General features: G+C 69.6%; 16 protein-coding genes (1 of these 16 only partly in view). 12 read left to right on the top strand and 4 right to left on the bottom strand.

What is annotated here, in order from left to right; genetic code table 11:
- Positions 1 to 206 precede the first annotated feature (206 nt).
- The gene (locus IG65_RS0123660) at positions 207 to 650 is read left to right on the top strand and encodes an SRPBCC family protein (protein ID WP_030517144.1); all 444 of its coding nucleotides are present in this window, start codon (positions 207 to 209) and stop codon (positions 648 to 650) included.
- A 26-nt stretch (positions 651 to 676) separates the two neighbouring features.
- Here the strand turns inward: IG65_RS0123660 and IG65_RS0123665 are convergent, their stop codons facing one another.
- On the bottom strand, positions 677 to 1,270 hold the full coding sequence (locus IG65_RS0123665; RefSeq protein ID WP_030517145.1) for a TetR/AcrR family transcriptional regulator: 594 nt from the start codon (positions 1,268 to 1,270) through the stop codon (positions 677 to 679).
- A 127-nt stretch (positions 1,271 to 1,397) separates the two neighbouring features.
- Between IG65_RS0123665 and IG65_RS0123670 the strand changes: the two genes are divergently transcribed.
- From IG65_RS0123670 to IG65_RS0123695, 6 genes are read left to right on the top strand one after another with little or no spacing between them, the layout of a single operon-like run.
- Complete coding sequence (locus IG65_RS0123670; RefSeq protein ID WP_030517146.1) at positions 1,398 to 2,975, top strand: carboxyl transferase domain-containing protein; 1,578 nt, start codon at positions 1,398 to 1,400, stop codon at positions 2,973 to 2,975.
- 5 nt (positions 2,976 to 2,980) lie between these two features.
- Positions 2,981 to 5,038, top strand: coding sequence for an acetyl/propionyl/methylcrotonyl-CoA carboxylase subunit alpha (locus IG65_RS0123675; protein ID WP_030517147.1), 2,058 nt, complete (start codon positions 2,981 to 2,983; stop codon positions 5,036 to 5,038).
- Positions 5,035 to 6,195 carry an acyl-CoA dehydrogenase family protein gene (locus IG65_RS0123680; RefSeq protein ID WP_030517148.1) on the top strand — a complete coding sequence of 387 codons (1,161 nt, stop codon included), beginning with the start codon at positions 5,035 to 5,037 and terminating at the stop codon, positions 6,193 to 6,195. Before IG65_RS0123675 ends, IG65_RS0123680 begins: the two co-directional genes overlap by 4 nt.
- Positions 6,196 to 6,203: 8 nt before the next feature.
- The gene (locus tag IG65_RS0123685; RefSeq protein ID WP_030517149.1) at positions 6,204 to 6,689 is read left to right on the top strand and encodes a MaoC family dehydratase; all 486 of its coding nucleotides are present in this window, start codon (positions 6,204 to 6,206) and stop codon (positions 6,687 to 6,689) included.
- 8 nt (positions 6,690 to 6,697) lie between these two features.
- On the top strand, positions 6,698 to 7,510 hold the full coding sequence (locus IG65_RS0123690; protein ID WP_030517150.1) for a CoA ester lyase: 813 nt from the start codon (positions 6,698 to 6,700) through the stop codon (positions 7,508 to 7,510).
- 13 nt (positions 7,511 to 7,523) lie between these two features.
- Positions 7,524 to 9,470 (top strand): acetoacetate--CoA ligase, encoded by a 1,947-nt coding sequence (locus IG65_RS0123695; RefSeq protein ID WP_030517151.1) that lies wholly within the window; start codon positions 7,524 to 7,526, stop codon positions 9,468 to 9,470.
- Positions 9,471 to 9,548: 78 nt separating this feature from the next.
- On the opposite strand, the gene IG65_RS0123700 is transcribed toward IG65_RS0123695, so the two are convergent.
- Both IG65_RS0123700 and IG65_RS0123705 read right to left on the bottom strand, forming a co-directional pair.
- Entirely contained in the window at positions 9,549 to 10,277 is a 729-nt protein-coding gene (locus IG65_RS0123700; protein ID WP_030517152.1) for an ABC transporter ATP-binding protein, read from the bottom strand.
- A gap of 25 nt (positions 10,278 to 10,302) precedes the next feature.
- Entirely contained in the window at positions 10,303 to 11,352 is a 1,050-nt protein-coding gene (locus tag IG65_RS0123705; protein WP_030517153.1) for an ABC transporter permease, read from the bottom strand.
- Between the two features lie 129 nt (positions 11,353 to 11,481).
- Between IG65_RS0123705 and IG65_RS0123710 the strand changes: the two genes are divergently transcribed.
- The 3 genes from IG65_RS0123710 to IG65_RS0123720 all read left to right on the top strand — a co-directional run bounded on the left by IG65_RS0123710 (position 11,482) and on the right by IG65_RS0123720 (position 13,806).
- Positions 11,482 to 12,681: a sensor histidine kinase gene (locus IG65_RS0123710; protein WP_051756738.1), complete on the top strand. Its 1,200-nt coding sequence runs from the start codon at positions 11,482 to 11,484 to the stop codon at positions 12,679 to 12,681.
- Positions 12,678 to 13,295, top strand: a complete 618-nt coding sequence (locus tag IG65_RS0123715) for a response regulator transcription factor (protein ID WP_030517155.1) — start codon at positions 12,678 to 12,680, stop codon at positions 13,293 to 13,295. The genes IG65_RS0123710 and IG65_RS0123715 overlap by 4 nt, the downstream gene beginning before the upstream one ends.
- An 85-nt stretch (positions 13,296 to 13,380) precedes the next feature.
- Entirely contained in the window at positions 13,381 to 13,806 is a 426-nt protein-coding gene (locus IG65_RS0123720) for a PPOX class F420-dependent oxidoreductase (protein ID WP_030517156.1), read from the top strand.
- 21 nt (positions 13,807 to 13,827) lie between these two features.
- Here the strand turns inward: IG65_RS0123720 and IG65_RS39250 are convergent, their stop codons facing one another.
- Positions 13,828 to 14,499: a cupin domain-containing protein gene (locus tag IG65_RS39250; RefSeq protein ID WP_231509380.1), complete on the bottom strand. Its 672-nt coding sequence runs from the start codon at positions 14,497 to 14,499 to the stop codon at positions 13,828 to 13,830.
- Positions 14,500 to 14,789: 290 nt separating this feature from the next.
- Between IG65_RS39250 and cobM the strand changes: the two genes are divergently transcribed.
- Positions 14,790 to 15,557 (top strand): precorrin-4 C(11)-methyltransferase, encoded by a 768-nt coding sequence (gene cobM, locus IG65_RS0123730; protein ID WP_030517158.1) that lies wholly within the window; start codon positions 14,790 to 14,792, stop codon positions 15,555 to 15,557.
- Between the two features lie 392 nt (positions 15,558 to 15,949).
- On the top strand, positions 15,950 to 57,671 hold the 5' portion of the coding sequence (locus IG65_RS0123735; RefSeq protein WP_030517159.1) for a non-ribosomal peptide synthase/polyketide synthase. It continues 2,321 nt past the right edge of the window; only the first 41,722 of its 44,043 coding nucleotides appear in the window; its start codon is at positions 15,950 to 15,952; its stop codon lies off the right edge, out of view.

Raw genomic sequence — 57,671 nt, forward strand, 5'->3', positions numbered from 1 at the left:
TACCGACCGGATTCATCTTTTCTCGGATAACACCCAGCTTGGGCGAATGACCAGATCGCTTGCTCGTATCGAAATAGCATCGTTTCGACTCTCGTCACTGGCAGCGGGTGCCCGCCCCGCCGTACGCTGCGCTGGCACTCGGCACCCATCCGGCATCCCCGCCGGTCGGGAATTCATACGACACCGCGGTAGCGAAGGGACTCTCGATGCGCACGCTGGACCTGGAACGGATCATCCGGGCACCCCGCGCCGACGTCTTCGACTGGATCACCGACGCCACCAACTACCAGCGCGTTCCGGCGATCCGGCGGGTCACTCCGGTCCGTCCGGGCAATGTCTCCGAACACGGGGTCGGGGCGGTGCGGCTGCTGGTGACGCCGCTGCTGCGCTTGACGGAGGAGGTCGTCGACTACGACCCGCCGCGACTGTTTCGTTATCGCATATTGAAATCGCTTCCGCCGCTGCGTCGTCAGGACGGAACCGTGACCTTCGACGACCATCCGTCCGGCACCCGGGTGCGCTGGCACTCCCAATTCGAGGTCGCCACACCACTTTTCGCCGCCGCCTGGACCCTCGCGCTGATCCCCGCCGTCTATCTGGGCGTCAGCGCGGTCCTCTCGACCGCCGAGGCCGAACTCCGTCGCGATTAGCCCGCGCCGGCTCGGGCCCTCGGTTCTCAGCTCAGCGCGGCCCAGGCCATCTCGCGCAGAATAGGCCGGGCCCGTCCGGCCAGCGTGGGGGAGGCGCTGTGCGGTGTGGAGTTGATCAGGCCGAAGGTGGCGTGCGCCTTGACCCGTGCGGCGGTCTCGTCCAGTTCCGGGTGCAGGCCGCGCAGCACCCCGACCCAGATCTCCACGTACTGCCGCTGCAGGCGGCGCACCTGCCGCCGCGCGGATTCGGGCAGGCTTTCCAGGTCCCGATCCTGAATACGGATGAGTTCGGGCTCGCCGAGGGCGAAGTCGAGATGGAACTCGATCAATCCGGCCAGTGCCGTGCGCGGGGATTCGGCCTGTTCGGCGACGGCCTTGCCGCCCTCGAACAGCCGGGTGCTGATTCCGACCAGCAATTCGACCAGGACGGCTTCCTTGTTGGGGAAGTGCCGGTAGACCGCCGGCCCGCTGATACCGGCCGCCGCGCCGAGGTCGTCGAGCCGCACCCCGGGGAAGCCGCGGTCGGCGATGAGCCGCGCCCCGGCCTCCAGTAATTGTTGCCGCCGCTGCGCCTTGAGCTGCTCCCGGCGTGTGGGAGCGATGGCCTCACTGCTGCTCATCGGGTTCCTCTCCGCAGGTCGGCGGCGTTCGGCAGGTCCGGTTTCCGGCACGCCTGGACATTTCAGTTAACGAAGATTATCTTAGTTTCCAGTTATTGGCCACTAACCGAATGGGCAGGATGGCGTGATGACCCTGACGCAGGACGTGCAGGCCGGCAATCGTGCCGCACATCTGGCGCTGCTCGACGAGCTGCGCGCGAAGCTGGCGGCGAGTGCGCTCGGCGGACCCGAGCGGGCCCGCGAGCGGCATCTGGCGCGCGGCAAACTGCTGCCGCGCCAGCGGGTGGACCGGCTGCTGGATCCCGGCAGCCCGTTCCTGGAACTGTCGCCGCTGGCGGCCGACGGCATGTACGGCGACGACTGCCCGGGCGCGGGGGTGATCGGCGGTATCGGACGAGTGTCCGGCCGGGAATGCGTGATCGTCGCCAACGACGCGACGGTCAAGGGCGGCACCTATTACCCGATGACGGTCAAGAAACATCTGCGCGCCCAGGAGGTGGCGCTGCAGAACCATCTGCCGTGCATCTACCTCGTGGACTCCGGCGGCGCGCATCTGCCGCATCAGGACGAGGTCTTCCCCGACCGCGAACATTTCGGCCGGATCTTCTACAACCAGGCGACCATGAGCGCCAAGGGAATCCCGCAGATCGCCGCGGTCCTGGGGTCCTGCACCGCGGGCGGCGCCTATGTCCCCGCGATGAGCGACGAGGCGGTGATCGTGCGCAATCAGGGCACGATCTTCCTCGGTGGGCCGCCGCTGGTGAAGGCGGCCACCGGCGAGGTGGTCACCGCGGAGGAACTCGGTGGCGGCGAATTGCATTCGCGCACCTCGGGTGTCACCGACCATCTGGCCGACAGCGACGAGGACGCGCTGCGCATCGTGCGCCGCATCGTCGGCACCTTCGCGCCGAAGTCGCCGAGTCCGTGGGAGATCACCGCGCCGGTCGACGCGATCGCCCCGCAGTCGGAGCTCTACGACGTGGTTCCGGTGGACCTGCGCACGCCCTACGACGTGCACGAGGTGATCGAGCGGATCGTCGACGGCGGTGAATTCCAGGAATTCAAGGCCGAGTACGGCCGCACCCTGGTCACGGGCTTCGCGCGCATCCACGGCCATCCGGTCGGCATCGTCGCCAACAACGGTGTGCTGTTCGGTGAATCCGCCCAGAAGGGCGCGCATTTCATCGAATTGTGCGACAAGCGGGTCATTCCGCTGGTGTTCCTGCAGAACATCACCGGCTTCATGGTCGGGCGCGACTACGAGGCGAGCGGTATCGCCAAACACGGCGCGAAGATGGTGACCGCGGTCGCGTGCGCGCGGGTGCCGAAGCTGACGGTCGTGATCGGCGGTTCGTACGGCGCCGGCAACTATTCGATGTGCGGGCGGGCGTATTCGCCGCGCTTCCTGTGGATGTGGCCGAACGCGCGCATCTCGGTGATGGGCGGTGAGCAGGCCGCCTCGGTGCTGGCCACCGTTCGCGGCGATCAGCTCGGTGATTCCTGGAGCGCCGAACAGGAGGAGCAGTTCAAGGCGCCGATCCGGGAACAGTACGAGCACCAGGGCAATCCGTACTACTCCACCGCCCGGCTGTGGGACGACGGGGTCATCGATCCCGCCGATACCAGAACCGTGCTCGGCCTGGCGCTGTCGGTCTGTGCGCAGGCGCCTCTCGAACCTGTCTCCTACGGCGTATTCCGGATGTGATCACCATGCTGAACAAATCTCACCCGGTGCCCTTCGACACCGTGCTGGTCGCCAACCGCGGCGAGATCGCCGTGCGCGTGATCCGCACGTTGCGCGCCATGGGTATTCGCTCGGTGGCGGTCTACAGCGACGCCGATGTCGCCGCCCGGCACGTGGCCGAGGCCGATGTCGCGGTGCGGCTGGGTCCGGCCCCGGCGCGGCAGAGCTATCTCGATATCGATCGGGTGGTCGACGCGGCCGTGCGCTCCGGTGCGCAAGCCGTCCATCCGGGTTACGGCTTCCTGTCGGAGAATTCGGCGTTCGCCGCCGCACTGGAGAAGGCCGGCATCGTCTTCCTCGGTCCGCCCGTGCGGGCGATCGAGATCATGGGTGACAAGATCGCGGCCAAGACCGCGGTCGCCGACTTCGGGGTGCCGGTCGTGCCCGGTATCGCCCGGCCCGGTCTGACCGACGACGAATTGATCTCGGCCGCAACCGAAATCGGCTATCCGGTGCTGGTCAAGCCGTCGGCGGGCGGTGGCGGCAAGGGGATGCGCCGGGTCGACGATCCCGCCGATCTGCCCGCGGCGCTGGTGAGCGCGCGCCGGGAGGCCGCCGCGGCGTTCGGTGACGACACGTTGTTCCTGGAGCGATTCGTCGCCACACCGCGGCATATCGAGGTGCAGATCCTCGCCGACCAATTCGGCAACGTGCTGCATCTGGGTGAGCGGGAATGCAGCCTGCAGCGCCGGCATCAGAAGGTCATCGAGGAGGCGCCCTCGCCGTTGCTGGACCCGCAGACGCGGGCCCGGATCGGCGCCGCCGCCTGCAACACCGCGCGCAGCGTCGACTACGTGGGCGCGGGCACCGTCGAATTCATCGTCTCCGCCGACCGGCCGGACGAGTTCTTCTTCATGGAGATGAACACCCGGCTGCAGGTCGAACATCCGGTGACCGAACTGGTCACCGGGGTGGATCTGGTGGAATGCCAGGTCCGCGTGGCGGCCGGGCAGAAGATCGTCGCCGAACAGGACGATATCCAGCTCACCGGTCACGCCGTCGAGGCTCGCGTCTACGCCGAGGATCCAGGCCGCGACTTCCTGCCCACCGGCGGAACCGTGCTGGCGCTGGCCGAGCCGCAGGGTCCGGGCGTGCGGGTCGATTCCGGGCTGCGCACCGGCAGTGTGATCGGCAGCGACTACGACCCGATGCTGTCGAAGGTGATCGCGCACGGCCCCGATCGCGCGACCGCGATCGCCCGGCTCGATCAGGCACTGGCCGACACCCAGGTGCTCGGCGTGCGGACCAACACCGACTTCCTGCGCTTCCTGCTGGCCGATCCCGATGTGCTGCGCGGTGATCTCGACACCGGGCTGTTGGACCGGCGCGCCGGGGACTTCCGCCCCGCACCGGCCACGGACGACCAGTTCGTCGCGGCGGCGGTGGCGCGCTGGCTGCGGGCGTGGCCGGATGCCCCGCGCGGCCCGTGGGACATCCCGAACGGCTGGCGCATCGGCACCGCCGCGCCCACGGTGTTGCGGCTCGACGGCGGCGACCGCGTCGTGCACGTGGCGATCACGGGCACCCCGGCCGACGCGTGGGTGGCGGTCGACGCCGGGCAGCCGCGCTCGCTGACCGCCGCGCGCGACGACGCGGTGCTGACGATCGACCTCGACGGGATCCGGCTGCGCTACCGGGTCGCCGAACACGGCGGCCCGATCTGGGTGGCCGGCGCCGACGGCGTCGCGGCGGTGCGCGAGGTGGCCGAACCGAGTCTGCGCGGTGGCGACGAACAGCTCACCGATGCCGAAATACTCAGCCCCATGCCGGGTTCGGTGATCGCGGTGCACGTGGCCCCGGGCGCCGAGGTGGCCGCCGGCACCCCGGTGGTGGTGGTCGAGGCGATGAAGATGGAACACACCCTGACCGCGCCGGTCGCCGGAAAGGTGGAGCTGCTGGTCGCGGCGGGCGACCAGGTGCAGGTCGAACAGGTCCTGGCGCGGATCGCCGCCGAGCCCGTCGTGGACACCGAGGAATCGGACAGCGAGCAGGCGGACACCGAGCAGAAAGAGGCACAGGCATGAGCGATTTCCTGTCCACCGGCACGCTGCCGGAGGAGTACCGAGATCTGGCGCTGACCGTTCGCGATTTCGCGAAACAGGTCGTCGCGCCGGTGGCGGCGAAACACGATGCGGCCCATACCTTCCCGTACGAGGTCGTATCCGGCATGGCGGATATGGGTCTGTTCGGCCTGCCGTTCCCGGAGGAGTACGGCGGTATGGGCGGCGACTACTTCGCGCTGTGCCTGGCGCTCGAGGAACTCGGCAAGATCGACCAGAGCGTGGCGATCACGCTCGAGGCCGGGGTGTCGCTGGGCGCCATGCCGATCTACCGGTTCGGCAACGAGACGCAGAAGCAGGAGTGGTTGCCGCAGCTGACCTCCGGGCGCGCCCTCGCGGGTTTCGGTCTCACCGAACCCGGCGCGGGCAGCGATGCCGGCGGCACCCGGACCACCGCCGTCCGCGACGGCGACGACTGGATCATCAACGGCAGCAAGCAGTTCATCACCAATTCGGGCACCGATATCACCCGGCTGGTGACCGTGACCGCGGTGACCGGTGAGTCGGAGGGCAAGAAGGAGATCTCCACCATCCTGGTGCCGACCGACACCCCCGGCTTCGTCGCCGAACCGGCCTACAACAAGGTCGGCTGGCACGCCTCGGACACCCATCCGCTGAGCTTCACCGACGTCCGCGTGCCGCAGTCGAATCTGCTCGGTGAACTCGGCCGCGGCTACGCCAACTTCCTGCGGATCCTGGACGAGGGCCGGATCGCGATCGCGGCGCTGTCGGTCGGCGCGGCACAGGGCTGTGTCGACGAGAGCGTGCGCTACGCCGGTGAGCGGGAGGCCTTCGGCCGCACCATCGGCCGCAACCAGGCGGTGGCGTTCAAGATCGCCCGGATGGAGGCGCGGGCGCACGCCGCGCGCACCGCCTACTACGATGCGGCGGCCTTGATGCTGGCGGGCAAGCCGTTCAAGAAGCAGGCCGCGATCGCGAAGCTGGTCGCCAGCGAGGCCGCGATGGACAACGCTCGCGATGCCACCCAGATTTTCGGCGGCTACGGCTTCATGAACGAATATGCTGTGGCCCGGCACTATCGCGATTCCAAGATTCTGGAAATCGGCGAGGGCACGACCGAGGTGCAGTTGATGCTGATCGGACGGGAGCTGGGACTGTGAGCGAGCCGATGGAGCCGGTGCGCCGGGTGGTGCAGCGCGGGCTGTGGTTCGAAGAGCTGGAAATCGGTGTGCTGTACGAACATCGGCCCGGGCGCACCATCACCGAGGCGGACAACATCGCGTTCACCACGCAGACGATGAACACCCAGGCGCTGCATCTGGACGCGGCCTTCGCCGACGGCCTGCCCCCGTTCAATCAGCGACTCGTCAATTCGATGCTCACGCTGTCGACGCTGGTCGGCCTGTCGGTGGCGCAGCTGACGCAGGGCACCATCGTGGGCAATCTGGGCTTCTCGGAGGTCGCCTTCCCGAAGCCGATGTTCCACGGCGACACCCTGTACGCCGAAACCCTGGTGACCGCCAAGCGCGAGTCGAAAAGCCGTCCGGGCGAAGGGATCGCGACCTTCGCGCACACCGGGCGCAACCAGCACGGCGACGTGGTGGCCACCGCGGTCCGCAAAACCCTGATGCGGATGCGCCCGGACGGCGAGTAGGAGAGCGGATGAACTGGGAACTCCCGGGCCCGGCCTGGCTGTTCTGCCCCGCCGACCGGGGCGAACGCTACGAGAAGGCCGCCGCCGCCGCCGACGTCGTGATCATCGATCTGGAGGACGGCGTCGCGGCCGGGGACAAGGAGGCCGCGCGCGAGGTGCTGATGGCCACGCCGCTCGATCCGGAGCGGACGGTGGTCCGGGTCAACGCGGCCGGTACGCACGATTTCGACGCGGACCTGACCGCGCTGGCCTCGACCTCCTACCGTCGCATCATGTTGCCGAAATGCGAATCGGCACAACAGCTCTCACTGCTTTCGGACTACGAGGTGCTCGCGCTGTTCGAATCGCCGCTGGGCGCGCTGCGCACCGAAGAGGTCATGGCCGCGCCGAATGCGATCGCCTCGATGGCCGGGGCGGAGGATCTGGTCGCCGGACTCGGCGGCAATTCCAGCCGCCGCGCCGACGGCGGTTATCGCGATGTGGCACGGCAGCTGCGCTCGACCGCGTTGCTGGCGGCGAAGGCGTACGGCAAGATCGCGCTGGACTCGGTGTACCTCGATATCGCCGACCTCGACGGGTTGCGCGCGGAATCCGACGAGGCGGTGGCGGTCGGCTACGACGTCAAGGTCGCCATCCATCCCAAGCAGCTCGCGGTGATCCGGGCCGCCTACGCGCCGGCGGACGAGGAAGTGGACTGGGCCCGCCGGGTGCTGGCGGAGGTGCCCAACAATCGCGGTGTGTTCAGTTTCGAGGGACGCATGGTGGACGGCCCGGTGATCCGGCACGCCGAGCGCATTCTGCAGCGCGCCGGGGCCCGGTAGACCTAGGAGAGTCATGACGCAACCGCAGTGGGAGCCCGACGCCGGGGACCTGGAAACGGCGCGGGTCGCCGATTTCGCCCGATTCGTCGAGGCCCGGACCGGACGAGAATTCGACGACTATCACTCGCTGTGGGAATGGTCGATCACCGATCTGCCCGGATTCTGGGGCGCGCTGTGGGAGTACTTCGAACTCGGCGGCGCGCCGGCCACCGTGCTGGCGAGTACCGAAATGCCGGGCGCGCAATGGTTTCCGGGGCAGCTGCTGAACTACGTCGATCAGATCGCCCGCCATGCCCGCACCGACCGGCCCGCCATCGTCTACGCCGGCGAACAGGGCGCCCTGACCGAGATCTCCTGGGCGGAACTGCTGGGCCGCACCGCCTCCTTCGCGGCGACGCTCCGCGAGCTCGGGGTGGGACTCGGCGATCGCGTCGTCGGCTATCTGCCCAACATCCCCGAGGCCGTGATCGCCTTCCTCGGCGCGGCCAGTATCGGCGCGGTGTGGAGTGCCTGCGGGCAGGACTATTCGGCCAAGGCGGCGCTCGACCGGCTGGGGCAGTTGGAGCCGGCCGTGCTGGTCACCGCCGACGGTTACCACTTCGGCGGGAAAACGCACGACAAACGCGACGATATCGCCGCCCTGCGGGCCGGGCTGCCGACCGTTCGCGCCACCGTCGTGGTGCCGCGCCTCGGCGGTGCGGTGCCCGACGCCCTGGACTGGAATGCGGTCGCCCCGCCGGAGGGCGCCGAATTGTCCACGGAGCCCGTCGGTTTCGCGCATCCACTGTGGATCCTGTTCTCCTCCGGCACCACGGGGCTGCCGAAGGGGATCGTGCACGGGCACGGCGGCGTCCTGCTCGAACATCTGAAAGCCGCTGCGCTGCAATCGGATATCGGCCGCGGCGACGTCTTCTTCTGGTACACCAGCCCCAGCTGGATGATGTGGAACTTCCAGGTCGCCGGCCTGCTGGTGGGTGCGACGATCGTCTGTTACGACGGCAGTCCGACCTATCCGCACGCCGATTCGCTGTTCGACCTGGCCGCGCGCACGGGCACCACCGTGCTCGGCACCAGCCCCGGTTACGTGCTCGCCTGCATCAAGGCCGGTGTGGTGCCGCGGCGCGACCACGATCTCTCGGCGCTGCGCACGATCGGCATCACCGGGTCGTCCCTGCCGCCGTCGTCGGCACTGTGGTTGCGCGACAACGTCGGTGAGCGGGTGCAGGTGAACTCGATCAGCGGCGGCACCGATGTGGTGTCCGCGTTCGTCGGCGGCGTGCGCACGGTGCCGGTGTGGCCGGGCGAGCTGTCGGTGCCGTTCCTCGGCGCCGCGGTGGATGCCTGGGACGAATCGGGCCGGCCGGTGCGCGGCGAGGTCGGGGAGTTGGTGATCACCGCCCCGATGCCCTCCATGCCGGTGTCGTTCTGGAACGATCCCGACGGAACACGCTATCGCGCAGCGTATTTCGAGATGTTCCCCGGCGTCTGGCGGCACGGCGACTGGATCACCGTCACCGATCACGGCAGCATCGTCGTGCACGGCCGCTCCGATTCGACGCTGAACCGGCACGGCATCCGGATGGGCTCGGCCGATATCTACCAAGCGGTCGAACAACTTCCGGAGATCGCCGAGGCCCTGGTGATCGGCGCCGAACAGCCCGATGGGGGCTATTGGATGCCGCTGTTCGTCACCCTCGCCCCGGGCGCCGAACTGACCGACGAGCTGAAACAGCGCATCAACGCGACGATCCGCACCGAGGTCTCGCCGCGCCACGTCCCCGACGAAATCATCGCCGCCCCGGGCATTCCGCACACCCGCACCGGCAAGAAGCTCGAGGTGCCGATCAAGAAACTGTTCCAGGGTGCGGACCCGGATCGGGTGGTCGAACGCAGCGCGGTCGACAATGCGGATCTGCTCACCTGGTACGCCGAGGTGCCGGCCCGGAAACGGGCGACGTAGATCGAGCCGCGGAAGCGGTGCGCTGCCGCTCGGTGGCCGCCGAGTACGCGCGGCGCACCGCATCCGGGCCGCGGGTGATCAGGCGGCGAGCTCTCCGGCCTCCTCCATCGACAACCGGCCGTCGACCATGCGGTAGACCGCGTTCATGCGGTGCAGGTGGGTGCGGTCGTGGGTCACCAGCAAAGTGGCGGCGGCGCGGGCGTGGACGACCCCGAGAATCAGGTCGATGACGGCGGCCCCGCGTTCCTGGTCGAGGGCGCTGGTGGGCTCGTCGACGACCAGCAGCGCGGGGTCGTGCATGAGCGCGCGGGCGATGTCGACGCGTTGCCGTTGACCGCCGGACAGCTGAGCCGGGCGCTTCTTCTCGTGGCCGCGCAGCCCCACCGCGTCGAGCAGATCCATCGCCTTGTCCCTGGTTCGGCGTCGCAGGCGCGGTGAGACGACGGTGTGGCCACCCAGGTGCTGCATCACCTCGAGTTGTTCGACCGCGGTGAGGGCGGGGATGAGGTTGGGCTGCTGGAAGACGATCCCGATGCGTTCGCGGCGCAGGGTGGTGGCCTCGCGCCGGGACGCTCGGGCGAGGTCGACGCTGCCGTCGTCGGTATCGAGCAGGATCCGGCCCGAATCCGGGCGTACCAATGTCGACACCGTGGCCAGCAGACTCGATTTGCCCGATCCCGACGGGCCGGTGATGGCGGCGATCTCGCCGCCGCGCACGGTCAATGACACCCGGTCGAGGGCGGTGATGCGGCCGGCGCCGTCGGGGAAGGTGAGGGTGAGATCGGAGACGGTCAGGGTGGTGGTCATCGAAAGCTCCTGTGCGGTAATCGAATCAGCGAGATTGGTTGAGCGCGGTGAGCGGGTCGGTGGTGGCCAGGAAGCGCAGGGCGAACACGGCGCCGAGCAGCCCGAGCCCGATCAGGGCGAGTGCGGGCACCACGGTCGTGGCCGCGCTGAGCACGAACGGCACCGCCCCGCCGATGAAGGCCCCGGCCAGTGCGGCCACCCCGACACCGACGCCGACGCCGAGGAGCAGCACGATCAGCGCCTGGCCCAGGGCGTCGCGAACCAGTGCTGTCGTGGTGGCGCCCAGCGCTTTCAGCGTCGCGATATCCGCGGTGCGCTGGATGGTCCAGACGGTGAAGAAGGCGCCGATCACCAGGGCGGAGATCACGAACAGCATCACAGTCATCAGCGTGAGCGAACCGTTCTCGGCCCGATACGACCCGATCGCCTGCAATGCGCCGTCGACACTCGTCGTGCGGGTGTGCGCGGCGCTGTTCACCGCACCGGTATCGGGCACCCCGGAGGCGACCAGAATCGTGGCGGCCCCGCCGCGCGGATCGAGTTGCTGCCAGTCGGACAGCGTCGTCCAGACCACCGGGGTGTGCGCGTACCAGTCGTCGTCGCCGACTGCCGCGACCGTGAAGGTACCGCCGCCGATCGACACGCGATCACCGGCGCCGGCCGAGAGGTCTTCGGCGGCGGCTTTACTCAGCACGACGGTGCCGGGTCCGGTAGCCACCTCGTTGCCGAACGCCTTGCCGTCGACGCCGAATATCGCCACCTGGGCCGGTGCGGATCCCTCCCGGACGGCCTGGCTACGGCTGATGCCGACCGGATCGACGCTTCCTCCGGCTCGCTGCCAGCGCTCGACCTGTTCGCTGGTCAACGCCGAGGAATCGAACGACGGGTCGGCGCCGGTATCGGCGAATACGACGCTGCCGCCGGCCAGCCGCTCGAGTGCGGAAATATTCTGATGCGCCAGGCCGGCCGTGAGTCCGCTCAGAAAGCTCACCAGCAGGGCCACCATGGTGACGACCAGGGTGATGAGCAGGAATCGGCCGCGGGCGGCCCGCAGATCTCTCAGTGCGACGAACATATCTCCACCTTCGCGATGAATCCGCCGGTGGACATCGCCTGCGCGGACACTTCGCGACCGCCCGACGATGGGGTGCCGAATCCACCTTTCGATGGATGCCGCCCCGGTAACCGCGCATAAGCTGGCAGCGTGCACCGCTCTCCACTCACCCCCGTCTTCGCCGCACTGCAGGTCGGACTGCATGTGTTGATGACGGCGCTGGTGGTCGTGGTGATGGTGCGGGCGGCCGTGCCCGGTGACGACGGCCCCCGGCCCACCGTCGCGGTGATCCTGCTCGCGGCGCTGTTCCTGCTCGTCTATTTCGCGGGTGCGCTGCTGCGCGGGCGTCCGGTCGCGGCGCGGGTATGGCTGGGCGGGCTCACGGCGCTGTGGCTGGCGTTGATCGTGCTGGTTCCGGAGGCCGTCTACCTGGTGTTCGGACTGTTCTTCCTCTATCTGCATCTGCTGCCGCGACTGTGGGGACTGGCCGCGGTCGTCGCCGCCACGATCGTCTCGGTGGTCGGCTGGGGATTGCACGAGGGGTGGACGGTTCCCGGAATCGCCGGGCCGGTCCTGGGCGCGATCGTGGCGATCGCGATCGGCCTGGGCTATCGGGCGCTGTTCCGCGAGGCGGCCGATCGCCAGCAGCTGATCGACGAATTGCTCTCCACCCGTGCCACTCTCGCCGAACGCGAACGCACCGCCGGCAAACTCGCCGAACGTGAACGGCTCGCGCAGGAGATCCACGACACCGTCGCACAGGGGCTGTCCAGCATCCAGATGCTGCTGCATGCCGCCGAACGCGACGCACCGGATCATCCCGCGCTGCAACAGATCCGGCTCGCCCGCGAGACCGCCGCGGACAATCTGGTCGAGACCCGGCAGCTGATCGGCGACCTCACCCCGGCGGTGCTCGAGGGGCAATCGCTGAGTGATGCGCTCGAGCGGATCGCCCGGCGCGCGGAGGGCCCCGGGCTGAGCGCCCGCACGATCGTCGAGGGGACGCCGATGCGGCTGCCGATGCCCGTAGAGGCCGCGCTGGTGCGGGTGGCGCAGGGTGCGGTGTCGAATGTGGTCCGGCACGCGCACGCCGACCGGATGCGGATCACGCTCACCTACGGTGACGACGCCGTCCATCTCGATGTGGTCGACGACGGCGTCGGTATCGATCCGGCGGTCTTCGGCGGCGGCACCTTCGGCCTCAACGCCATGCGCAGCCGCGTCGAACAGCAGGGTGGTGTCATGGACGTCGAATCCGAGCCGGGGCATACCGCCGTCACCGTGTCGTTTCCGCTGCACGACTCGGAACCTGCTGCGGCCGATCTCATCTCGCGGGAGGACCTGCGGTGATCCGTCTCCTGCTGGCCGACGACCACGCCATCGTCCGCGCCGGATTGCGGGCCCTGCTGGATTCCGGCGAGGACATCACGGTGGTCGGGGAGGCCGCCACCGCCGAGGAGGCCGTGGCCTTCTGCGCCACCACGCACGTCGATCTGGTGCTGATGGATCTGCGCTTCGGTCCCGGCAAATCCGGGGTGGACGCGACCCTGGCCCTGCGCGCCCTGCCCGATCCGCCGAACGTCCTGGTCGTGACCAACTACGACACCGACGCCGATATCCTCGGCGCCATCGAGGCGGGTGCCTGCGGTTACATCCTCAAGGACACCCCGCCGCCCGAACTCCTCGCCGCCGTGCGCGCCGCGGCGGCGGGGGAGAGCGTGCTCTCGCCCTCGGTCGCCTCCAAACTGATGACCCGCGTCCGCAAACCGGACACCACCCTGAGCGCCCGTGAGATCGAGGTGCTGCGCCTGGTCGCCGACGGTCATTCCAACCGCGACATCGGCAAACACCTGTTCCTCAGCGAGACGACGGTGAAATCCCATCTGGTGCACATCTATTCGAAGCTGGGCGTGAAATCGCGGACGTCGGCGGTGGCGCGAGCGCGCGAGCGCGGGGCCATCTGAACCGTGCAGGGCCCGCCGGTCGCGGCCGTGTCGCTCGGCGCGTGTCGGGGCCCGCGCACACGCCGCCGCTTCCTAGGGTGTGCTCATGCCTTCCATCACCGATCCCGAAGTGCGGGAATTCCTCGCCGCCGGAACCCGTACCGGCAAACTGGCTCTGGTCGCCTCCGACGGCCGCCCGATCGTCAATCCGGTGTGGTTCATCCTCGACGGCGACGACCTGGTCTTCAACACCGGCAAAACCACCGCCAAGGGCAAGGCGCTGGCTCGCGATCCCCGCGTCGCCCTCTGCGTGGACCTGGACGAACCGCCGTACGCCTATTTCCAGGTGCAGGGCGTCGCCACCCTCTCCGAGGATCCTGCCGAACTCCTGCGCACCGCGACCGCCATCGCCGCGCGGTACATGGGCCCGGACCGCGCCGAGGAATTCGGTACACGCAACGCCGTCCCCGGTGAGCTGGTCGTGCGGGTACGCCCGGACAAGATCCTCGGTGGACTGAACATGACCGGATAGCCGGCCGGGGGCGGGAAGAAGTCAGCGACGCCGGGCGTATTCGGCGGCCGCGGCCCAGTCGACCAGTACGCAGGCTTCCTCGCCCACGGTCCAGGCGTCGTGGCCGGGCGGGCACTGCATGAAATCTCCCGGGCCGACCTCGCACTCGGTGCCGTCGTCCATCCGGATGTGCATCCGCCCCGAGATGCAGTAGCCGATGTGGGAGACCTGGCAGCTGTCGGTTCCGGCGATCGGCTTGACGTGCGTGGACCAGCGCCAGCCCGGCTCGAAGACGGCCCGGCCGACCGCGCCGGAAGGTGCCTGCACGACCTCGAGGCGCCCGCTGCCGGATTCGAATTCGCGCGTCTCGTCGGCCGAATCGAAGTTCTTCACCAGCAGGGACGCATCCGGCGTCCCCATATCGTCCTCACGCACCAGATCCAGATTGCGGAAGACCGCCGGCTCGTCGCACAGTGCGGCGAGGGTTTCGGCGAAGCCGGTCGTCTCGGGCAGCGCGGAATTCGCCACGGCCTGCTCGTAGGAGGGGAATTCCACGATCTGCAGGTAGGTGTCCGGATGGTCGCGGTCCCGGGTTTCCATGCTGTGCGTCGCCGAGCGCGTGCCCTCGGTAGCCGTCAGCCACCGATCCAGCGTGCGATTGAACTCGTCGAGCTGCGAGGTCTTGAACTCGATGGTCTGAACGAATTTCGTCATCGTGCTCACCTTCGGAGTTGTGGATGACCCCGGGCATGATCTTACGCCGCGCGGCACCGCGCGGAGCCGGCGAATCGAGCGCGGGAGCCGTCCCCGCGAACGGCACCGAGACCGCCTGCGGGCTACTCAACACCGCCGTCGAGCAGGGTGCCTGCGTGGTTGGAAAAGCCTGCACTGCAACAAGTTCGACATGCGGCGCAGCTGCTCGCTCCGCACCTCCGCTGTGGGTGTGCCGCGCGGGGCGGCTGGGCTGAGGGTTGCGGGATCGGGCGGGCACCTAGACTCCGGGCATGACCGTGCATTTCATCGGAGCGGGTCCCGGGGCGGCCGATCTACTCACGCTGCGGGCGGTGGCGCTGCTGCGGGAATCTCCGGTGTGCCTGTATGCCGGGACGTATCTGGATCCCGGGGTGCTGGCGCATTGCGCGCCGGAGGCGGAGTTGATCGATACCCAGGGGCTGGATCTGGACCAGATCGTCGCGCACTGTGCGCGGGCCGACGCCGAGGGTAAGGATGTGGCCCGGCTGTGTTCGGGGGATCCGTCGATTTATTCGGCGCTGACCGAGCAAGCGCGTCGGCTCGACGGGCTGGGCATCGCCTGGGATGTGACGCCCGGGGTGCCGGCGTATGCGGCGGCGGCCGCGGCCCTGGGCAGCGAGCTGACGGTGCCGGAGGTGGCGCAGTCGGTGGTGCTGACGCGGACGCAGGCGCGCTCGACCGCGATGCCCGAGTCCGAGGCGCTGGCGAATTTCGCGCGGACCCGGGCCAGTCTGGTGCTGCATCTGGCGATCACGCGGATTGGGGAGCTGGCCGCTGAGCTGGCGCAGGAGTACGGCGCCGATTGCCCGGCCGTGGTGGTCTACCGGGCCAGTCAGCCGCAGCAGCGGATTCTGCGCGGGACGCTCGCCGATATCGGCGGCCAGGTCGAGGCGGCCGGCCTGCGGCAGGCCGCGGTGGTCCTGGTCGGGCGTGCCCTGACTCCGGCGCTCGACTGTGCGCAGTCTCATCTGTACGACCCCGGACGGGAGCGGCACCCGGTATCCGGGCCCGGCGCGTGACCCCCTCGCGCACCGCGATTTCGGTCACTCGGGACGGGCGATTCCCGGTAGGTTCCCAGGAGCGGATCGAACGTCGAGGTGGCGGGGACAACGGAGTGCAGTGGTGATGTCGGAGCGCTATCGCCCTTCTTGGCTGATTGTCGGTACCTGGCGGTAGATTGGTTCGGTGTTCATCAGCGAATCTCGAAACGAGGCCGATCCGTGGCCGGTGGGTGTGGTCGGGCCCATGTAACAAGATCGGCCCGACGGACGGATAGGTCCTATGAACATTTTTGTCTGATTGCAATCGAAGTGAGCCCCGAATGCCGGACGCCACGCTCGGATGAGGTGAGCGTCGGCATCGGTGTGCCATCGGGGAGCGCTGCGTGGCGTTCCGGAAGCGAGGTTACGGGTTGGACCGGCTGGATTTCGGCGGAAACGGCGAAGCTGGCGGCGAGGTAACGCCCGCGGCAGTATCCGGGGATCAACTGTTCCCGCTGTCGCCGGCGCAGCTCGGAATCTGGTATGCCCAGCACCTGGACCCCCAGGTGCCGATCACGATCGCCCAGTACGTCGACCTGGACGGTGACGTCGACGTCGAGGTGCTCTCGCGCGCCAGCCTGGATGCGTCCCACGAGCTGGGCTCCGGTTTCGTGCGCATCGTCGAACGCGACGGCGAGCCGCTGCAGTACGTCGACCACACCCTCGGCGACACCGACGGCGTCGAGCACATCGATCTGCGCGATGCCGCCGATCCGGAAGCGGCCGCGCACGAGTGGATGCGCGCCGACTACGGCCGCCCGCTGAACATCATCACCGACCGCCTGGTCCGCTCGGCCGCGCTGCAGCTCACCCACGACCGCTGGTTCTGGTACTCGCGTGCCCATCACATCGTGCTCGACGGCTTCGGCGCGGTAAACCAGGTCAACCGGATCGCCGAGCGCTACACCGCCTATCGCAACGGCGTCGAGCCCGCCGCGTTGAAGGCCTCCGACCTGCGCGACCTGGTCGAATCCGAATTCGCCTACCGCGACAGCACCCGTTTCGAGAGCGATAAGCAGTACTGGGCCGAGCGTGTGGCCGGCCTGGAGGAGGGCACCAGCCTCACCGGCCGCAATGCCGCCCCGGCCCCGCTGAACGACGTGGTCGGCGCCGCTCTGTCCGACGATCGCAACGACCTGCTCGCCGAAGCCGTTCGTCGCCACGACTCCTCGCCGGCCGCCCTGCTGATCGCGGGTTTCGCCGCCTATCTGGCGCAGTGGACCGACGCCGAGGACGTCATTCTGAGCCTTCCGGTCACCGCGCGCACCACCGCGGTGATGCGGCGTTCCGGCGGCGCCACCTCGAACATCGTCCCGCTGCGCCTGCACATCGGCCACGACACCACCGTCACCGACCTGCTGAAGTCGGTGCAGGTGGAGGTGTCGGGCGCGCTGCGTCACCAGCGGTACCGGCACGAGGACATTCGCCGTGACAGTGCCGCCGCCGGCCGGGAATCGGGCAGCGGCGACGGAGTGGTGACCAAGGAGTTCTTCGGCCCCTGGGTCAACATCATGTTGTTCCAGGACGAGCTGGTACTCGGCAGCACGCCGGGCCGCTTGCATGTGCTCTCCACCGGTTCCATCGAGGATCTCGGCGTCAACTTCTATCAGACCGAGGGCGGCGCGCGGTCCCGGATCGACTTCGAGACCAACCCGAACCTCTACACCGAAGACGAAGCGCGCCACCATCATTCGCGCTTCCTCGAATTCTTCGACCGGTTCCTGCAGGCGGATGCGCAGGAGCGGCTGTGGGGTCTGCCGATCACCACGGCCGTCGAGCGGGCCGAAACCGTCACCGGCTGGAACCGCTCCGTCCACGAGGTGCCGACCACCACGCTGCCGGCCCTGCTGGACGCCGCGATCGCGCGCACGCCCGGCCGGACCGCCATCGACTTCCAGGGGCAGACGCTGACCTACGCCGAATTCGGCGCCCGGGTCAACCGCCTGGCGCGGACCCTGATTGCCGACGGTGTGGGCCCGGAATCGCTGGTGGCACTGGGCATGCGGCGTTCGCTGGATCTGGTCGTCGGCATGCACGCGGTGCTGAAGGCCGGTGGCGCGTACGTGCCGATCGATCCGGATCATCCGGTCGAGCGCACCGCCTACATCCTCGACAGCGCGGGCCCGGTGTGCGTGCTGACCAGTTCCACCGACGAGGTGGACCTGCCGGATTCGGTGCGGCAGGTACAGATCGACACGCTCGACACCACCGGTGTGTCCGATGCGCCGATCACCGACGCCGACCGGCTCGCGCCGCTGCGCGCGGACAACACCGCCTACGTCATCTACACCTCCGGTTCGACCGGCCGGCCCAAGGGCGTGGCGGTCACCCACCACGCCATCGTCAATCAGCAGCTGTGGATGCTGCACGAATACGGCCTGACCGAGGCCGACGTCTATCTGCAGAAGACCGCCACCACCTTCGACGTCTCGCTGTGGGGTTACTTCCTGCCGCTGATGGTCGGCGCGAAACTGGTGGTCGCCGATCCGGACGGGCATCGCGATCCGGTCTACGTCGCGCAGATGATCGAGCGGCACGCGGTGACCGTCACCGACTTCGTGCCGTCGATGCTGACGGTTTTCGCCTCGCACGCCAGCGCGGGTCAATGTGATTCGCTGCGTGCGGTTTTCGTCATCGGTGAGGCGCTGCCGCCGGAGACCGCCGCGATGTTCCGGGCGATCAACCCGGACGCCGGCCTGCACAACCTCTACGGCCCCACCGAGGCCGCGGTCTCGGTGACCTACTGGGAGGCCACCGCAGCCGACACCACCACCGTTCCGATCGGTATCCCGGAATGGAATGTCGATGTCTACGTGCTGGATTCGCGGTTGCGTCCGGCCGCGATCGGCGCCCCGAGTGAGCTGTATCTGGGTGGACGGCAGTTGGCCCGCGGATACCGCGGCCGGCCCGATCTGACCTCGGATCGGTTCGTCGCCAATCCCTTCTCGAGCACCGGCGAGCGCATGTACCGCACCGGTGACCTGGTGCGCTGGGGCCGGCAGGCCGACGGGACCGGTGTGCTGGAGTACATCGGCCGTACCGACTTCCAGGTCAAGTTCCGCGGCCAGCGCATCGAGCTCGGCGAGATCGAAACCGATCTGCTGGCGCATCCGGCGGTCAGCCAGGCCGTCGTGCTGGTGGTCGACACCGCGACCGGTCAGCAGCTGGTCGCGTATGTCGTTCCGGCGCCGGGATATTCGATCGATTCGGCGGATCTCACCCGGTTCGTGGCCGAGAAGCTGCCCAGCTACATGGTGCCCGCCGCGATCATGGTGCTGGACGCGTTCCCGCTCAACACCTCCGGCAAGCTGGATCGCAAAGCGCTGCCCGAACCCGTGTTCAGCGCCGATGCGACCGGTTACCGCGCCCCCCGCACGCAGGCCGAGGAGATCGTCGCCGGCGTCTTCGCCGACGTACTGAGCCAGCCCCGGGTCGGCGTGGACGACAACTTCTTCGACCTCGGCGGCAACTCGTTGGTGGCGACCCAGGTCGTCGCGCGCATCTCCGCCGCCTTCGGCGTGCAGCTGGGTGTGCGTGCGCTGTTCGAGACGCCCACCGTGGCGGGTATCGCGGCCCGGGCCGACGCCGCGGCCGAACACGGCGCCGACGGCGAATTCGCGGCGCGTCCGCCGCTGGTCGCGCAGCATCGCCCGGACCGGGTTCCGCTGTCGCTGGCACAGCAGCGGATGTGGTTCATCAACCAGTTCGACCCCGCCGCTCCCACGTACAACCTGCCCTTCGTGGTGCGGCTGAGCGGCACCGTCGACATCGACGCGCTGCAGACCGCGCTGCGCGACGTGGTGGAGCGGCAGGAATCGCTGCGCACCATCTTCCCCGAGTCCGGCGCCGGCGGCTATCAGTTCGTTATTCCGGCCGAACAGGTCGACCTGGGTATCGAGGTGGAGCCGATCGACGCGGCGGATCTGCACGAGGCACTGGCGGCCTTCGCGTCCGCCGGATTCGATGTGTCTCGGGAACTGCCGATCCGGGTGCGGATATTCGAGATCTCCGCCGGCCGCGACAATGGAACGCGGGACTTCGCGGTCGCTTTCGTCGTTCACCACATCGCCGCGGACGGATTCTCCTTCGGTCCCCTGGCCCGCGACGTCGCGGCCGCATATCTGGCGCGTGCGGCCGGTTCGGCCCCCGCCTGGTCACCGCTGCCGGTTCAGTACCAGGACTACAGCCTCTGGCAGCGGGAACTGCTCGGCTCGGAGGCCGATCCGGATTCCATCGCCGCCCGCGAAATCGGGTATTGGCGAGAGGCTTTGGGCGGTCTGCCGGATCAGCTGGAATTGCCCGCCGATCGCCCGCGGCCGCCGGTGCAGAGCTTCCGCGGCCGCCGGGTCGATTTCGCCATCGACGCCGAATTGCATGGGCAATTGGTCGAACTGGCCCGGGCCCACGGCGTCAGCCTGTTCATGGTCATGCACGCCTCGCTGGCCGTTCTGCTGGCCCGGTTGTCGGGTACCAGCGATATCGCTGTCGGCACGCCGGTCGCCGGTCGCGGTGAACAGGCGCTCGACGACCTGATCGGCATGTTCGTCAACACGCTGGTGTTGCGTTCCGAGGTCGAGGGCAGCATCGCGTTCAGCGAATTCCTGGCGCAGACCCGGGAAGTCGACCTCGCCGGATTCGCGCACGTCAACGTGCCGTTCGAACGACTGGTCGAGGTGCTGAACCCGACCCGCTCGCAGGCGCGGCATCCGTTGTTCCAGGTGATGCTGTCGTTCCAGGAGATGTCGCACGCCACGTTGGAACTGCCCGGATTGTCGGTGACCGCCGACGAACTGGACGTCGACATCGCCAAATTCGACCTGCAGTGGACCATCACCGAGGAGCGTTCCGGCTCCGGTGCGCCCGCCGGGATGGTGGCGGAGGTCTCCTACGCCACCGATCTGTTCGACGCGCCGACCGTCGCCGAATTCACCGAACGCTATCTGCGGATCCTGAAATCTGTTGCCGCGCACCCGGATACGGCGGTCCGTGAGATCGATCTGCTCGACGATGCCGAACGGGTCACGGTGCTCTCGGGCTGGAACGAGACCGCGCACGGAGTTTCGGCTCCGACGGTGCTGGATCTGTTCGCCGAGCAGGTTCGGCAGCGGCCCGACGAGCTCGCGGTGCTGTTCGACGGCGGCATGCGCGAGGACGTCGGGGAGCCGATCGAGCTCACCTACGCCGAATTCGACGCGCGCGTCAATCGTTTGGCTCGCAAGCTGATCGACCTCGGCGTGGGACCGGAATCACTGGTCGGCGTCGGTATCCGGCGTTCGGTGGATATGCTCGTCGCGATCTACGCGGTGATGACCGCCGGTGGTGGGTATGTGCCCCTGGACCCCGACCATCCGGCCGAGCGCACCGACTACGTGCTGGCCTCCTCGGGCCCGGTCTGCCTGCTGACGACCACCGACGACGGGGTCGCCGCGAGCGACATCCCGGTGATCGCCGTCGACACCGTCGACCTGGACGACTATCCGCCGACCCCGGTCGGCGATGCCGATCGACTCGCCCCGCTGCGGCCGAGCAATACCGCATACGTGCTCTACACCTCCGGCTCCACCGGACGTCCGAAGGGTGTCGCGGTCGCACATGCCGCCGTGGTGAACCAGATCGCCTGGATCACCGCGCAATACCGCATGGGACCGGCCGATGTGGTGCTGCAGAAGACCCCGGTGACCTTCGACGTGTCGGTCTGGGAGTTGTTCGGCCCGCTGGCGGTCGGTGCGAAGATGCTCATCGCGGCACCGGACGGGCATCGCGATCCGATGTATCTGTCGGAGATCATCGGCCGTCATCGGGTCACGATGACGTCGTTCGTGCCGTCGATGCTGTCGGTCTTCGTCGGTGCCGCACTTCCGGCCGAATGCGCTTCGCTGCGTGCCGTTCTCGTCGCCGGAGAGGCGCTGCCGCCGGCGACGGTGACCGCGTTCCGGCAGTTCTCCACCGCCGCGCTGCACAACCTGTACGGCCCGACCGAATTCACCGTGCACGCGACCGCATGGCACCTGGACACCGTCGCCCCCACCACGGTGCCCATCGGCCGCCCGGTGTGGAACACGCGCGCCTACGTACTCGACCAGGGTCTGTCTCCCGTTCCGGTCGGGGTGCCCGGTGAGCTGTACCTCGGCGGGGTGCAGGTCGCGCGCGGCTATCACGGCCGCCCCGACCTGACCGCCGATCGATTCGTAGCCGACCCGTTCGGCCCGCCCGGATCACGGCTGTACCGCACCGGTGACCTGGTCCGCTGGACCGAACCGGACGCACCCGAGGTCGGCCGCGCGGGCGTGCTGGAATACATCGGCCGCACCGACTTCCAGGTGAAGTTCCGCGGTCAGCGCATCGAACTCGGGGAGATCGAGGCCGCGCTCACCGAGCATCCGGCGGTCAACCAGGCAGTGGTCCTCGTCCTGGACACCGTCGCCGGTGATCAGCTCGTCGGTTACGCGGTCACCCCGGCCGGGCCGGTCGACATCGACAGCATCAAGGCTTCGCTGCACCGGCGGCTGCCGGCGTACATGGTGCCCTCGGCGATCGTGGTGCTCGACGCGCTGCCGCTGAACCCGTCCGGCAAGCTGGACCGCAAAGCGTTGCCCGCGCCGGTGTTCGAGGTGCGCGAATTCCGCACTCCGGCAACTCCGATCGAGGAGATCGTCGCCCAGACCTTCGGCGAGGTTCTGGGCGTGGCCCGGGTCGGCGCGGACGACGACTTCTTCGACCTCGGCGGCAATTCGCTGATCGCCACCCAGGTGGCCTCGCGCTTGGGCAACGCGCTCGACACTCGCGTCCCGTTGCGCATGCTGTTCGAGGCGAGCACCGTGGCCGCGCTGGCCGCGCGAGTGGAATCGCATGCGGGCGACGGTGCGCGCAAGTCGCTGGTGGCCCGGGAACGCCCCGAACAGGTGCCGTTGTCGCTCGCACAGCAGCGGCTGTGGTTCCTCAACCGCTACGACACCTCCTCGGCGGTCAACAACATCCCGGTCGCCATGCGGCTGTCGGGTGAACTGGACGTGGCCGCGCTGCAGGTCGCGGTCATCGACGTGATCGACCGTCACGAATCGCTGCGCACAGTGTTCCCGGAGACCGGCAGTGCGCCGGTGCAGGTGGTGCTCGATGCCGCGCAGATCGTGCCGGACCTGACCCCGGTGCCGGTGACCGAGCACAATCTCATCGACCACCTGGTCGAACTGGCCTCCATGTCGTTCGACGTGACCAACGAAGTGCCGTTGCACGCCCGGCTCTTCGAGATCAGCGAGACCGAGTACGTGCTCGGCATGGTGGTGCACCACATCTCCGCCGACGGCTGGTCGATGCATCCGCTGGCCCGCGACGTGATGGTCGCCTACGCCGCGCGCACCAACTGGGAGCAGCCGGCCTGGACCGAGCTGCCGGTGCAGTACGCCGACTACGCGCTGTGGCAGCGCGAGGTGCTGGGTTCCGAGGACGATCCGAACTCGTTGATCTCCAACCAGATTCGGTACTGGACCCGCGAACTGGCCGATCTGCCCGACGAACTGGTGCTGCCCGCCGACCGGCCGCGTCCGGCGGTGGCGACGTATCGCGGTGGCACCTATTCGTTCGTCATCTCGCCGGAAACCCAGCGGCGACTGGCCGACCTCGGCCGCAGGTACAACGCCTCGCCGTTCATGGTGGTGCACGGCGCGCTGGCGATCCTGCTGGCGCGGCTGTCGGGTACCTCCGATATCGCGATCGGCACCCCGGTCGCCGGTCGCGGTGAGGCCGCGCTCGACGATCTGATCGGCATGTTCGTCAACACGCTGGTGTTGCGCACGAACGTCGACGGCGCAATGACCTTCGCCGAACTGCTGGCCCAGGCCCGCAATACCGATCTGCAGGCCTTCGCCCATGCCGACGTGCCGTTCGAGCGGCTGGTCGAGGTGCTCAACCCGGCCCGTTCGCAGGCCCGGCATCCGCTGTTCCAGGTGATGCTGGCCTTCCAGAACATCCGTCACGCCAGCCTGGAGCTGCCCGGCCTGTCGGTCAACGGCATCGACTACGACGCCCGGCTGGCGAAATTCGACCTGCAGCTCACCCTGCAGGAGGCGCCGGACGCCGAAGGGGCGGCGGCGGGTATGTCCGCCGAGTTCTCCTATGCGCTCGACCTTTTCGACGAGCCGACGATCGCCGGATTCGCCAAGCGGCTGGACCGGGTGCTGGCCGCGGTGGTGGCCGATCCGGACCGCCCCATCGGTGATATCGCGCTGATCGACGCGCTCGAGGCCGATCGGGAACTGCGCGAGTGGAACTACACCTCGCGCGAGATCGGTTCCGCGACACTGCTTCCCGAGCTGTTCGCCGAGGCCGCCCGCACCCACGCGGATGCGGTCGCGGTGGTGGACCGCGAGGCCGGCGAGACCCTGACCTACGCCGAATTCGGTGCCCGCGTGCGCCGGTTGGCGCGGCGGCTGGTCGAGGCGGGCGTGGGCCCCGAGGCGCCGGTGGCGCTGGGACTGCGCCGCTCGACGGACCTGGTGGTCGCCATGTACGCGGTGCTCGAGGCCGGCGGCGGCTATGTGCCGCTGGACCTGGATCAGCCCGCCGACCGCATCGGCTACGTCCTCGACACCGCCGAACCGGTCTGCGTACTGACCACGTCGGCGAACGCGGCCGACGTCGAGGCCGGTGACCGGACGGTCCTGTGCCTGGACGAACTGGACCTCGCGGACTACTCCGACGAGCCGCTGACCGATGCGGACCGTCTCGCCCCGCTGCGCCCGTCGAATCCGGCGTACACGATCTTCACCTCCGGCTCGACCGGCCGCCCGAAGGGCGTGACCGTCCCGCATTCCGCGGTGGTGAACCAGATCCGCTGGATCACCGGCGAATACGGCATCGGCGCCGACGATGTGGTGCTGTTCAAGACGCCCGCCACCTTCGACGTCTCGGTGTGGGAGTTGTTCGCCCCGCTGTCGGTCGGTGGCCGGATGGTCGTGGCCACTCCCGACGGGCATCGCGATCCGCGTTACCTCGCCGATGTGGTCGCCGCCGAACAGGTCACCATGACCTCGTTCGTGCCCTCGATGCTCACCGTCTTCTCCGGTGCGGTCGACAGTTCCGCGCTGGCGTCGCTGCGGGCGTTGTTCGTCGCCGGTGAGGCCTTCACCTCCGATGCCGTCGAGGCGTTCCGCCGGGTCGGCACGGCACAGCTGTACAACCTGTACGGCCCCACCGAATTCACCGTGCACGCCACCCACGCCGGGGTGGCCGACGGCGTCCGCGGCGCGGTGCCGATCGGTTTGCCGGTGTGGAACGCGCAGGCCTACGTGCTGGACGCGCGACTGCATCCGGTGCCGCCGGGTGTCGCGGGTGAGCTGTATCTGGCCGGCGATCAGCTGGCCCGCGGTTATCTCGGCCGTGCCGACCTGACCGCCGACCGCTTCGTCGCGAATCCGTTCGCCGACTACGGCTCCCGGATGTACCGCACCGGTGACCTGGTGCGCCGCGGCGCCGACGGTGCGATCGTGTACCTGGGCCGCACCGACTTCCAGGTGAAGGTGCGCGGTCTGCGCATCGAGCTCGGGGAGATCGAATCCGCCCTCGTCGCACACGAATCCGTGGCCCAGGCGGTCGCGGTGGTGCGTTCGGACGCGCGCCTGGGCGATCAGCTCGTCGCCTACGTGGTGCCGGCCGGCGGCGTGGTGGACGTCGAGGTGCTGCGCGCACATCTGGCGCAGCTGCTGCCGTCGTACATGATTCCGGCCGCAATCGTCACGCTCGACGCGATGCCGCTGAACCCGAACGGCAAATTGGACCGGCGCGCGCTGCCGGAGCCGGTGTTCGCGGCCCGCGAATTCCGGGCGCCGTCCACGCCGGTCGAGGAGATCGTCGCGGCGACCTTCGCCGACGTACTCGGCCTGGACACCAGCGAGCGTCCGGTCGGTGTGGACGACGACTTCTTCGATCTGGGCGGCAACTCGCTGATCGCCACCCAAGTGGTGGCGCGGCTGAGCGCCGCGCTGAACGCCGAGGTCGGCGTGCGCACGGTCTTCGAGGCGCCCACGGTGGCCGGCTTGGCCGCGCGCGTCGAATCCCAGGTGGGATCCGGTGTGCGCCAGGCACTGACGCCTCGCACGCGCCCGGAGTTCCCGCCGCTGTCGCTGGCACAGCAGCGGATGTGGTTCCTCAACCGCTTCGACACCGATTCGGCGACCAACAACATCCCGGCCGCGGTGCGGCTGACCGGCGAACTCGATATCGACGCGCTGCGTACCGCGATCGCGGACGTGGTGGCCCGGCACGAATCGCTGCGCACGATCTACCCCTCCCACGAGGGCCTGGCCTACCAGCAGATCCTGCCCTCGACCCGCGCCGTGCCCGACCTGGACGTGGTCGATACGACCGAGGCGGATCTGCTCGACGCGCTGACCGAATTCGTCGGCCGCGGTTTCGACGTGACCGCGGTGCCGCCGACCCGGTTGCGGCTGTACCGCGTCGGCGAGGCCGATCATGTGCTGGTCGTGGTGGTTCACCACATCGCCACCGACGGCTTCTCGATGACTCCGCTGGTGCGCGATCTGATGACCGCCTACCTGGCCCGCACCGCGGGATCGGAGCCCGGCTGGGCGCCGCTGCCCGTGCAGTACGCGGATTACGCGCTGTGGCAACGGGAATCGCTGGGCTCGGAGGACGATCCGCGGTCGGTCATCTCCGAACAACTCGGTTACTGGCACAACGCGCTCAACGGCCTGCCCGACGAATTGCGGCTGTCGGCCCGCCCGCGTCCGGCCGTCGCCACCTACGAGGCCGGGACCTACCGCTTCCGGGTGCCGGGTGAGCTCGTCGACGGGCTGAGCCGGGTCGCCCAGGGACAGCAGAGCACGCTGTTCATGGTGGTGCACGGCGCCTTCGCCGCGTTGCTGGCGCGGTTGAGCGGCACCGACGATATCGCCGTGGGTATTCCGGTCGCCGGTCGCGGTGAGCGAGCCCTCGACGACCTGGTCGGCATGTTCGTCAACACCCTGGTCCTGCGCGCCCAGGTCGACCCGGGCGCGCGGTTCACCGAACTGCTGGCCCAGGTCCGCGAGCGCGACCTGTCGGCCTTCGCCCACGCCGACGTGCCGTTCGAGCGCCTGGTCGAGGTGCTCAACCCGGCCCGTTCGCAGGCCCGGCACCCGCTGTTCCAGGTGATGCTGTCCTTCCAGAACCTCGGCCGCACCGCCCTGGAACTGCCCGGGCTGACGGTCGCCGAACTCGGAATCGACGCGCAGACGGCGAAATTCGACCTGCAGCTGACGTTGAGCGAGGGGCCGGTCGGCGCCGGGGCCGCCGGCGGTACCGGTGCGGACGCCGCGATGGACGCCGAGCTGGTCTTCGCGACCGATCTGTTCGACGAGGCGTTCGCCGAATCGTTCGCCCGTCGCTTCCTGCGCGTGCTGCAGGCCGTGGCCGCCGATCCGTCGGTCGCCGTGGGCGCCCTGCCGGTTCTCGACGCCACCGAACACGCTCTGGTGCTGCGGCATTGGAACGACACCGAATTCCCCATCGACGCCGCCCTGCCGACGGTGTCCGACGATGCCGCCGCGACGCTGGTCTCGCTGTTCGAGGCCCAGGTCGCGCGCACCCCGGACGCGACCGCGGTGATCTTCGAGGGGACGAGTCTGTCCTATGCCGAGTTCGCCGCCCGCGTGCGCCGGCTCGCCCGCTGGCTCGTCGACCAGGGGGTCGGACCCGAGTCGCTGGTCGCGCTGGGTATGCGACGCTCGATCGATCTGGTGGTCGGCATGTACGCCGTGGCCGCCGCCGGTGGCGCCTACGTGCCGCTGGATCCGGACCATCCGGCCGAGCGCACCGACTACATCCTGGACACCGCCCGCCCGGTCTGCGTGTTGACCTCGGGTGCCGGTCTGCGCGAAAACGTCTCCACCGCAAGCGATATCGCGCCTGAGGTGCGTATCGACCGGCTCGAGCTGTCCGGATATTCGGACGCGCCGCTCACCGATGCCGACCGGACCGCGCCGCTGCGTCCGGGCAATACCGCCTACGTGATCTTCACCTCCGGTTCCACCGGCCGTCCGAAGGGCGTGGCCGTTCCGCACACCGCGATCGTGAACCGCCTGGTGTGGATGCACGCCCAGTACGGCCTGGCCGCCGACGACGTGGTGCTGCAGAAGACCCCGGCCACCTTCGACGTGTCGGTGTGGGAGTTCTTCTGGCCCTTGCAGGTCGGCGCGCGCCTGGTGGTGGCCCGGCCGGACGGCCATCGCGATCCGGCCTATCTCGCCGAGGTCATCGTGCGCGAGGGCGTGACGGTCACCCACTTCGTGCCGTCCATGCTCGCGGTCTTCATCGCCGAGCCGGCCGCGGCCGAATGCACCGGTCTGCGCAACGTCTTCGCCTCGGGTGAGGCGCTGCCCGGCACCACCGCGCAGCAGTTGCGCCGCCTGACCGGCGCTCGCCTGCACAACCTCTACGGCCCGACCGAAGCCGCGGTCGACGTCACCTACCACGAGGTCGTCGACGCGGACGTGGCGTCGGTGCCGATCGGTGCGCCGGTGTTCAACACCCAGGTCTACGTGCTGGACGCGCGGCTGCAGCCGGTTCCGGTGGGTGTCGCGGGTGAGCTGTATCTTGCGGGCGCCCAGCTGGCGCGCGGATATGTGGCCCGGCCGGATCTGTCCGCGGACCGCTTCGTGGCCAATCCGTTCGGTGGCGGTGCGCGCATGTACCGCACCGGCGACCTGGTGGTCTGGACCGAAGCCGGTGAGCTCGAGTATCTGGGCCGCACCGACTTCCAGGTGAAGGTGCGCGGCCTGCGCATCGAGCTGGGTGAGATCGAATCCGCGCTGACCGCCGTCGCATCGGTGGGTCAGGCCGTGGTGGTGGTGCGCTCCGACGATCGCACGGGCGACCAGCTGGTCGCCTACCTGATCGCCGCGCCGGGCGCCGAGATCGCGGTGGACGCCGTGAAATCCGCACTGGCCGAACAGCTTCCGGCGTACATGGTGCCGGCGGCCTTCGTGGTGCTCGACAGCTTCCCGCTCAACGCCTCCGGCAAGTTGGATCGCAAGGCGCTGCCGGCGCCGACGTTCGCGGCCAAGGTGTTCCGCGCGCCCAGCACCTCGGTGGAACAGTCCGTCGCCGATGTGATCGCCGAGATCCTCGGCCTGGACCGGGTGGGCCTGGACGACGACTTCTTCGAACTGGGCGGCAACTCGCTGCTCGCCACCCAGGTCGCGGCCCGGCTGGGCGCGGCGCTCGACACCGAGGTCGGGGTCCGCACCCTGTTCGAGGCCTCCACGGTGGCGGCCCTGGCCGCGCGTCTGGAAACCCAAGCGGGACAGGGCGGGCGGCTCGCGCTGACCGCGCAGCCGCGGCCCGAACCCGTCGCGCTGCCGGACGGTGAGACCGCGCAGCTGGTGCCGCTCTCCCCGGCCCAGCAGCGGATGTGGTTCCTCAACCGGTTCGACAACCGCACCGCGGTGAACAACATCCCGGTCGCTATCCGGCTGACCGGCGCGCTGGACCGCGAGGCGTTCGCCGCGGCCGTGCGTGACGTGGTCGCGCGGCACGAATCGCTGCGCACCGTATACCCGGAGGTGGCCGGTGACGGTTACCAGCGGGTGCTGTCCGCGCATGCCGCCGGTGTCGAACTCGCCGTCGAATCGGTGGACGCCGGCGAATTGCCCTCGCGCGTGGCGGAATTGGTCAACGTCTTCTTCGACGTGACAGCCGAGGTTCCGTTCCGGGCCACCCTGCTCGAGCTCGGCCCGCGCGACCACGTGGTCGTGCTGGTCATGCACCACATCGCCGGGGACGGCTTCTCGCTGCGCCCGCTGCTGCGCGATGTGGTCGCCGCCTACTCCGAGCGCTCGCGCGGCGAGTCCCCGCAGTGGGCGCCGCTGCCGGTGCAGTACGCCGACTACGCGCTGTGGCAGCGCGAGGTGCTCGGCGCCGAGGACGACCCGGAATCGGTCGCCGCCCGCCAGATCGCCTACTGGTCCGAACAACTGCGCGATCTGCCCGAGCAGATCGAACTGCCGGCCGATCGCCCGCGCCCGGAGATCGCCACCAATGCCGGTGCGACACACGAGTTCTCGATCGACGCCGATCTGCACGCGCGGCTCACCGACTACGCGCGCGCTCACGGCGTGACGCTGTTCATGCTGATGCACGCGGCCCTGGCCACCTGGGCGGCGCGGTTGTCGGGCAGTACCGACATCGCCATCGGCACGCCGATCGCGGGCCGCGGTGAACGCGCGCTCGACGATCTGATCGGCATGTTCGTCAACACGCTGGTGCTGCGCACTCCGGTGCGCCCGGACGCGACGTTCGCCGAACTGCTCACCGAGGTGCGCCGGACCGACCTGGCGGCCTTCGCCAACGCCGACGTGCCGTTCGAGCGGCTGGTCGACGTGCTCAGCCCGGTGCGTTCCCAGGCGCATCACCCGCTGTTCCAGGTGGCGTTGACCTTCGAGGCCACCGGACAGCGCGACGCCACCACGGCCGCCCTGCCCGGCCTGGATCTCGCGGTCGTCGACGCCGATCCGGGAATGGCGAAATTCGATATTCAGCTGACCGTCGGCGACGCCGCCGACGGCGCCGGGCTGGCGCTGTCGTGGACCTACGCCACCGATCTGTTCGATCCCGAGACCGTCGCCGCCTTCTCCGACCGCCTGCTGCGGATCCTGCGCAGCGTCACCGAGGGCAGCTCCACCGCGGACAGTGTCACCGAGGCCGTGGCCGCCGCCACGGTGGTGGGCGATATCGATCTGCTCGGCGAGGGCGAACGGCTGGACGTCTCGCAGCGCTGGGTCTCGGCGGGTGCGGACGGCGGCACCGGACGGTTCGCGGACCGGGCCGTGACGCTGTCGGATCTGTTCGACGCCGCGGTCGCCGAGCACGGCGACCGGGTGGCGGCGAAGTTCGGCGCCGATCAGCTCACCTACGAGGAGCTGGATCGGCGCGCGAACCAGTTGGCGCGCAGGCTGATCGCCGACGGCGCCGGCCCCGAGACATTGGTCGCGGTGGTGCTGCCGCGCTCGCTGGATCTGGTCGTGGCTCTGCTGGCGGTCGTGAAGTCCGGCGCGGGTTATGTGCCGATCGATCCGAGCTATCCGGCCGAACGCATCGCCTACGTGCTCGCGGATTCGCGTCCGGCCGGGGTGATCGTGGACGGCAGCACCGAGGTGGAGCTGCCGGCCGGCCTGCCGACCGTGCTGATGGACGGATTCGGCGCGGAGACACCGGAATTGGTGGACGCGGGCGAGGGCCCGATCACCGATGCCGATCGCAACGCCCCGCTGTCGGCGAGCAATATCGCCTACGTCATCTACACCTCCGGCTCGACCGGCCGCCCCAAGGGCGTGGCGGTCGCGCACCGCAACGTCGTGCGGCTGTTCGCCAATACCGATCGCGAATTCGGCTTCGGCGCCGAGGACGTGTGGACGATGTTCCACTCCTTCGCCTTCGACTTCTCGGTGTGGGAGATCTGGGGCCCGCTGCTGTTCGGCGGCACGCTGGTCGTGGTCGACTACTACACCTCGCGCTCGCCCGAGCAGTTCCTGGAACTGCTGCGCCGCGAACGGGTGACGGTGCTCAACCAGACCCCGTCGGCGTTCTATCAGCTGGCCGAGGCCGATCGCCTGGCCGGTGGGCAGCCGCTGGCCCTGCGCTACGTGGTCTTCGGCGGTGAGGCGCTCGAGCTGCGCCGGCTCGCGGACTGGGTGGCCCGCCACGGCGACACCGCGCCGCGACTGGTCAACATGTACGGCATCACCGAGACCACGGTGCACGTCTCGCACCGGGTGCTCGATGCCGAAACCATCGCCGCGGCAACGGGTTCGGTGGTCGGCCGGGCCATCGCCGGACTGCGGGTGTACGTCCTCGACGACCGGCTGCATCCGGTTCCGGTCGGCGTCGCCGGCGAGATGTATGTCGCCGGTCCGCAATTGGCGCGCGGCTACCTGGGCCGCCCGGATCTGACCGCCGCCCGCTTCGTCGCCGATCCGCTGGGCGAGCCCGGCACGCTGCTGTACCGCTCCGGTGACGTGGCGCGCTGGAACCGCTTCGGGGAACTGGAATATCTGGGCCGCGCCGACGACCAGGTCAAGGTGCGCGGCTTCCGCATCGAACTCGGCGAGATCGAGGCCGCGGTGCTGGCGCAGCCCGGGATCGCGCAGGCCGCCGTCGTCGTGCGCGAGGACCAGCCGGGCGACCAGCGCATCGTCGCCTATGTGGTGCCCCCGGCCGGTCGGACCGAACCGGCGCTGGACGTCGTGCGCGACGGTGCGGCCGAACGGCTGCCCGCGTACATGGTGCCCTCGGCGTTCGTGGTGCTGGACCGCATTCCGCTGACCGTCAACGGCAAACTGGACCGGCGCGCCCTGCCCGCCCCCGCGGTGCAGTCGCGCGCCTTCCGGGCCGCGGAGACCCCGGTGCAGGAGATCGTGGCCGCGGTCTTCGCCGAGGTGCTCGACGTGGAACGGGTCGGGCTCGACGACGACTTCTTCGAACTCGGCGGCAACTCGCTCATCGCCACCCGCGTCGTCTCCCGCGTCGGGGCGGCGCTGGGGACGACGGTGGGTGTGCGCGCGCTGTTCGAGGCCTCGACCGTGGAGTCGCTGGCCGCACGGCTGGAAACCCACACCGGCGGCGAGGCGCGCCCGCGCCTGATCGCGCGCCCGCGTGCCGCCGCGGAACCGGTGCCGCTGTCGTTCGCGCAGCAGCGCATGTGGTTCCTGAACCAGTACGACACCTCCTCGGCGGCCTACAACCTGCCGCTGGTGGTCCGGCTGTCCGGTGAACTCGACACGGCCGCACTGGAATTGGCCGTCTTCGACGTGGTGCGCCGGCACGAGTCGCTGCGCACTCGCTATCCGGAGCACGGCGGCACGCCGATGCAACTGGTTGTGCCGGCCGAGCAGATCGTGCTGGATCTGCGCGCCTACCCGGTCTCGGACGCCGATCTGACCACCGCGGTGACGGATTTCGCCTCCGCGGGATTCGATGTCGCCGAACAGGTTCCGCTGCGCGCCCGGTTGTTCCAGGTGCACAGCGACGAACACGTGCTGGTCGTGGTCGTGCACCACATCGCCGCGGACGGGTTCTCGATGACCCCGCTGGCGCGTGACGTGATGACCGCCTACACCGCCCGCACCCAGGGCAGCGCCCCCGGCTGGGCGCCGCTCGAGGTGCAGTACGCCGATTTCGCGATCTGGCAGCGCGAGGTGCTGGGCTCGGAGGACGATCCGCAGTCGCTGCTGGCCCGCCAGGTCGGCTACTGGCAGCGCTCGCTGTCCGGAATTCCGGAAGAGCTGGCCCTGCCCGCCGACCGCCCGCGCCCGGCGATCGCCTCGCTGCGCGGCGCCGAACTGCATCGCACCCTGACGCCGGAACTCATCGGCGCGCTGGAAGGCGTTGCGCGCGAACAGGGTTCGTCGCTGTTCATGGTGATGCACGCGGCCCTGGCGGTGCTGCTGGGACATCTGTCGGGCACCGACGACATCGCCGTCGGCACCCCGATCGCCGGCCGCGGTGAGGCCGCGCTCGACGATCTGGTCGGCATGTTCGTCAACACCCTGGTGTTGCGGACCGGCATCGACCCCGACGAGTCGTTCACCGGACTGCTGGAGCGGGTCCGCCACACCGACCTCGAGGCCTTCGGCAATGCCGACGTGCCGTTCGAGCGGCTGGTGGAACTGCTGGCGCCGGAGCGCTCGCAGGCCCGCAACCCGCTGTTCCAGGTGATGCTGGCCTTCCAGAACCTCGACCGCGCGAGCCTCGAGCTGCCGGGCCTGACCGTCTCCACGGTCGAGCGGGAGGAGAACATCGCCCGCTTCGACCTGCAGTTCACGCTGTCGGAACGGGTCGGCGACGCCGACGGCGCGGCCGCCAACGGCATGGCGTTGAACCTCGTCTACGCCACCGATTTGTTCGACGAGCAGACCGCCTCCGAGATCGCCGATCGCTGGATCCGGGTGCTGCGGGCGGTCGCCACCGATCCGCGCATCGCCGTCGGCGCGGTCGACATCCTCGAGGCCTCCGAGCGCGCCGACCTGCTCGCGCGCACGGGCGGCCCGGCGATCGCGGCGTCGACCCTGCCGCAGATGCTGGCCGAGGCCGCGACCCGCGACCCGCAGGCTCCCGCGGTGATCGCCGACGGGCGCACCCTCACCTACCGCGAACTCGACGAGCGGTCGAATCGCCTGGCGCGCTTGCTGATCGAGCGCGGGATCGGGACCGAGGACCTGGTCGCGGTGGCCGTACCGCGCTCGGCCGAGAGCTATCTGGCCGAATGGGCGGTGACCAAGTCGGGTGCGGCGTTCGTGCCGATCGACCCCGCGTACCCGGCCGACCGCATCGATCACATGGTCACCGATTCGGGTTCGCCCGTCGGCCTGACCGTGGCCGCGGTGCGCGACGATCTGCCGGAGTCGGTGGACTGGCTGGTTCTCGACGAGATCGAACTCGACGGCTACGACGCCGCCGCGATCACCGACGCTGACCGGGTCCGCCCGCTGCGCGTCGACCATCCGGCCTACGTCATCTACACCTCCGGTTCCACCGGTGTGCCCAAGGGCGTGGTGGTCACCCACGCCGGTCTGGCGAACTTCCGCGCCGAGCAGAACGAGCGCTACCGGCTCGACTCCGATTCGCGCGCACTGCATTTCGCCTCGCCCAGCTTCGACGCCTCGATCCTGGAATTCCTGCTCGCCGTCGGTGCGGGCGGTGCGCTGGTCGTGGTGCCGCCGGGTACCTACGGCGGCAGCGAACTCGGTGAGCTGATCGCCCGCGAGGGCGTCACCCACGCCCTGATCACCCCGTCGGTGCTGGCCACCCTCGATCCCGCCGATCTGGCCGGGATGCGGGTCGTCATCGCCGGTGGTGAGGCGGTTACCGCCGAACAGGTCGCCAAGTGGTCGGTGACCCCCGACGGGTCGCCGCGCCGGTTTCACAACGCCTACGGTCCGACCGAGGCGACCATCGCCACCAACATCAGCGATCCGCTGGCCGCGGGCGATCCGGTCACCATCGGCGGTCCGATCCGCGGTATGCAGTCGCTGGTCCTCGACGCCCGGTTGCGGCCGGTTCCGGTGGGTGTCGCGGGTGAGCTGTATCTGTCCGGTGTGCAGCTGGCCCGCGGCTATCACGCGCGGGCGAGCCTGACCGCCGAGCGCTTCGTGGCCAACCCCTACGAGCCCGGACAGCGGATGTACCGCACCGGTGACGTGGTGCGGTGGAACCACACCGGTGAGGTCGAATACGTCGGCCGCTCCGACTTCCAGGTCAAGGTGCGCGGCTTCCGCATCGAACTGGGCGAGATCGACGCGGCGCTCACCGCCCACGACGCCGTGGACTTCGCGGTGACCGTGGGCCACACCCGCGGCGCGGGCGCCACCTCGCTGGTGTCGTATGTCGTCGCGGTCCCGGGTGAGCCGATCGATGTCGCCGATGTGACGGCCCATCTGGAACAGCGGCTGCCCGGCTACATGGTGCCCTCGTCGATCATGGTCATCGACCGGGTGCCGCTGACCCCGGCCGGCAAGCTGGATCGCAAGGCGCTGCCGGAGCCGGAGTTCGCCACCGATACCGCCTTCCGCGCGCCGCGGACGCCGGTCGAGCAGGCCATCGCCGAGGTGTTCGCCGAGGTGCTGGGCATCGAGCGCGTCGGCATCGACGATTCGTTCTTCGCACTGGGTGGTGACTCGATCGTCTCCATTCAGCTGGTGTCGCGGGCCAAGGCGCGCGGTGTGGTGTTCAGTCCGCGCGCCGTGTTCGAACAGCGCACCGTGTCCGGACTGGCGATGGTCGCCGAATCCGCTGCCGGACAGGGCGATTCGGTGCCCGTGCTGGCCGAGCTGCCGGGTGGCGGCGTCGGCACCATGCCGCTGACTCCGGTGGCCCGGTTCATGGTGGAGCGGTCCGGTTCGTTCGGCCGGTTCCATCAGGCGCTGGCCCTGGAACTGCCGATCGGCATCGACCGGGCCGGATTGCTCGCCACCGTCGCCGCCGTCGTGGACCGCCACGACATGCTGCGGGCGCGGCTGCGCCGGCATGCGGGTGCGGAATGGATCGTGGAGACCGCCGCACCGGGCGCCGTCGATATCGCATCACTGCTCGATCACACCGAATTCGACGCCGCCGCAACCGATTCGGAGCTTTTCGAGATCGCGACCGCGGCCCTGGACGCGAGCCTGGACCGGCTCGATCCGGAGGCCGGGGTGGTCGTGCGCTTCGCCTGGCTGGAGCCCTCGGCCGCCGAGCGGACCGGACGCCTGATCGTGGTCGCCCACCACCTCGTCATCGACGGTGTGTCCTGGCGCATCCTGGTGCCCGACTTCGTCACCGCCTGGGGACAGCTCTCGGCCGGACAGACGCCGGAGCTGGCCGCACCGCCGACCAGCATGCGCACCTGGTCGCATGCGCTCGAGCGGGCGGCCGCCGAGCGCGACGACGAACTCGACTGGTGGCGTGCGGTCGTCGACGGTCCGGATCCGCTGCTCACCGAGCGGCCGTTCGATCCCGCCGTCGATGTGGCCGGGGTCGCGGGGAAGGTCGAGGTCGAGGTCTCGCCCGAGGTCACCAAGGCCCTGCTGACCGCCGTGCCGGCGCTCTACCACGGTGGAATCAACGACGGCCTGCTGGCCGCGCTGGTGCTGGCCGTCGCGAAATGGCGTGCCGCGCACGCCGGTTCGGACGAGCGGGCCGACAGTGCGCTGGTGCGCCTCGAGGGCCACGGCCGCGAAGAGGATGTCGTGCCGGGCGCGGATCTGTCCCGCACGGTCGGCTGGTTCACCGCGATTTTCCCGGTCCGCTTCGACCTGTCAGGGCTCGACATCGACGCGGCGCTGACCGGTGGCCCGGCGATGGGCCGGTTCGTGAAGGCGGTCAAGGAACAGCTGCTGGCCGTGCCCGACAAGGGCCTCGGCTACGGCATGCTGCGCTACCTGAACCCGCGTACCGCCGACCGGCTGCCCGAGCAGATGCCGGGCCAGGTCAGCTTCAACTACCTGGGCCGGATCTCCGACAACGCGGTGCCCGAGGCGCTGCGCGGCTTCGGCTGGATTCCCGCCCCGGAACTCGGCGAACTGGCCGGCGACTACGACGCCGATATGCCGGCGATGGCGCCGCTGGACATCAACGCCATCGTGGTCGGCGACCGGCTGACCGCGCGGATCGGTTATCCGACCACGCTGCTCGACGCCGACGACGTGCGCGAATTCGGGCAGCTGTGGACGCGGGCGCTGGAAGCCGTTGCGCGGCACGCGGAATCGGCCGGTGCGGGTGGGCACACCCCGTCGGACTTCCCGCTGGTGCGCGTCGACCAGAGCGATATCGACGGCTGGGAGCGGCGCTTCGGCGAGATCTCGCAGGTGTGGCCGCTGTCCTCGCTGCAGGCCGGTCTGCTGTTCCACGCCGAACTGGCCGCCGCCTCCGTTGACGTCTACACCGGTCAGGCCGTCCTCGATCTCACCGGTCGCGTCGATCCGGCCCGGTTGCGCAGTGCCGCACAGGCTCTGATCGATCGGTACGAGACGCTGCGCACGGCCTTCGTCACCGACGCACAGGGCCATCCGGTGCAGGTCGTGCTGGACGGCGTGCGGGCGGCCTGGGCCGAACACGACCGCCGCGAGACCGGCGAGGCCGACGATCTGATCGAGGCCGACCGGACCCGCCGCTTCGACCTGGCCGCGCCGCCGCTGATCCGGTTCACCCTGATCCGGGTGGCCGAGCAGCGCTGGTCGCTGGTCGTCTCGAACCACCACATCCTGCTCGACGGCTGGTCGATGCCGCTGCTCATGCGGGATCTGCTGGTGCTCTACGCCACGCACGCCGACTCCGGCGCGCTGCCCGCGGTGCGCTCCTACCGGCACTTCCTGGAATGGGTTGCCCAGCAGGATCATTCGGCCTCGCTGGCGGCGTGGACCGATGCCCTCGCCGGCATCTCCGAGCCGACCCTGCTGGCGCGCCCCGACGCCGGTCGCGAGATCACCGCGCTGTCGGACGAGTACGTCTTCGAACTCGACACCGCGCAGACCGCGCGGCTGACCGAATTCGCCGCGCGCCTCGGCGTCACGGCCAACACGGTGCTGCAGACGGCCTGGGGCATCGTGCTGGGCCGCATGACGGGCCGTGACGACGTGGTGTTCGGCACCACCGTCTCGGGCCGCCCGCCGGAGCTGGCCGGGGTCGAATCCATGGTCGGCCTGTTCATCAACACCGTGCCGGTGCGCGTCCGCCTGGATGCCGCCGAATCCGCCGAGCAGCTGCTCGCCCGGGTGCAGGGCGAGCAGGCGGATCTGCTCGATCACCACTACCTCGGCCTGGCCGATATCCAGGACGCGATCGGCGTCGGCGGACTGTTCGACACCCTGGTGGTGTTCGAGTCCTATCCGGTGGATGCCGAGGGCATTCAGCGTCAGGCCGCCGATATCGACGGTATGGCGGTGGCCGGACTCGAGGCCACCGACGCCACCCACTATCCGCTGAGCCTGATCGCCTCGCTGGGTTCAACACTGCGAATCCGGGCCGGTTACCTGCGCGATCTGTTCGACGAGAACGCGGTGCGCCGCATCGCCGACCGGCTGCTGCGGGTGCTCACCACCATCGTGGGCGAGCCCGCGATCGGCGCCGGCGATATCGAACTGCTCGAGCCCGCCGAACGCGAACTCGTGGTGTCGCAATGGAATTCGACCGACCACGAGGTCGACGGCTCGGCCACCCTGGTCTCGCTGTTCGAGGCGCAGGTGGAGCGCACGCCCGACGCCACCGCGGTGAGCTTCGAGGGGACAGGTCTGTCCTACGCCGACTTCGCGGCCCGGGTGCACGCACTGGCCCGCTGGCTGATCGAGCGCGGCGTCGGCCCGGACACCTTCGTGGCACTCGGTATGCGGCGTTCGATCGACCTGGTGGTCGGCATGTACGCCGTGACCGCCGCCGGTGGCGCCTACGTGCCGCTGGATCCGGACCATCCGGCCGAGCGCACCGAATACATCCTGGCCACCGCGGACCCGGTCTGTGTGCTGACCTCCGGCGACGACCTCGAGATCGACACCGCGCAGGTGCGCATCGATCTGCTGGACCTGTCGGGCTACTCGATCGACCCGATCGCCGACGCCGAGCGCCGCGGCCCGCTGCGCCCGGCCAACACCGCGTACGTGATCTTCACCTCCGGTTCCACCGGCCGACCCAAGGGCGTCGCGGTGCCGCACGCGGCGATCGTCAACCGGCTGGTGTGGATGCAGGCCGAATACGGTCTCACCCCCGCCGACGTGGTGCTGCAGAAGACACCCGCGACCTTCGACGTGTCGGTGTGGGAGTTCTTCTGGCCCTTGCAGATCGGCGCGCGGCTGGTGGTGGCGCGGCCCGACGGCCATCGCGATCCGGCCTATCTGGCCGAGGTGATCGTCGGCGATGGCGTCACCGTCACGCACTTCGTGCCGTCGATGCTGGCGGTCTTCGTCGCCGAGGCGGCGGCCGCGCAATGCACGACGCTGCGCCTGGTGTTCGCCTCCGGCGAGGCGCTGGCGCCCAAGTCGGCGCAGCGTCTGCGCGAGCTCACCGGCGCCGCGCTGCACAACCTGTACGGCCCCACCGAGGCCGCGGTCGACGTCACCTATCACGAGGTGACCGATGCCGATGTCGATTCCGTGGCGATCGGCCGCCCGGTCTTCAACACCCGTGTCTACGTGCTGGATTCGCGCCTGCGGCCGGTTCCGGTGGGTGTCGCGGGTGAGCTGTATCTGGCGGGCGCCCAGCTCGCGCACGGCTATGTGACGCGTCCGGATCTGAGTTCGGACCGGTTCGTGGCCAACCCGTTCGCTGTGTCGGATGGGGGCACTCCCGAGGGCCCTGCGTGGTCACGCTCCGCTACCGCCTCCGGGCCCGCCGGTCGTGCCCTGGCCGGCGAGCGGATGTACCGCACCGGTGACCTGGTGGCCTGGAACGAACAGGGTGAACTGGATTACCTGGGCCGCACCGACTTCCAGGTGAAGTTGCGCGGCCTGCGCATCGAGCTCGGCGAGATCGAGACGGCGCTGACCGGGCTCGACGAGATCGACCGGGCCGTCGTCGTGGTCCGCGGCGACCAGCACACCGGCGACCAGCTGGTGGCGTATGTCGTTGCCACGCCGGGACTTCCGGTCGACGCCGAAGCGGTGCGCGAGGAACTGGGCCGGCAGCTGCCGGGCTACATGGTGCCCGCGCTGGTGATGGTGCTCGACGAATTCCCGCTCAACGCGTCCGGCAAGCTGGACCGCAAGGCGCTGCCCGCCCCGGTGTTCGAGGCGGCGGTGTTCCGCGCGCCGGTCACCCCGGTGGAGCAGATCGTCGCGGGCACCTTCGCCGAGGTGCTCGGCGTGGACCGGGTCGGCCTGGACGACGACTTCTTCGCCCTCGGCGGCAACTCGCTGATCGCCACCCAGGTGGCGGCCCGGTTGTCCTCGGCCCTGGACACCCAGCTGGGTGTGCGCGAGATCTTCGAGGCCTCCACCGTCGCCGGCTTGGCCGCGCGGGCCGAAACCCGTTCCGGCGCCGGTGGTCGCGCGGCGCTGGTGCCGCAGCACCGGCCCGAGCTGGTGCCGCTGTCGCTGGCGCAGCAGCGGATGTGGTTCCTCAACCGCTTCGATCCCGAATCCGCGGTGGACAACATCCCGGCCGCGGTGCGGCTGTCGGGCCTGCTGGACCGGCAGGCACTGCAGATCGCGGTCGCCGATGTGCTGGCGCGCCACGAATCGCTGCGCACCCGCTACCCCGAGGTGGACGGGACCGCGTACCAGGAGACCGTGCCGACCTCGAAGGTCATCCCCGATCTCACTCCGATCGACGTCACCGAAGCCGAACTGCCGCAACGGATTTCGGAGCTGGTCGGCACCGGCTTCGATGTCACCGTCGAGGTGCCGTTCCGGGCCCGGCTGTTCGAGGTCAGCCCGACCGAGCACGTGCTGGCCCTGGTGGTGCACCACATCTCCGCCGACGGCTTCTCGATGGGCCCGCTGACCCGCGACGTGATGACCGCCTACGGTGCGCGCGTCGAGGGCGGCGAACCGGCCTGGGCGCCGCTGCCGGTGCAGTACGCCGACTTCGCGCTCTGGCAGCGCGAGGTGCTCGGCCGCGAGAACGATCCGGAATCGGTGATCGCGGACCAGATCGACTACTGGCGCGACGCGCTGCGCGGACTGCCCGAACAGCTCGATCTGCCCGCCGACCGGCCGCGTCCGGCGGTCGCCTCCGGCCGCGGCGCGACGCACACCTTCCACATCGACGCCGACGTGCACGCCCGGCTGGCCGAACTGGCCCGCACCCGCGGCGCGACCATGTTCATGGTCACCCACGCCGCGCTGGCACTGGTGCTGTCGCGGCTGAGCGGGGAGGCCGATATCGCCATCGGCACGCCGGTGGCCGGCCGCGGTGAGCGCGCGCTCGACGATCTGATCGGCATGTTCGTCAACACCCTGGTGTTGCGGACCGAGATCGACGGCGGTGCGAGCTTCACCGATCTGCTGCAGTCGGTGCGCAGCACCGACATCGCCGCCTTCGGACATGCGGATCTGCCGTTCGAGCGGCTGGTGGAGATTCTGAACCCGGCGCGTTCGCAGGCGCGGCATCCGCTGTTCCAGGTGATGCTGTCGTTCCAGAACACCGGCCAGAACGCCCTGGAACTGCCGGGACTGACGGTCAGCGGTGTGGAACTGCCGATCGATACCGCGAAGTTCGATCTGCAGCTGGTGCTCACCGAGGAGACCGCCGAGACGGCCGACGGCGCCACCGCGGCCGGCGGTATCAGTGCCGAATTCGTCTACGCCACCGACCTTTTCGACGACGAGACGATCGCCGGCTTCGCCGATCGCCTGGTGCGGGTGCTGACCGCCGTGGTCGCCGAACCGGCGGCCCGGGTGGGCGACATCGATCTGCTCGCTCCCGCCGAGGCGGCGCGCGAACTGCGTGGCTGGAACAACACGGCACGTCATCTGCCGGTACGCCGTGAAGGCGCCACCACCCTGCTGGCCGATTTCCACGCCCAGGTCGAACAGACCCCGGACGCGGTCGCGGTGGTCGACCCCGAGGCCGGCGTCACGCTGACCTACGCCGAATTCGCGGCGCGGGCCCGGCGACTCGGCCGGTGTCTGGTCGAGGCCGGTGTGGGCCCGGATACCCGGGTGGCACTGGGCATGCGGCGTTCGCTCGACCTCGTGGTGGCCGCCTACGCGGTCCTGGAGGCCGGTGGCGCCTACGTGCCGCTGGATCTGGAACAGCCGGGTGAGCGCATTCGCTATGTGGTCGACACCGCCGCGCCGATCGCCGTGCTCACCACCGCACGCGACGGCGCGGACATCGACCGCGCGCTCGAGGGTGCGGCGACCGCCGTGCGCATCGACGAGCTGGATCTGTCCGGCTACGCGGACGGCGAACTCGACGACACCGAACGGCGTGCCCCGCTGCGGCCGGAGCACCTCGCCTACGTGATCTTCACCTCCGGTTCCACCGGACGGCCGAAGGGTGTGGCGGTCTCGCAGGCCGCGGTGGTGAACCAGATTCGCTGGATCACCGCCGAATACGGCATCGGCGCGGGTGAGGTGGTGCTGTTCAAGACGCCGCCGACCTTCGATGTGTCGGTGTGGGAGCTGTTCGGCGCGACCGCCACCGGCGCGCGCCTGGTGATCGCCGCGCCGGACGGCCATCGCGATCCCGGCTATCTCGCCGAGGTGATCGCGGCCCAGCAGGTCACGATGACCTCGTTCGTGCCGTCGATGCTGTCGGTGTTCTCCGACAGCGTGCACGCCGGGACTGCCACCGAGGTGTCCTCGCTGCGCACCCTGCTCATCGCGGGTGAGGCGTTCACCGCCGACGCCGCGCAGGCCTACCGTCGCATCGGCACCGCCGAACTGCACAACCTGTACGGCCCCACCGAGTTCACCGTGCACGCCACCGCCATGCCGGTCGCCGCGGATATCGCGGGAGCCGTGCCGATCGGCCTGCCGGTGTGGAACGCGCAGGCCTACATCCTGGACGCGCGGCTGCATCCGGTTCCGGCCGGCGTCGCCGGTGAGCTGTATCTGGCCGGCGCTCAGCTGGCGCGCGGCTACTTCGGCCGCACCGACCTGACCGCGGACCGCTTCGTCGCGAATCCGTTCGGCGGCAGCGGTTCCCGCATGTACCGCACCGGTGACCTGGTGCGCCGCGGCGCCGACGGGGCCATCGAATATCTGGGCCGCACCGACTTCCAGGTGAAGTTGCGCGGTCTGCGTATCGAGCTCGGCGAGATCGAATCCGCGCTCACCGCACAGGATTCGGTCGCGCAGGCGGTGGCCGTGGTGCGCTCCGACGAGCGGATCGGCGAGCAGCTGGTGGGCTATGTCGTGCCCGCCGCCGGCGCCGGAGAACTCGATCTCGACGCGATCCGCGCGCAACTGGCGGCGCGGCTGCCCTCCTATATGGTTCCGGCCGCGATCGTCGTGCTCGACGCCCTGCCACTGAGCGCGAACGGCAAGCTGGACCGGCGCGCGCTGCCCGCACCGGAATTCGAGGCACGGGAGTTCCGCGCCCCGACCACACCGGTCGAGGAGATCGTCGCCGCCACCATCGCCGAGGTCCTGGGCATCGACACCGAGGCCCGGCCGGTCGGTCTCGACGACGACTTCTTCGAACTGGGCGGCAACTCGCTGATCGCCACCCAGGTGGTCGCCCGCCTGGGCCAAGCGCTGAACACCCGCATCCCGGTGCGGACCCTGTTCGAGGCGCCGACCGTGGCGGCGCTCGCCGCCCGGCTGGAGACCCACGCCGGGTCCGGTGGCCGCCGCGCCCTGGTCGCGGGACCGCGACCGGAGGAGATTCCGCTCTCGCTGGCACAGCAGCGGATGTGGTTCCTCAACCGCTTCGACACCGCCAGCGCGGTCAACAACATCCCGATGGCGGTCCGGCTCACCGGCGCGCTCGACGTCGACGCCCTGCGCGAGGCCGTCGCGGATGTGATCGAACGCCACGAGGTGCTGCGCACGGTCTACCCGGAAACCTCCGAGGGCCAGGGCGTGCAGGTGATCCTGCCCGCCGACCGCGACGCGGTGGAACTGGACGCCGAACCGGTAACCGAGGCGCAACTGCCCCAGCGGGTGCGCGAACTGGTCCTCACCGGCTTCGACGTCACCGCCGCGGTTCCGGTGCGCGCCAAGCTGTTCCGCGTCGAACATGCGAGCGGCAACGGCGCGGGTGAACCGGCGCCGGACTACGTGCTGGTCTTCGTCGTCCACCACATCTCCGGTGACGGCTGGTCGGTGCGGCCGCTGGCCCGCGATGTGATGCTCGCCTACGCGGCGCGCTCGCAGGGCGCCGCGCCGGGCTGGGCGCCGCTGCCGGTGCAGTACGCCGATTACGCCCTGTGGCAGCGGGAAACGCTCGGTTCCGAGGACGATCCGGAATCGCTGATCGCCCAGCAGGTGTCGTACTGGTCGCAGCATCTGGCCGGTCTGCCCGACCAGCTGGATCTGCCCGCCGACCGTCCGCGACCCGCGGTCGCCACGTATCGCGGTGGCGTGCACGAGTTCTCACTCGACGCCGAGCTGGTGCGCCGGCTCAACGCGCTGGCCCGCACCCACGGCGCCAGCCTGTTCATGGTCACGCACGCGGCCTTCGCGGCACTGCTGGCGCGGTTGTCCGGCAGTGACGATCTGGCCATCGGCACCGCGGTCGCGGGCCGCGGCGAGGCCGCGCTCGACGATGCCATCGGCATGTTCGTCAACACGCTGGTGCTGCGCAGCAGTGTCGATCCGGCGATGTCGTTCACCGAATTGCTCGCGCGCACCAAGGAATCCGATCTCGCCGCGTTCGGACATGCGGATCTGCCGTTCGAGCGGCTGGTGGAGATTCTGAATCCGGCGCGTTCGCAGGCGCGGCATCCGCTGTTCCAGGTGATGCTGTCGTTCCAGAACACCGGCGAGGCCTCGTTCGCGCTGCCGGATCTGGAGGTCAGCGGCCTGCCGCTGGATGTGCTGACCGCGAAATTCGATCTGCACCTGAACCTCACCGAGCGCTTCGCCGCCGACGGTTCCGCCGAAGGCATGTCGGCCGAATTGGCTTACGCCACCGACATGTTCGATGCCCGGACGGTCGCGGCCTTCGCCGATCGCCTGGTCCGGATGCTGGACGCGGTGACCGCGGACCCCGCCGCCGCGCTCGGCGATATCGACCTGCTCGACACCGTCGAGCGGCGCACCATCGTCGACAACTGGAACGCCACCGCCTACGACGTCGACCGCGTCGTTCTCGGCCGGGCGGCCGGTACCGTCGCGCTGACGCTGGCCTCGATGTTCGATCGGCAGGTCGAACTCGATCCCGACGAGCCGGCGCTGACGTTCGAGGGGACAACTCTGTCCTACGGCGAGTTGGCGGCCCGGGTGAACCGGCTCGCCCGCTACCTGATCGAGCAGGGCGTGGGCCCGGATTCGCTGGTGGCGCTGCATATGCGGCGTTCGCTGGAACTGGTCATCGGCATGTACGCGGTGACGGTCGCCGGCGGCGGCTATGTGCCGCTGGACCCCGACCACCCGGCCGAGCGCACCGAATACGTGCTGGCGACCGCGAACCCGGTCTGCGTGCTGACCACCGCGGACAGCTCGCTCGCGGCGCGGCCGGACGTGCCGGTCGTCGCGATCGACGGCCTGGAGTTGACCGAGTACGCCGACGATCCGGTGGCCGATGCCGACCGCATCGCCCCGCTGCGTCCGGCGCACACCGCCTACGTGATCTTCACCTCCGGTTCCACCGGGCGGCCGAAGGGCGTGGCCGTCAGCCATGCCGCGATCGTGAACCGCCTGGCCTGGATGCAGGACGAGTACGACCTCTACCTCGACGATGTCGTGCTGCAGAAGACGCCCGCCACCTTCGACGTGTCGGTGTGGGAGTTCTTCTGGCCGCTGCAGGTCGGCGCGCGCCTGGTCGTCGCCAAGCCCGACGGCCATCGCGATCCGGCCTATCTGGCGGAGCTGATCGACGCCGAGCGCATCACCACCGTGCACTTCGTGCCGTCGATGCTGTCGGTCTTCGTCGCCGCGCTGGACGCCTCCGGCGCCGACTGCACCACGCTGCGCCGGGTGTTCGCCTCCGGTGAGGCGCTGCCGGCGGTCACCGCCCAACGCCTGATCGAGCTGACCGGCGCCCGGCTGCACAACCTCTACGGCCCGACCGAGGCCGCCGTCGACGTCACCTATCACGAGGTGACCGAGGCCGACACGGTCGCGGTGCCGATCGGCCGTCCGGTCTGGAACACCCGCGTCTACGTGCTCGATTCGCGGCTGCACCCGGTCGCCACCGGCGTCGCGGGTGAGCTGTACCTGGCCGGTGACCAGCTGGCCCGCGGCTATGTCGCGCGCGCCGATCTGACCTCGGATCGGTTCGTGGCCAACCCGTTCGGTAACGGTGAGCGGATGTATCGCACCGGTGACCTGGTGCGCTGGAGTGCCGGCGGCGAACTGGAGTACCTGGGCCGCACCGACTTCCAGGTGAAGTTGCGCGGTCTGCGCATCGAGCTCGGCGAGATCGAATCGGCACTGGTGGCGGTCGACGCCGTCGCCCAAGCCGTGGTGGTCGTGCGCTCCGACGACCGGCTCGGCGATCAGCTGGTCGCCTACGTGGTGCCCGCGACCGGCGCCATCGTCGACCCCGACGCGGTGCGCACCGAACTCGGCGAGGCGCTGCCCGGCTACATGGTGCCCTCGGCCTTCGTCGTGCTGGACGCCTTCCCGCTCAACGCCTCCGGCAAGCTCGACCGCAAGGCGCTGCCGGCGCCGGTGTTCGAGGCCCGGCAGTTCCGCGCCCCGGCCACCCCGATCGAGGAGATCGTGGCCGGCACGTTCAGCGATGTGCTGGGTGTGCCCAGGGTCGGTCTCGACGACGACTTCTTCGAACTGGGCGGCAACTCGCTGATCGCCACCCAGGTGACCGCGCGCCTGGGCGCGGCGCTCGACACCCAGCTGGCGGTGCGCGACCTGTTCGAGGCGTCGACCGTCGCCGCCCTGGCCGCGCGCCTGGAGCAGGGCGCCGGATCCGGCCGGACGCGGCCGAAGCTGGTGGCCGGGCAACGGCCGCAACGGATTCCGCTCTCGCCGGCGCAGCAGCGCTACTGGTTCCTCAACCAGTTCGACACCACCACCTCCGCGGTGGACAACATTCCGCTCGCGGTGCGGTTGTCGGGCGCGCTCGACGTCGCGGCCATGGAACGCGCGCTCGGCGACGTCCTGGCCCGGCACGAGGTGCTGCGCACCACCTACCCGCGCTCGGCGGACGGCCCGCATCAGGTGATCCTGCCCGCGACCGATACCGCGCCCCCGCTGGAGCCGGTCGCGGTGGCCGAGGACGAATTGCTCGACCGCATCATCGAATTCGCGATGACCACCTTCGACGTCACCGCAGAGGTGCCGCTGAAGGTCGCGCTGTTCCGGATCACCGGCGGGGACCAGTCGGCCGAGGAACACGTCCTCGCCTTCACCGTCCATCACGTCGCCGCCGACGGCTCCTCGATGGGACCGCTGGCCCGGGATCTGATGGCGGCCTACGCCGCACGCGTGCAGGGTGAGGCGCCGCAGTGGACGCCGCTGCCGGTGCAGTACGCCGACTACGCGCTGTGGCAGCGCGAGGTGCTCGGATCCGAGGAGGATCCGGAATCGCTGGCCGCCCAGCAGGTCGCCTACTGGACCGCCGCCCTCGGCGGACTGCCGGATCAGCTGGAACTGCCGACCGACCGCCCGCGTCCGCCGGCCCAGTCGTTCCAGGGCAAGGCGATTCGCTTCGAGATCGACCCGCAGCGCCACGCCCGCCTGCACGAGCTGGCGCGCGCCAACAACGCCTCGCTGTTCATGGTCGTGCACGCGGCGCTGGCCGTGCTGCTCTCGCGCCTGTCGGGCACCGACGACATCGCCGTCGGCACCCCGATCGCCGGGCGTGGTGAGCGCGAACTCGACGATCTGATCGGCATGTTCGTCAACACGCTGGTGTTCCGCACCCGCATCGACGGCAACGCGAGCTTCGCCGAACTGCTCGCCGATGTGCGCGAGCGCGACCTCGAGGCCTTCACCAACGCCGACGTGCCGTTCGAGCGGCTGGTCGAGGTGCTCAACCCGGTGCGGTCCACGGCGCGCAACCCGCTGTTCCAGGTGGGCCTGTCGTTCCAGAACCTGGCCGAGACCGCGCTGGAGCTGCCCGGTCTGTCGGTGAGCGCGGTGAATTTCGATTCCCAGCTGGCCAAGACCGATCTGCACGTGACGCTCTACGACCGCTACGCCGAGGACGGTTCGCCGGCCGAGATCATCACCGAATTCGGCTATGCCATAGACCTTTTCGACGAGTCGACGGTGCAGGGCTTCGCGGACCGGTTCGTCCGGGTCCTCGACGCCGTGATCGCGGACGTGTCCGGCCCGGTCGGTGATATCGACCTGCTCGATCTCGCCGAGAACGACCGCATCCTGCGGCAGTGGAACGAGACCGCCCATCCGATCGACACCGAGGCGACCCTGGTGTCGCTGCTCGATGCGACGGTCGCCGCCGACCCGACCGCGGTCGCGCTGGTGGTCGACACCGAGGCCACCGGGACGGCGCAGCAGGTGCTGACCTACGGCGACCTCGACGCGCGGGTGAATCGCCTGGCGCGCTACCTCGTCGAATGCGGGATCGGCACCGAGGACCGGGTGGCGCTGGCATTGGGCCGCTCGGTGGAGCTGATCGTCGCGATGTACGCGGTGGCCAAGACCGGTGCGGCCTACGTGCCGATCGACCCGGGCCAGCCCGCCGAACGCATCGACTACATCCTCGAGACGGCGGCTCCCGCCTGTGTGCTGACCACCTCGGCCACCGTCGCGGCGACCGCCGACGAGGACGAGGAGAGCGCGCTGCGCTGGACTCCGCAGCGTCCGGTGATCGAACTCGACGGACTCGAGCTCTCCGGATATTCGGCGGCGCCGATCACCGCGGGGGAGCGGTTGCGTGAGCTCACCGCGGCCAACGCCGCGTACGTGATCTTCACCTCCGGCTCCACCGGCCGCCCCAAGGGCGTGGTGGTGTCGCACGGCGCGATCGTCAACCAGTTGCGCTGGGAGATCGCCGAATTCGGCCTCGGCGCCGGTGATTCGGTGCTGCTCAAGACCGCGGCGACCTTCGACCTGTCGGTGTGGGAGTTCTGGACCGCCGCCGCCTGCGGTGGCCGCCTCGTGGTGGCCGCGCCCGAGGGGCATCGCGATCCGGCCTACCTCAACGAGCTGATGCTCGGCACCGCCGTCACCACGCTGCATGTGGTGCCGTCGATGCTGGACGCCCTGCTCACCGAGAGCGAAGGCATGCTCAGCTCGTCGCTGAAGCGGGTGCTCGCCATCGGTGAGGCGCTGCCCGCCGCGACCGCGCAGCGTTTCCTGGAGACCGCCGAGGCCGCGCTGTTCAACCTGTACGGCCCGACCGAGGCCGCGGTCTCGATCACCAGCCATCGCGTCACCACCGCCGACCGCCAGTCGGTGTCGATCGGCGCGCCGGAGTGGAACAGCCGGGTGTACGTGCTGGATTCGCGGCTGCGGCCCGTTCCGGTCGGTGTGCCGGGTGAGCTGTACCTGGCCGGTGCGCAGCTCGCGCGCGGCTACTTCGGGCGCGCGGATCTCACCGCGGACCGGTTCGTCGCCGATCCGTTCGGGGCGCCGGGCACGCGGATGTACCGCACCGGTGACCTGGTGGCGTGGACCGACCGAGGTGAACTGGACTACCGGGGTCGCACCGACTTCCAGGTGAAGATCCGCGGTTTCCGTATCGAACTCGGCGAGATCGAGGCGGTGCTGCTGCGGCAGCCGGTCGTGACCGCGACCGCCGTTGTCGCGCACGCGGATCCGAATCTGGGCGATCGCCTGGTCGCCTACGTGGTCGGCACCGCCGAACTGGACAAGCAGGCGCTGCAGGCCGCACTCGCCGAACAGCTGCCGTCCTACATGGTGCCGTCGGTGTTCATGCAGCTGGACGCGCTGCCGCTGAACGCCAACGGCAAACTGGACCGTGCCGCACTGCCCGAACCGGTCTTCGAGAAGGCCGTCTTCCGCGCGCCGGTGACCCCGATCGAGCAGATCGTGGCCAACACCTTCGCCGATGTGCTGCGCAAGGAATCCGGCACGATGGGCCGCGACGACGACTTCTTCGCGTGGGGCGGCAACTCGCTGCTCGCCACGCAGGTCGCCGCGCGCCTGGGCGAGGCGCTGAACACCCGGGTGCCGGTGCGCCTGCTGTTCGAGGCCTCCACCGTCGCCGCGCTCGCCACCCGCGTGGAGCACCACGCCGACGCCGGCGGCCGCCGCGCGCTGACCGCCGCACCGCGACCGCCGCGGATCCCGCTGTCGCTGGCGCAGCAGCGGATGTGGTTCCTCAACCGCTTCGACACCGCCTCGGCCGCCTACAACGTGCCGATCGCGGTGCGGCTGAGCGGTGCGCTGGACGTCTCGGCGCTTCGGGCCGCGATGGCGGATCTGGTGGCGCGCCACGAGATTCTGCGGACGGTGTACCCGCAGACCGATCAGGGCCCGGTGCAGGTGATCCTGCCCGCAACCCAGGCGATTCCGGAGCTCGAACTGCGCGTGGTCGATGCCGCCGCGGTCGAGTCCGAGGTGGTCGCGCTGATCAACACCAGCTTCGACGTCACCACCGAGGTGCCGGTACGGGTCGCGCTGTTCGAGGTCCGTCCCGACACCGAAACCGCAAGCGGCACCGCCGAATACGTGCTGGCCATGGTCGTGCACCACATCTCCGGCGACGGTTCGTCGGTGGGCCCGCTGACTCGCGATCTGATGACCGCCTACGCCGCCCGCGCGGCCGGGCTGGCGCCGAACTGGGCGCCGCTGGAGGTTCAGTACGCCGACTACAGCATCTGGCAGCGCGAACTGCTGGGCAGTGAGGACGATCCGGATTCGCTGGCCTCCAAGCAGGTCGCGTACTGGAAGCAGGCGCTGGCCGAGCTGCCCGATCAGCTCGATCTGCCGTCGGACCGCCCGCGTCCGGCCGTGCAGAGCTTCGCCGGCGGCAAGGTCGAGGTGCGCATCGATGCCGAACTGCATCGGGCGCTGATCGACCTGGCCCGCACCGAGGGTGCGACGCTTTTCATGGTCGTGCACACCGCGCTGGCCGTCCTGCTGTCGCGGCTGTCGGGCTCCGACGACATCGCCATCGGCACCCCGATGGCCGGTCGCGGCGAGGCCGTGCTCGACGATCTGATCGGCATGTTCGTCAACACCCTGGTGTTCCGGACCCAGGTCGACGCCGGTGCCGGCTTCACCGAACTTCTGGGGCAGCAGCGCGATATCGACATCCAGGCCTTCGCCAACGCCGACGTGCCGTTCGAGCGGCTGGTCGAGGTGCTCAACCCGGTGCGCTCCACCGCGCGGCATCCGCTGTTCCAGGTGGGTCTGTCGTTCCAGAACCTGGCGCAGGCCACGCTGGAGCTGCCGGGCCTGCGGGTCAGCGGATTGGACTTCGATACCCAGCTCTCGCAGTTCGACCTGCACCTGATCGCCACCGACCGCTACAGCGAGACCGGCGCGCCCGAGGGCATCACCGGATTCTTCACCTACGCGACCGACCTGTTCGACCACGACACGGTGGCGGGCTTCGTGGATCGGTTCGTGCGGATGCTGGGCGCGTTCGTGGCCGCACCGCATACCGCGGTCGGCGATATCGATCTGCTCGACGCCGCCGAACGCGGTGCGCTGATCTCCGCCCGCAACGCCACCGAGCACCCGCTGGACCGGCCTGCGACGCTGGCCTCGCTGCTGGACGCGACGGTCGAGACCTACTCCGAGCGCGACGCCCTGGTCGGCGCCGACGGCACCCGGGTGACCTACGCCGAACTCGACCGGCGGGTGAATGTGCTGGCACGGCACCTGATTTCGCTCGGTGTCGGGCCGGAGTCGCGGGTCGCGCTGGCGATGCGCCGTTCGGTCGATCTGGTGCTCGCGATGTACGCGGTCACGGTGGCCGGCGGCGCCTATGTGCCGGTGGATCCGGATCAGCCGGCCGAACGCACCGGGTACATCCTCGACACCGCCGACGTGGTGTGTGTACTCACCGATGCCGACGCCGGATTCGAGACCGATGTCGCGCCGGTGGTCCGGGTCGACGACATCGACACCGCGGGTGACGATTCGCCGATCGAGGACGACGAGCGGGTCTCGCCGCTGCTGCCGCAGCACACCGCCTACGTCATCTTCACCTCCGGTTCCACCGGGCGGCCGAAGGGTGTGGCGGTCCCGCACGCCGCGGTGGTCAACCAGTTGCTGTGGAAGATCGCCGAATTCGGCCTGGGCGCCGAGGATTCGGTGCTGCTGAAGACCGCGGCCACCTTCGACCTGTCGGTCTGGGAGTTCTGGTCCGCGGCCGTCTCCGGCGGACGCCTGGTGATCGCGGCGCCGGACGGCCACCGCGACCCGGCCTACCTCAACGAGCTGATGGCCCGCGAAGCGGTCACCACGCTGCACGTGGTGCCCTCGATGCTGGACGCGCTGCTCACCGAATCCGATGGGACGCTGACGAATTCGCTGCGTCGCGTGCTGGCGATCGGTGAGGCGCTGCCGGGTGCGACCGCGCAGCGGTTCCGCCGCGACAACGCCGCCGAACTGTTCAACCTGTACGGCCCGACCGAGGCCGCGGTCTCGATCACGAGCCATCGCGTCACCGCGGACGAACAGCAGTCGGTGTCGATCGGTGCGCCGGAGTGGAACAGCCAGGTCTACGTGCTGGATTCACGTCTGCACCCGGTGCCGGACGGCGTCTCCGGTGAGCTGTATCTGGCCGGTGCGCAGCTGGCCCGCGGCTACTTCGCGCGGCCGGATCTGACCGCGGACCGGTTCGTGGCCAACCCCTTCCAGCCGGGCGCCCGGATGTACCGCACCGGTGACCTGGTGAGCTGGAATGCCCGGGGCGAACTGGAATATCAGGGCCGCACCGACTTCCAGGTCAAGATCCGCGGCTTCCGTATCGAACTCGGCGAGATCGAGTCGGCGCTGCTCGGCCTGGACGAGGTCGCGCAGGTCGCGGTGCTGGCGAAGTCGGACCCGCGCATCGGCGACCGGCTGGTGGCGTATCTGGTCCCGGCCGGCGACAGCCTCGACATCGACGCGGTGAAGGCGGCACTGAACGCGGCGCTGCCGTCGTACATGGTGCCCTCGGCCTTCGTCGAACTGGACGCGTTGCCGCTGAACATCAACGGCAAACTCGACCGGCGCGCACTGCCCGAACCGGAATTCGAGACCACCGCCTTCCGGGCGCCCTCGACACCGATCGAAGAGGCGGTCGCCTCGGTGTACGCCGATGTGCTGTCGGTCGAGCGTGTCGGCGCCGACGACGACTTCTTCGCCCTCGGCGGTAACTCGCTGCTGGCCACTCAGGTCGCCGCGCGCCTCGGTGCGCTGCTCGACACCCGGGTGCCGGTGCGGGCGCTGTTCGAATCCTCGACGGTGGCCGGGCTGGCCGCCAAGGTCGAACAGCAGGCCGGTGCCGGCGGTCGCCCGCCGCTGACGGCCGCACCGCGCCCCGAGCACATCCCGCTGTCGCTGGCGCAGAACCGCATGTGGTTCCTCAACCAGTTCGACACCACCTCGTCGGTGGACAACATCCCGGTGGCGATCCGGCTCTCCGGCGCGCTGGATGTGTCCGCGCTGCGCGAGGCGGTCGCCGATCTCATCGCACGCCACGAGATCCTGCGGACGGTCTACCCCGAGACCGCCGCCGGGCCGGTGCAGCGGGTGCTGTCGCCGGCCGAGGTGGCGATCGATCTCGAGCCGGTGCGGATCGAGGAGTCCGGCGTGGTCGAGGCCGTCACCGCCGCGGTGACGACCGGCTTCGACGTGACCACGCAGATTCCGTTCCACATCCGTCTGTTCCAGATCACCGACACCGACTTCGTGCTGGTCTTCGTCGCACACCACATCGCGGCCGACGGCTGGTCGATGGGCCCGCTGACCCGGGATCTGATGGTGGCCTACGCCTCGCGCGCCGAGGGGGCGGCACCGGCGTGGGCGCCGATGCCGGTGCAGTACGCCGACTTCAGCATCTGGCAGCGCAATCTGCTCGGCTCCGAGGACGATCCGGAGAGCCTGCTCAGCGCCCAGGCCGACTACTGGCGACAGGCGCTGGCCGGAATTCCGGACGAGCTGAACCTGCCCGCGGACCGGCCGCGGCCGACCGTGCAGTCGTTCCAGGGCGGGCGGGTGCTGTTCCCGATCGGCACCGAGCTCTACGAGGGACTGCAGCGCACCGCGCGCGAGCAGAACGCGACGCTGTTCATGGTCGTGCACACCGCACTCGCACTGTTCCTGGCGCGGATGTCGGGAACCGACGACATCGCGATCGGCACCCCGATCGCGGGCCGCGGCGAGGCCGAACTCGACGATCTGATCGGCATGTTCGTCAACACGCTGGTGCTGCGCACCCACGTGCGCGGCGAGCTGACCTTCGGTGAGCTGCTGAGCCACGCCAAGGACGCGGACCTGCAGGCTTTCGCGCACGCGGACATCCCGTTCGAGCGGCTGGTCGAACTGCTCAATCCGGAGCGCTCCACCGCGCGGCATCCGCTGTTCCAGGTGGCGCTGTCGTTCGAGAACCTGCCCGAGAGCACGTTCGAACTGCCCGGATTGCACGTCTCGGCGCTCGATTTCGACGTCGATACCGCGAAATTCGATCTGTCGCTGACGGTTCGCGAATCCGACGACGACCGCAACGGCATGTACGCCGAATTCTCCTACGCGCGTGATCTTTTCGACGACGCCACGGTGGAGGTCTTCGCGCAGCGGTTCACCCGCCTGCTCGAGGCGATCGTCGGGCAGCCGCAGACCCCGGTCGGCGATCTGTCGCTGCTGGCCGCCGAGGAGTACGAGCTGCTCACCCACGTCCACGGCGACGAGGTGATGGCGACCGGACTGCTGCCGGATCTGATGAGCCACGGCGTCCGGCTCGGCCGCGATCGAATCGCGGTGCGCTACAACGGTGAATCGATCACCTACGGCGAACTCGACGACCGGTCCTCGCGCCTGGCGCGGGTGCTGATCGAACGCGGTGTCGGACCCGAGCAACTGGTCGCGGTCTCCTTCCCGCGTTCCTACGAGATGGTGCTGGCCGTCCTGGCCGTCACCAAGGCCGGTGGCGCGCACGTGCCGGTGGATCCGAACTATCCCGAGGATCGGGTGCGGCATATGCTCACCGATTCCGGTGCGCTGCTGGGCATCACCGGTTCGGCGTATGTCGGCGACCTGCCCGGCGACGTGGAATGGCTGGTCCTCGACGATCCCGCGACCGACGAGCTGTGCGCCGCGCAGTCGGCGGCGCCGGTGACCGACGCCGATCGGCATACCCCGTTGCAGATGGCGCATCCGGCCTATGTCATCTACACCTCGGGCTCGACCGGTAAGCCCAAGGGCGTCACCGTGACCCACGCCGGTCTCGGCGGCCTGGCGGATGTGGCGACGAGCCTGTACGGCCTGGAGCCGCAGCATCGGTTCCTGCACATCTGCTCGCCCAGCTTCGACCCGTCGGTGCTGGAATGGGTGTGCGCGTTCTACATCGGCGCCACGCTGGTGATCACGCCGCCACAGATCATCGGTGGCCCGGAGCTGGCGGAACTGCTGCGCACCGAGCAGGTCACCCACACCATCATCACGCCCGCGGTGCTGGGCACGATGGATCCGGCCGACCAGGAGCAGTTGCTGGTGACGTCGGTGGGTGGCGATGTGACCACGCCGGAACTGCTGGCGAAGTGGCAGCCGGGGCGCAAGTACTTCAACGCCTACGGTCCGACCGAGACGACGATCATCTCCTCGTACGCGCGGTTGTTCCCGGGCAACCACATCACCATCGGCACCCCGGTGCACGGTATGTCGGCGCTGGTGCTCGACGCCCGCATGAACCCGGTGCCGCCGGGGGTGGCCGGTGAGCTGTTCCTCTCCGGTGGTGCGGTGGCCCGCGGCTACCAGCATCGGCCGGGGCTGACCGCGGAGCGGTTCGTCGCCAACCCGTGGGGCGCGCCCGGAACCCGGATGTACCGCACCGGTGACGTGGTGCGGTGGTACGCCGAACCGGATGTGCGCGCCGGCAATATCGCCCGCCCGGAGGTGCCGTGGGAGCTGGATTACGTCGGCCGCACCGACTTCCAGGTGAAGATCCGCGGTTTCCGCATCGAACTCGGTGAGATCGACGCGGTGCTCGGCCGGCACCCGGATGTCGAATTCGCGATCACCATCGGCCGCGAAACCGCCGCCGGTGCCACGATTCTGGTGTCCTACGTGCTGGGTGTTCCGGGACGTGCGGTCGACCCCGCGGCCGTGACCGACCATGTGGCCGCGGTGCTGCCGCCGCATATGGTGCCCTCGGCGATCGTGGTCCTGGACGAGATTCCGCTGACCCCGGTCGGCAAGCTCGACCGCAAGGCGCTGCCGGAACCCCAGCTCGCGCCGCGCGAGTTCCGGGCGCCGACCAGTGCGCTCGAGGCGACCATCGCCGAGGTGTTCGCCGAGGTGCTGGGCGTCGAACAGGTCGGACTCGACGATTCGTTCTTCGCGCTCGGCGGTGACTCGATCCTGTCGATCCAGCTGGTCTCGCGGGCCAAGGCACGCGGTGTGCTCTTCACGCCGCGGCAGGTCTTCGAACGGCGCAGCGTGGCCGCGCTGGCGGAGATCGCCACCCGCGCGGGTGAGGCCGAGCAGCAGGTGCTCGCCGAACTGCCCGGTGGCGGTGTCGGCGAGATCCCGCTGACGCCGATCATGGCCTCGATCCTCGGCACCGGATCGTCGAATCAGCGGTTCTCGCAGGCCATGGCGCTGCGACTGCCCGACGACACCGACCGGGAGACGCTGGTCGCGACCGTCGCCGCGGTCGTCGATCACCACGATGTGCTGCGGACCCGGTTGCGGCGCAACGAGTCCGCCGCCGTGGACAGCCAAGACGGGTGGACCTTCGAGGCCCTGGAACAGGGCGCGATCGACGTCGATGCCCTGGTGCATCGGATCGACCTGCCCGGTGACATCTCCGACGCGGAACTGTCGCGCCGGGCGAGCGTCGAATACGACGCCGCGCTGGGCCGCCTGGATCCGGCGAGTGCGGTGATGACGCAGTTCCTGTGGTTCGCCTTCACCGGTGCCGGCTCCTCCCGCCGGGACGTGCTCGTGATCGTCGCCCACCACTTCGTGGTCGACGGTGTGTCGTGGCGCATCCTCATCCCGGATCTCGCGGTGGCCTGGTCGCAGCTGAGGTCGGATCAGGCCGTGGCGCTGCCCGCGAACGGCACGTCCATGCGCCGCTGGGCGCACGCCCTGGTCGACGCCGCGGCCGCACGAGCCACGGAACTGCCGTTCTGGCAGCAGATCGCGGCGTCCGAGGATCCGGTGCTGGGCGAGCGGGCCTTCGACCCGGCGGTCGACACCTTCGACACCGTCGATCGGGTCGAGGTGCTGCTGCCGGCCGAGGTGACCGATGCGGTGCTGACCGGCGTGCCGGACAAGTACCGGGCCGGTGTCGACGACGGCCTGCTGTCGGCGCTCGCGCTGGCGGTCAGCACCTGGCGCGGTGACGCCGCGGGCGGCGCCGCGCTGGTGAAGCTCGAGGGACACGGCCGCGAGGAGAGTGTGGTCCCGGGCGCCGATCTGTCGCGGACGGTGGGCTGGTTCACCAACGCCTATCCGGTGCGGCTGGATCTGGGCCACGCCGACGTCGCGGCCGCCCTGCGTGGTGGAAAAGCCCTGGGCGACATCGTGAAATCGGTGAAGGAGCAGTTGCTCGCGGTGCCGGACAAGGGCATCGGATACGGCCTGCTGCGCTACCTGAACCCGGAGACCGGTTCGGAGCTGGCGGCCGGTACCGCGCCTCAGATCAGCTTCAACTATCTGGGACGCGCGGATACCGGTGCGGGCCCGCAGACCGCCGAGACCACCGAAACCGCCTCGGAGCCGGTCGGTTTCGACTGGGCGCCGGTGGCGGATCTGGGACAGCTGGATGCCGACATGGATCGGGATATGCCCGCCAACGCCGCGATCGACATCAACGCGATTGTCACCGACGGGCCGGAGGGCGCGCAGCTGTCCGCATCCTTCGCGTTCCCGACCGGGCTGTTCGGCAAGCAGCGCGTGCAGGAATTCGCGGATC

It is taken from the genome of Nocardia sp. NRRL WC-3656 (genome assembly GCF_000720265.1).
Lineage (GTDB): Bacteria > Actinomycetota > Actinomycetes > Mycobacteriales > Mycobacteriaceae > Nocardia > Nocardia nova.

Coding starts and splice junctions, on each gene's coding strand:
- IG65_RS0123660 (WP_030517144.1), top strand. CDS start 207: ATGCGCACGCTGGACCTGGAACGGATCATCCGGGCACCCCGCGCCGAC.
- IG65_RS0123665 (WP_030517145.1), bottom strand. CDS start 1,270: ATGAGCAGCAGTGAGGCCATCGCTCCCACACGCCGGGAGCAGCTCAAG.
- IG65_RS0123670 (WP_030517146.1), top strand. CDS start 1,398: ATGACCCTGACGCAGGACGTGCAGGCCGGCAATCGTGCCGCACATCTG.
- IG65_RS0123675 (WP_030517147.1), top strand. CDS start 2,981: ATGCTGAACAAATCTCACCCGGTGCCCTTCGACACCGTGCTGGTCGCC.
- IG65_RS0123680 (WP_030517148.1), top strand. CDS start 5,035: ATGAGCGATTTCCTGTCCACCGGCACGCTGCCGGAGGAGTACCGAGAT.
- IG65_RS0123685 (WP_030517149.1), top strand. CDS start 6,204: ATGGAGCCGGTGCGCCGGGTGGTGCAGCGCGGGCTGTGGTTCGAAGAG.
- IG65_RS0123690 (WP_030517150.1), top strand. CDS start 6,698: ATGAACTGGGAACTCCCGGGCCCGGCCTGGCTGTTCTGCCCCGCCGAC.
- IG65_RS0123695 (WP_030517151.1), top strand. CDS start 7,524: ATGACGCAACCGCAGTGGGAGCCCGACGCCGGGGACCTGGAAACGGCG.
- IG65_RS0123700 (WP_030517152.1), bottom strand. CDS start 10,277: ATGACCACCACCCTGACCGTCTCCGATCTCACCCTCACCTTCCCCGAC.
- IG65_RS0123705 (WP_030517153.1), bottom strand. CDS start 11,352: ATGTTCGTCGCACTGAGAGATCTGCGGGCCGCCCGCGGCCGATTCCTG.
- IG65_RS0123720 (WP_030517156.1), top strand. CDS start 13,381: ATGCCTTCCATCACCGATCCCGAAGTGCGGGAATTCCTCGCCGCCGGA.
- IG65_RS39250 (WP_231509380.1), bottom strand. CDS start 14,499: ATGACGAAATTCGTTCAGACCATCGAGTTCAAGACCTCGCAGCTCGAC.
- cobM (WP_030517158.1), top strand. CDS start 14,790: ATGACCGTGCATTTCATCGGAGCGGGTCCCGGGGCGGCCGATCTACTC.